At 72.3% G+C, this 54,422-nt stretch carries 57 protein-coding genes (1 of these 57 running past the window's edge); 27 read left to right on the top strand and 30 right to left on the bottom strand.

The genetic code is table 11. From position 1 onward, the window contains the following. Nucleotides 1-127, top strand: a 127-nt coding sequence (locus V3T34_RS19390; RefSeq protein WP_305077633.1) for a type II 3-dehydroquinate dehydratase, incomplete at its 5' end; no start/stop codon positions are given. Between the two features lie 134 nt (nucleotides 128-261). Then, a complete protein-coding gene (locus tag V3T34_RS19395) occupies nucleotides 262-543 on the top strand; it encodes a CsbD family protein (protein ID WP_091886721.1) in 282 nt (93 codons plus the stop codon). A gap of 73 nt (nucleotides 544-616) precedes the next feature. On the opposite strand, the gene V3T34_RS19400 is transcribed toward V3T34_RS19395, so the two are convergent. The 3 genes from V3T34_RS19400 to V3T34_RS19410 all read right to left on the bottom strand — a co-directional run bounded on the left by V3T34_RS19400 (nucleotide 617) and on the right by V3T34_RS19410 (nucleotide 1,940). Beyond that, nucleotides 617-1,396 (bottom strand): outer membrane protein, encoded by a 780-nt coding sequence (locus tag V3T34_RS19400; protein ID WP_305077628.1) that lies wholly within the window; start codon nucleotides 1,394-1,396, stop codon nucleotides 617-619. A 102-nt stretch (nucleotides 1,397-1,498) separates the two neighbouring features. Next, nucleotides 1,499-1,714, bottom strand: coding sequence for an immunoglobulin domain-containing family protein (locus V3T34_RS19405; RefSeq protein ID WP_060846417.1), 216 nt, complete (start codon nucleotides 1,712-1,714; stop codon nucleotides 1,499-1,501). A gap of 16 nt (nucleotides 1,715-1,730) precedes the next feature. Continuing rightward, nucleotides 1,731-1,940, bottom strand: coding sequence for a hypothetical protein (locus V3T34_RS19410; protein ID WP_305077627.1), 210 nt, complete (start codon nucleotides 1,938-1,940; stop codon nucleotides 1,731-1,733). Between the two features lie 158 nt (nucleotides 1,941-2,098). Between V3T34_RS19410 and V3T34_RS19415 the strand changes: the two genes are divergently transcribed. From V3T34_RS19415 to V3T34_RS19425, 3 genes are all read left to right on the top strand, one after another. Beyond that, nucleotides 2,099-2,950 (top strand): DUF6502 family protein, encoded by an 852-nt coding sequence (locus V3T34_RS19415; RefSeq protein WP_060846415.1) that lies wholly within the window; start codon nucleotides 2,099-2,101, stop codon nucleotides 2,948-2,950. An 11-nt stretch (nucleotides 2,951-2,961) separates the two neighbouring features. Further along, nucleotides 2,962-4,311, top strand: coding sequence for a DUF5666 domain-containing protein (locus V3T34_RS19420; protein WP_305077626.1), 1,350 nt, complete (start codon nucleotides 2,962-2,964; stop codon nucleotides 4,309-4,311). A gap of 235 nt (nucleotides 4,312-4,546) precedes the next feature. After that, complete coding sequence (locus tag V3T34_RS19425; protein ID WP_305077625.1) at nucleotides 4,547-5,611, top strand: lytic transglycosylase domain-containing protein; 1,065 nt, start codon at nucleotides 4,547-4,549, stop codon at nucleotides 5,609-5,611. Between the two features lie 21 nt (nucleotides 5,612-5,632). On the opposite strand, the gene V3T34_RS19430 is transcribed toward V3T34_RS19425, so the two are convergent. Beyond that, entirely contained in the window at nucleotides 5,633-6,466 is an 834-nt protein-coding gene (locus V3T34_RS19430) for a beta-keto acid cleavage family enzyme (RefSeq protein ID WP_091886705.1), read from the bottom strand. 123 nt (nucleotides 6,467-6,589) lie between these two features. Continuing rightward, the gene (locus V3T34_RS19435; RefSeq protein ID WP_305077624.1) at nucleotides 6,590-7,408 is read right to left on the bottom strand and encodes a thioredoxin domain-containing protein; all 819 of its coding nucleotides are present in this window, start codon (nucleotides 7,406-7,408) and stop codon (nucleotides 6,590-6,592) included. Between the two features lie 183 nt (nucleotides 7,409-7,591). On the opposite strand from V3T34_RS19435, the gene V3T34_RS19440 reads away from it, so the two are divergent. The 5 genes from V3T34_RS19440 to V3T34_RS19460 all read left to right on the top strand — a co-directional run bounded on the left by V3T34_RS19440 (nucleotide 7,592) and on the right by V3T34_RS19460 (nucleotide 14,673). Then, complete coding sequence (locus V3T34_RS19440; RefSeq protein ID WP_305077623.1) at nucleotides 7,592-8,221, top strand: pyridoxamine 5'-phosphate oxidase family protein; 630 nt, start codon at nucleotides 7,592-7,594, stop codon at nucleotides 8,219-8,221. 224 nt (nucleotides 8,222-8,445) lie between these two features. Beyond that, the gene (locus V3T34_RS19445; protein ID WP_060846410.1) at nucleotides 8,446-9,186 is read left to right on the top strand and encodes a YoaK family protein; all 741 of its coding nucleotides are present in this window, start codon (nucleotides 8,446-8,448) and stop codon (nucleotides 9,184-9,186) included. 410 nt (nucleotides 9,187-9,596) lie between these two features. Further along, on the top strand, nucleotides 9,597-10,286 hold the full coding sequence (locus V3T34_RS19450) for a response regulator transcription factor (RefSeq protein ID WP_060849267.1): 690 nt from the start codon (nucleotides 9,597-9,599) through the stop codon (nucleotides 10,284-10,286). A 56-nt stretch (nucleotides 10,287-10,342) separates the two neighbouring features. Then, on the top strand, nucleotides 10,343-11,773 hold the full coding sequence (locus V3T34_RS19455; RefSeq protein ID WP_305077632.1) for a HAMP domain-containing sensor histidine kinase: 1,431 nt from the start codon (nucleotides 10,343-10,345) through the stop codon (nucleotides 11,771-11,773). Continuing rightward, nucleotides 11,770-14,673, top strand: coding sequence for a bifunctional [glutamine synthetase] adenylyltransferase/[glutamine synthetase]-adenylyl-L-tyrosine phosphorylase (locus tag V3T34_RS19460; protein ID WP_305077622.1), 2,904 nt, complete (start codon nucleotides 11,770-11,772; stop codon nucleotides 14,671-14,673). Before V3T34_RS19455 ends, V3T34_RS19460 begins: the two co-directional genes overlap by 4 nt. A 31-nt stretch (nucleotides 14,674-14,704) precedes the next feature. On the opposite strand, the gene obgE is transcribed toward V3T34_RS19460, so the two are convergent. From obgE to rplU, 4 genes are all read right to left on the bottom strand, one after another. Then, nucleotides 14,705-15,733 carry a GTPase ObgE gene (gene obgE / locus V3T34_RS19465; protein ID WP_091886693.1) on the bottom strand — a complete coding sequence of 343 codons (1,029 nt, stop codon included), beginning with the start codon at nucleotides 15,731-15,733 and terminating at the stop codon, nucleotides 14,705-14,707. Nucleotides 15,734-15,801: 68 nt separating this feature from the next. Continuing rightward, nucleotides 15,802-16,437, bottom strand: coding sequence for a GNAT family N-acetyltransferase (locus V3T34_RS19470; RefSeq protein WP_091750843.1), 636 nt, complete (start codon nucleotides 16,435-16,437; stop codon nucleotides 15,802-15,804). 193 nt (nucleotides 16,438-16,630) lie between these two features. Next, nucleotides 16,631-16,912: a 50S ribosomal protein L27 gene (gene rpmA / locus V3T34_RS19475; RefSeq protein ID WP_060846406.1), complete on the bottom strand. Its 282-nt coding sequence runs from the start codon at nucleotides 16,910-16,912 to the stop codon at nucleotides 16,631-16,633. 43 nt (nucleotides 16,913-16,955) lie between these two features. Next, entirely contained in the window at nucleotides 16,956-17,273 is a 318-nt protein-coding gene (gene rplU / locus V3T34_RS19480) for a 50S ribosomal protein L21 (RefSeq protein ID WP_305077621.1), read from the bottom strand. A 289-nt stretch (nucleotides 17,274-17,562) separates the two neighbouring features. Between rplU and V3T34_RS19485 the strand changes: the two genes are divergently transcribed. Both V3T34_RS19485 and olsB read left to right on the top strand, forming a co-directional pair. Then, nucleotides 17,563-17,949 carry a DUF2267 domain-containing protein gene (locus V3T34_RS19485; protein WP_048428415.1) on the top strand — a complete coding sequence of 129 codons (387 nt, stop codon included), beginning with the start codon at nucleotides 17,563-17,565 and terminating at the stop codon, nucleotides 17,947-17,949. Between the two features lie 168 nt (nucleotides 17,950-18,117). Then, nucleotides 18,118-19,119, top strand: coding sequence for a l-ornithine N(alpha)-acyltransferase (olsB, locus tag V3T34_RS19490; RefSeq protein WP_305077620.1), 1,002 nt, complete (start codon nucleotides 18,118-18,120; stop codon nucleotides 19,117-19,119). Nucleotides 19,120-19,183: 64 nt separating this feature from the next. Here olsB and V3T34_RS19495 read toward each other — a convergent pair whose 3' ends face one another. The 4 genes from V3T34_RS19495 to V3T34_RS19510 form a co-directional block, all read right to left on the bottom strand. Beyond that, on the bottom strand, nucleotides 19,184-19,831 hold the full coding sequence (locus V3T34_RS19495) for a NeuD/PglB/VioB family sugar acetyltransferase (RefSeq protein ID WP_305077619.1): 648 nt from the start codon (nucleotides 19,829-19,831) through the stop codon (nucleotides 19,184-19,186). 9 nt (nucleotides 19,832-19,840) lie between these two features. Then, a complete protein-coding gene (locus tag V3T34_RS19500) occupies nucleotides 19,841-20,677 on the bottom strand; it encodes an SDR family oxidoreductase (protein WP_305077618.1) in 837 nt (278 codons plus the stop codon). 36 nt (nucleotides 20,678-20,713) lie between these two features. Beyond that, nucleotides 20,714-21,802, bottom strand: coding sequence for a tRNA epoxyqueuosine(34) reductase QueG (gene queG, locus V3T34_RS19505; protein WP_407942734.1), 1,089 nt, complete (start codon nucleotides 21,800-21,802; stop codon nucleotides 20,714-20,716). A 77-nt stretch (nucleotides 21,803-21,879) separates the two neighbouring features. Next, a complete protein-coding gene (locus V3T34_RS19510) occupies nucleotides 21,880-22,572 on the bottom strand; it encodes a glutathione S-transferase family protein (RefSeq protein ID WP_060846402.1) in 693 nt (230 codons plus the stop codon). A gap of 518 nt (nucleotides 22,573-23,090) precedes the next feature. Between V3T34_RS19510 and V3T34_RS19515 the strand changes: the two genes are divergently transcribed. The 7 genes from V3T34_RS19515 (at nucleotide 23,091) to V3T34_RS19545 (ending at nucleotide 30,414) form a co-directional block, all read left to right on the top strand. Next, nucleotides 23,091-23,894, top strand: coding sequence for an undecaprenyl-diphosphate phosphatase (locus tag V3T34_RS19515; RefSeq protein ID WP_060846401.1), 804 nt, complete (start codon nucleotides 23,091-23,093; stop codon nucleotides 23,892-23,894). 163 nt (nucleotides 23,895-24,057) lie between these two features. Then, nucleotides 24,058-25,869, top strand: coding sequence for a methylmalonyl-CoA mutase family protein (locus tag V3T34_RS19520; protein WP_305077617.1), 1,812 nt, complete (start codon nucleotides 24,058-24,060; stop codon nucleotides 25,867-25,869). Nucleotides 25,870-25,922: 53 nt separating this feature from the next. After that, entirely contained in the window at nucleotides 25,923-26,375 is a 453-nt protein-coding gene (locus V3T34_RS19525) for a DNA polymerase III subunit chi (RefSeq protein WP_060849264.1), read from the top strand. 58 nt (nucleotides 26,376-26,433) lie between these two features. After that, nucleotides 26,434-27,984: a S10 family peptidase gene (locus tag V3T34_RS19530; RefSeq protein WP_305077616.1), complete on the top strand. Its 1,551-nt coding sequence runs from the start codon at nucleotides 26,434-26,436 to the stop codon at nucleotides 27,982-27,984. Beyond that, complete coding sequence (locus tag V3T34_RS19535; RefSeq protein WP_060846398.1) at nucleotides 27,981-28,367, top strand: hypothetical protein; 387 nt, start codon at nucleotides 27,981-27,983, stop codon at nucleotides 28,365-28,367. The genes V3T34_RS19530 and V3T34_RS19535 overlap by 4 nt, the downstream gene beginning before the upstream one ends. Nucleotides 28,368-28,456: 89 nt before the next feature. After that, nucleotides 28,457-29,554, top strand: a complete 1,098-nt coding sequence (locus V3T34_RS19540; RefSeq protein ID WP_305077615.1) for an OpgC family protein — start codon at nucleotides 28,457-28,459, stop codon at nucleotides 29,552-29,554. Then, nucleotides 29,515-30,414 (top strand): SGNH/GDSL hydrolase family protein, encoded by a 900-nt coding sequence (locus tag V3T34_RS19545; RefSeq protein WP_060846396.1) that lies wholly within the window; start codon nucleotides 29,515-29,517, stop codon nucleotides 30,412-30,414. Before V3T34_RS19540 ends, V3T34_RS19545 begins: the two co-directional genes overlap by 40 nt. A gap of 24 nt (nucleotides 30,415-30,438) precedes the next feature. On the opposite strand, the gene V3T34_RS19550 is transcribed toward V3T34_RS19545, so the two are convergent. The 16 genes from V3T34_RS19550 to V3T34_RS19625 all read right to left on the bottom strand — a co-directional run bounded on the left by V3T34_RS19550 (nucleotide 30,439) and on the right by V3T34_RS19625 (nucleotide 45,959). Then, nucleotides 30,439-30,693 (bottom strand): hypothetical protein, encoded by a 255-nt coding sequence (locus tag V3T34_RS19550; protein ID WP_091886668.1) that lies wholly within the window; start codon nucleotides 30,691-30,693, stop codon nucleotides 30,439-30,441. A gap of 213 nt (nucleotides 30,694-30,906) precedes the next feature. Beyond that, complete coding sequence (locus V3T34_RS19555; RefSeq protein WP_048428427.1) at nucleotides 30,907-31,314, bottom strand: DUF1236 domain-containing protein; 408 nt, start codon at nucleotides 31,312-31,314, stop codon at nucleotides 30,907-30,909. 172 nt (nucleotides 31,315-31,486) lie between these two features. Beyond that, on the bottom strand, nucleotides 31,487-32,224 hold the full coding sequence (locus tag V3T34_RS19560) for a sigma-70 family RNA polymerase sigma factor (protein ID WP_060846394.1): 738 nt from the start codon (nucleotides 32,222-32,224) through the stop codon (nucleotides 31,487-31,489). A gap of 111 nt (nucleotides 32,225-32,335) precedes the next feature. Beyond that, on the bottom strand, nucleotides 32,336-33,127 hold the full coding sequence (locus tag V3T34_RS19565; protein ID WP_060846393.1) for a class II glutamine amidotransferase: 792 nt from the start codon (nucleotides 33,125-33,127) through the stop codon (nucleotides 32,336-32,338). 44 nt (nucleotides 33,128-33,171) lie between these two features. Next, nucleotides 33,172-33,471, bottom strand: coding sequence for an oxidase (locus V3T34_RS19570; RefSeq protein WP_244537578.1), 300 nt, complete (start codon nucleotides 33,469-33,471; stop codon nucleotides 33,172-33,174). Nucleotides 33,472-33,481: 10 nt separating this feature from the next. Beyond that, complete coding sequence (locus tag V3T34_RS19575) at nucleotides 33,482-34,144, bottom strand: cytochrome c oxidase subunit 3 (RefSeq protein ID WP_091886665.1); 663 nt, start codon at nucleotides 34,142-34,144, stop codon at nucleotides 33,482-33,484. After that, nucleotides 34,141-35,817 (bottom strand): cytochrome c oxidase subunit I, encoded by a 1,677-nt coding sequence (locus V3T34_RS19580; protein WP_305077614.1) that lies wholly within the window; start codon nucleotides 35,815-35,817, stop codon nucleotides 34,141-34,143. Before V3T34_RS19580 ends, V3T34_RS19575 begins: the two co-directional genes overlap by 4 nt. Next, entirely contained in the window at nucleotides 35,814-36,782 is a 969-nt protein-coding gene (gene coxB, locus V3T34_RS19585; RefSeq protein ID WP_060846390.1) for a cytochrome c oxidase subunit II, read from the bottom strand. The genes V3T34_RS19580 and coxB overlap by 4 nt, the downstream gene beginning before the upstream one ends. Continuing rightward, nucleotides 36,779-37,306 (bottom strand): hypothetical protein, encoded by a 528-nt coding sequence (locus V3T34_RS19590; protein ID WP_175539961.1) that lies wholly within the window; start codon nucleotides 37,304-37,306, stop codon nucleotides 36,779-36,781. The genes coxB and V3T34_RS19590 overlap by 4 nt, the downstream gene beginning before the upstream one ends. Beyond that, entirely contained in the window at nucleotides 37,303-38,361 is a 1,059-nt protein-coding gene (locus V3T34_RS19595) for a hypothetical protein (protein ID WP_288585466.1), read from the bottom strand. The genes V3T34_RS19590 and V3T34_RS19595 overlap by 4 nt, the downstream gene beginning before the upstream one ends. Then, nucleotides 38,358-38,921 (bottom strand): c-type cytochrome, encoded by a 564-nt coding sequence (locus V3T34_RS19600; protein ID WP_407942736.1) that lies wholly within the window; start codon nucleotides 38,919-38,921, stop codon nucleotides 38,358-38,360. The genes V3T34_RS19595 and V3T34_RS19600 overlap by 4 nt, the downstream gene beginning before the upstream one ends. Before the next feature lie 35 nt (nucleotides 38,922-38,956). After that, on the bottom strand, nucleotides 38,957-40,951 hold the full coding sequence (locus V3T34_RS19605) for a quinol:electron acceptor oxidoreductase subunit ActD (RefSeq protein WP_305077613.1): 1,995 nt from the start codon (nucleotides 40,949-40,951) through the stop codon (nucleotides 38,957-38,959). Next, nucleotides 40,948-43,938: a TAT-variant-translocated molybdopterin oxidoreductase gene (locus tag V3T34_RS19610; protein WP_305077612.1), complete on the bottom strand. Its 2,991-nt coding sequence runs from the start codon at nucleotides 43,936-43,938 to the stop codon at nucleotides 40,948-40,950. Before V3T34_RS19610 ends, V3T34_RS19605 begins: the two co-directional genes overlap by 4 nt. Continuing rightward, nucleotides 43,935-44,594 carry a cytochrome c3 family protein gene (locus V3T34_RS19615; RefSeq protein WP_200601509.1) on the bottom strand — a complete coding sequence of 220 codons (660 nt, stop codon included), beginning with the start codon at nucleotides 44,592-44,594 and terminating at the stop codon, nucleotides 43,935-43,937. Before V3T34_RS19615 ends, V3T34_RS19610 begins: the two co-directional genes overlap by 4 nt. A 244-nt stretch (nucleotides 44,595-44,838) precedes the next feature. Beyond that, nucleotides 44,839-45,339 carry a GNAT family N-acetyltransferase gene (locus V3T34_RS19620; RefSeq protein ID WP_305077611.1) on the bottom strand — a complete coding sequence of 167 codons (501 nt, stop codon included), beginning with the start codon at nucleotides 45,337-45,339 and terminating at the stop codon, nucleotides 44,839-44,841. Next, entirely contained in the window at nucleotides 45,336-45,959 is a 624-nt protein-coding gene (locus V3T34_RS19625; RefSeq protein WP_305077610.1) for a PRC-barrel domain-containing protein, read from the bottom strand. The genes V3T34_RS19620 and V3T34_RS19625 overlap by 4 nt, the downstream gene beginning before the upstream one ends. 376 nt (nucleotides 45,960-46,335) lie before the next feature. Between V3T34_RS19625 and V3T34_RS19630 the strand changes: the two genes are divergently transcribed. Next, on the top strand, nucleotides 46,336-46,485 hold the full coding sequence (locus V3T34_RS19630; protein WP_167543903.1) for a hypothetical protein: 150 nt from the start codon (nucleotides 46,336-46,338) through the stop codon (nucleotides 46,483-46,485). A gap of 19 nt (nucleotides 46,486-46,504) precedes the next feature. Here the strand turns inward: V3T34_RS19630 and V3T34_RS19635 are convergent, their stop codons facing one another. Continuing rightward, nucleotides 46,505-47,323: a PIG-L deacetylase family protein gene (locus V3T34_RS19635; protein WP_305077609.1), complete on the bottom strand. Its 819-nt coding sequence runs from the start codon at nucleotides 47,321-47,323 to the stop codon at nucleotides 46,505-46,507. Between the two features lie 542 nt (nucleotides 47,324-47,865). Here V3T34_RS19635 and V3T34_RS19640 point away from each other — a divergent pair. From V3T34_RS19640 to V3T34_RS19670, 7 genes are all read left to right on the top strand, one after another. Then, complete coding sequence (locus V3T34_RS19640; protein WP_060846381.1) at nucleotides 47,866-48,639, top strand: ferredoxin--NADP reductase; 774 nt, start codon at nucleotides 47,866-47,868, stop codon at nucleotides 48,637-48,639. A gap of 36 nt (nucleotides 48,640-48,675) precedes the next feature. Then, nucleotides 48,676-49,398 carry an aspartate/glutamate racemase family protein gene (locus tag V3T34_RS19645; protein WP_305077608.1) on the top strand — a complete coding sequence of 241 codons (723 nt, stop codon included), beginning with the start codon at nucleotides 48,676-48,678 and terminating at the stop codon, nucleotides 49,396-49,398. A 244-nt stretch (nucleotides 49,399-49,642) separates the two neighbouring features. Then, the gene (locus V3T34_RS19650) at nucleotides 49,643-50,059 is read left to right on the top strand and encodes an ester cyclase (RefSeq protein WP_305077607.1); all 417 of its coding nucleotides are present in this window, start codon (nucleotides 49,643-49,645) and stop codon (nucleotides 50,057-50,059) included. A 32-nt stretch (nucleotides 50,060-50,091) separates the two neighbouring features. Then, complete coding sequence (locus V3T34_RS19655) at nucleotides 50,092-51,024, top strand: glutathione S-transferase family protein (RefSeq protein ID WP_305077606.1); 933 nt, start codon at nucleotides 50,092-50,094, stop codon at nucleotides 51,022-51,024. 124 nt (nucleotides 51,025-51,148) lie between these two features. Then, nucleotides 51,149-51,601 (top strand): hypothetical protein, encoded by a 453-nt coding sequence (locus tag V3T34_RS19660; RefSeq protein WP_060846377.1) that lies wholly within the window; start codon nucleotides 51,149-51,151, stop codon nucleotides 51,599-51,601. Between the two features lie 245 nt (nucleotides 51,602-51,846). Further along, nucleotides 51,847-52,314 (top strand): 4-aminobutyrate aminotransferase, encoded by a 468-nt coding sequence (locus V3T34_RS19665; RefSeq protein WP_175539959.1) that lies wholly within the window; start codon nucleotides 51,847-51,849, stop codon nucleotides 52,312-52,314. A 346-nt stretch (nucleotides 52,315-52,660) separates the two neighbouring features. Continuing rightward, nucleotides 52,661-54,422: the 5' portion of a PrkA family serine protein kinase gene (locus V3T34_RS19670; protein WP_091886628.1), read on the top strand. It continues 191 nt past the right edge of the window; the window shows 1,762 of its 1,953 coding nt (coding positions 1-1,762); the start codon lies at nucleotides 52,661-52,663; its stop codon lies beyond the right edge, outside the window.

Genomic DNA, 54,422 nt, shown 5'->3' on the forward strand with positions numbered 1-54,422 from the left:
GCGCGAGGCCTTCCGCCACCACTCCTACGTCTCGCTGCGCGCCGACGGGGTGATCGCGGGCCTGGGCACGCAGGGCTACGGGCTGGCCCTGCGCCGCATCGCCCAGCTCATCGACGCGAAGGCCTGAACGATGGGCCGGGCCGCGGCGGGACACCGGCTCGATACCGGTATCCGGCGGCGCGATCTGGTATGGGCGGACCATTGCCCGGACGGGATCGTCCGGTATGACCGCGCTCCCCTGAAACCGTCGGGTATCCCCGCATGAGCAGCATCCGCATCCCGGCGCTCCGTTGCGCCCTCCTGGGTCTCGTTCTCGTGACCGCCGGCCCGGCGCTCGCCGACGACACGCCGACGACGGCGGGCGCGGTCGACCGTCTGAAGGGGCTGGCCAACGAGGCGGTCGGCAGCGCCAAGCGCGGCGTCGGCAACCTGACCGAGGACGAGGCGCTGAAGGCCGAGGGACGCGAGCAGAAGCTTCGCGGCCAGGCGCTGCAGGAGCGCGGCAAGGCCAAGGACACGATCGAGAACGCCCTCGACAAGTAGGCGCGCGCCGAAAGGCACCGGGGGCGATGCGTGCGCATCGTCCCCGGCACTCCTCGACCGGCGCCTGCTGGGGTCAGTCGGTCGAGAACCGGTAGTTCAAGCCGGCGCGCACCACGCCGAACTCGGTCTTGGGCCGGCCGAGCCCGTAATAGGCGGTGGTGGCGGCATCGTAGACGAGGCCGCCGCTGCCGCCGTTGCGGTCGAGGCTGACGTACAGCGCCTCGATTCGGGCGCTCAGCCGCTCGCTGATCGCGTATTCGACACCGCCGCCGGCGGTCCAGCCGGTGCGAAAGGTGTTCGGCAGCGTACCGGTATAATACGAGGCGGTCGACGGCGTACTGCCCCCACCATAGGCGAAGCCGCCGGTCCCGTAGACGAGGAAGCGGTCGAAGGCGTAGCCGATCCGGCCCCGCACCGTGCCGAACCAGTCGAGGCTCGGGCCGATATCGGTGAAGGTCGTGGTGCCGACGAGCCCGCTGCGGGGCCGCCCGAAGGTGGTGCCTTGGATGTCGGCCTCGGCGCCGATCACGAAGCCCGAGCCCGGCGTGAGCTGGTAATCGTAGCCGATCTGCCCGCCGCCGACGAAGGCGGCGTCGCGGCTGCCGGGCGTCACCGTGCCGTAGGTGGCGTCCGTGAAGGTGCCGCCCCCGCCGCCGAACCCGGCACCGGCATTCACGCCGGCATGGAACCCGGTCCAGGTGAAGACCGGGACGGCGGTGAAGGCCGGCGGCGGGGCCGCCCGGCGCGGCAGGTCCGCCGCGAGGGCCGGGGTGGCGACGGCCAGAGGGGCCGTGAGGGAAGCCGTGAGGGCGAGCGCGCCGGCGAGGCCGAGCGCTTCGGTCGTTCTGATCATCGTGGAAGCCGTGCGTGTGTCTTCGGCGAGATGCCGGGGCGAGATGCCGGGGAAGTCGAGCCGGGGCAGCGGGCCGTCCGGGCTCTCGATCGTCGGGCCGGCTCAGAGGTTCTGGACGATGCAGACCGCCTGGAGGGCGACCAGCAGGATCGCGCCGCCGATGACGAGGCAGAGGGCGGCGAGGATCACGGCATCGCCGCCGTCGGTCGGCGTGCGGCGGGAGCGGGCGGCGGGGTAGCCGCTCTCGATCTCCGGCGCCGGGAAAGCGCGGCCGAGGGGGGCGGTGCGGCTCCGGTCGCCGCGCAAGGCTTCGAGCATGGGAGGCGGTCCTTCGTCAGCGCGGCCGCGAAAGCGCGAGCGCCGGATGGGCGAGGTCGGCGAGGGTGGCTGCCGCGACCGGCAGGCCGAGGCCGGCGAGCAGCACGAGGCTGCGCACCAGCATCGCGGCCGGCAGGCGCGGCGCGGGCCGGCGATGCCGGGCGGCGTCGAGCCGGATCGGTGCGGGGCCTTCACTGCGGCACGGGAGGAGGCGGGGAGGGGCCATGCAAGCGTCCTGCGGCTGAACCGGTGGCCGCTCCCGACGTGGGAAATCTGACCACGCCGACCTTTTATGTGGGTAAAATTCCCACGTCAATCGAAAATCGGTCGACGGCACGATGTCGTGGGATTGTGTCCCACGTCCGCTTCGCTACAACGGCGAGGATGTCAGAGCCGTCCCACAGAGTGCCGCCGGACGCCGCCGCGCTACAGGCCCCGCTCGCCCGCCTGCTGCGCCCGCTGGTGCGGCTGTTCGTGCGCTGCGGGATCACGTTCCCGGCGCTGACGGACCTCCTGCGCGAGCTCTACGTGAACGTCGCCGAGTACGATTTCGCGCTGCCCGGCAAGGACCAGACCGACAGCCGGGTCAGCCTGCTCACCGGCATCCACCGCAAGGAGGTGCGCCGCCTGCGCGGGGCCGGGGCCCCGGTGAGCGCGGTACCGGCGGCGGTCTCGCGCACCAGCCGCATCATCGCCCGCTGGGTGGCCGCCCCCGAATTCACCGAAACCGACGGCCGACCGCGCCCGCTGCCGCGCGCGGCGGAGAGCGGGCCGTCCTTCGAGAGCCTCGTCGCCTCGGTGACCCGGGACCTGCGCCCCCGCGCGGTGCTGGACGAGTGGCTCGACCGCGGCCTCGTCACCTTGGACGCCGACGAGCGCATCGTGCTCGCCGAAGCCGCCTTCGTGCCGAGCGGCGGCGGCAGCCAGCAGCTCTACTATTTCGGCCGCAACCTGCACGACCACATCGCCGCGTCGGTCGCCAACATCCTGGAGGAGAAGCCGCGCTTCCTCGAGCGCGCCGTGCATTACGACGGGCTCTCGCCGGCCCTGGCACGGCGGCTCGAGGCGCGGGCGCGGGAGATCGCCATGGAGGCGCTGCAGCAGGCCAACCGCGAGGCGCACGCGGCCTGCGAAACCGATCCCGGCGGCGAGGCGCGCTGGAACTTCGGCATCTACATCTACACCGAGGACGCCCCGCGGCCGGTCCCGCCGGCGCCGGAGAGCGGTGCGCCGTGAGGACCCGGCCCTTGCGACACCCGCCCCGTTCCGCGTCCCTGTCCCGGCGCGGCCTGCTGCGCCTCGTCTCCGGCGTCGCCTGGCTGGCGGCGGCCGGGCCGGCGGGGGCGGCCGGCGACAAGATCCTCGACCAGGGCATCGGCGGCACCGGCATCCGCCCGGGGCCCGACGAGGAGGGCGACCGCGGCATCGGGGGCACCGGCGTCGTGGGCACCATCCGGGGCTTCGGCAGCATCATCGTCAACGACCTGCGCATCGCTTACCCGCCCGAGGTGCCGGTGACGATCGACGGGCGCCCGGCCGGGGTCGCGGATCTGCGGGTCGGCCAGGTCGTGCGGACGCTGGCGGTCGGGGGAGAATCGGGGCTCTCCACCGCGGGCATCGCGGTAATCCACGAGGTGGTCGGCCCGGTCCAGCGCGCCGCGTCCGATCGGCTGACGGTGCTCGGCCAGACGGTCGTGACCGCCGGCCTGCCGCCCGAGATGCCGCGGCCGCGGGTCGGCGAGCGGATCGCGGTCAGCGGATTGCGACGGCCGGACGGCAGCATCGCGGCGAGCCGGATCGACCCCGCGGGCGGCGCCCCCGATCTCGTCGCCGGCCCGGTGCGGCGCGGGCCCGCCGGGGCCCTGCGCATCGGCAACCTGCCGCTTGCAGGGATGGATGCGGCGCTCGCCGGCGGCCGGGCGGTGGCGGAGGGAAGCCTGTCGGGCGGCCGGCTGGCGGTGACCCGGGCGGTCCCGGCGAGCGAACCGTTCGGACCGGAAGCCGGGCGCCTCTCGATCGAAGCCTACGTCGCGCGCGAGGGCGGGAGCTTCCGCACCGGGGCCGGCTACGCGGTAGCGGGCCGCGGCGGCCTCGTCCCGGCCGGCGGCGGGCTCGCGATCCTCGACGGACGCGCCAGCCGCGGCGGCCGGATCGACCTCGACGCCGTGCGCCTGCGGCCCGACCCGGCCGGGCGGGAACGGGGGCAGGGCGAAGGTGCCGGACAGACTGGTCCCGGGCAGGGACGGGCTGGACGAGGGGAGCCCGGCCGGGGTGGGCCGGGTCGCGGCGGCCCGGAGGGATCGCCCGGTCGGCCGGGCGGCGGGCAAGGGAGCCCGAACGGGCGTCCCGGCGGCGAGCGCCCTTTCGGCGGACGCGAGGGCGGGCAACCGGGCCGCGGCGAGATCGACACGCGGATTCCGGGCGCCGAAGGGCCGGGCCGGTTCGGCGGTCCGGGCGGCTTCGGGGGACCGGGGGGGCTCGGCGGGCAAGGCGGCGGCGGCCCCGGCGGGTTCGGCCGTCCCGGCGGCGAGGGGCCCGGCGGCGGGTTCGGGGGCGCGGGACCCGGCGGCGGCTTCGGCGGTGGCGGACGGCGCTAGGGGCGAATCACTCGTCCCGCCAGCGCCGGGCCGGCGCCTGGGGAAACCGAAGAAGACGCCGTTCCTGTGCCCGCAGGGCCACACCGCAGCGCGAAACCTGGCTGTTTTCCGGTGGAGTTAACGGCCAAGTTCGGTCGCGGAACGGCCAAGTCTCTTTCCCGCCGCATTTGAAACGGAGCAGGATGAGCCTTCCCGTCGGTGCGGCAGCGCACCGGCTCCCTCCAGCAGGTCCTGCATGCGCAAGCGCCTCCTCATTGCCGTCGCCGTCGCGGCGCCGCTCCCGGCCACGGCCCAGGTGAGCCCGGTTCGCGACAACATCGACGCGCTGATCGAGGCGCACGCCAAGGCCAACGGCGTCCCGGCGAGCTTCATCCACCGGGTGGTGAAGCGGGAGAGCGGCTACAATCCCCGCGCGGTCGGCCGCGGCGGCGCGATGGGCCTGATGCAGATCAAGCACGGTACCGCCCGGGCCCTCGGCTACAGCGGCCCGGCCTCCGGCCTGCTCGACGCCAAGATCAACCTGACCTACGGCGTCGCCTACCTGGCCGGCGCCTACAAGACCGCCCACGGCAACGAGAGCCAGGCCTACAGCTACTACGCCCGCGGCTACTACTACGCCGCCAAGCGCGCTGGAATCCGCACCGACGTGGCCGAGCTCGAGGCGCCGCCGGTCCGCGACGTCGGCGCTCCCGCCAACCCCCTCGGCAAGTTCCTTTCCAACGTCTTCGGCGCCCGGCCGGCGGCCACGACCGCGACGGCCTCCGCCGACCCGTCGGTCGCCGCGCTCTCCACCGCGCTCGCCCCGACCGGCTCGACGACGCAGTACGTCCTGCCGCCGCCCACCACCGCCCCGCAGCAGGTCGCCTCCGCGGCCTTCCAGCCGACGACCGCCCAGGCGCAGGCGCCCTCGCAGTACCAGCTGCCCGACCTCCCCGAGCCGGTCGTCAAGGTGCCGCTGCCGCCGGTGCGCCCCGCCTCCCTGGCGTTCCACGCCGCCCCGGAGCCGGTCGCGGGCGCCGCCCTCGCCTATGCCGGCCCCGCCGCCGCCTCGCCCTTCCCGACCTCCGGCCAGACGATCAGCCTCGCGGCCACCCCGGCTCCCGCCGCCCCCGCCGCGACCACGACCGTTGCCGCCCTCGATCCGGCCGCCCCCCCGGCGGAGGAGGCGAAGCCCGCGATGCCGATGCCGCCGCGCCGCCCGGTGGAGTTCCGCCACTTCGTCGTGCGCAAGCCGGCGCCCCCGGTGCCGCAGACCGCCGCCGCGACCCCCGAGCCGGCCGCGGCCGCCGTCAGCCAGTAGCCGGCCCCGGGGCCGGCCCCGTCACGCCTCCCCGGTGAACAGCGCCCGCGCCTGCGCCCCGGTCGCGACCGCGATTCCGAGCGCTCGCGCCAGACCGGCGAGGTCCGCGACCTGCGCGGCATTGCTCGCGGCCGGACGGCCGTCGGGGCGCCAGAGGTTGTTCTCGAACCCCACCCGCGCATGACCGCCGAGCGTCGCCGCCGCGACGAGGCAGGCCGCCTCCCGGGGACCGAAGGCGCACAACGCCCAGGGCAGGTCGAGGCGGTGCTCCGACGTCCAGGCGGCGAGGAAGGGCAAGAGGTCGGCGGGGTCCGAGCGCTGGCCCACCGCGTAGCGGCCGAGCACGAACAGCGCGCTCGCCCGCTCGAGCGGGATCAGCCCCCGGGCGGCGAGGCCCTGGAAGCGGGTGACGTCGCCGGCATCGTACAGGATGTGCTGGACCAGCACGCCGGCCCGGGCCTGCTCGGCCAGGAACGCGGCGGCCGCCGCCTCGTCCTCCGGCTCGGCGAAGAGCTCGCGCAGGGCGACCGAGAACGCCTCGGGCTTGAGCGCCCGCATCGCCGCCATCTGCTCGGCCGGGCTGTAGAGGCCGACCGCCTCGGTGGTGACCTGGCAGATCATCTCCGGGCCCGCCTCGCGGCGCACCGCCGCCAGGGCCGCCCGGTAGCGGTCGAGGTCGAGGGTGTGGCGGTTCTCGGCGTCGCGGACGTGCAGGTGGATCATCGCCGCGCCGGCCTCGCGGCAGCGTGCCGCCTCGAGGCCGATCTCCCGCGGGTCGATCGGCAGGGCGGGGTGGTCGGCCTTGGTGCGGCGGGCGCCGTTGGGCGCCACCGTGATCACGAGGGGGGCTGTCATCCTGTCGCTCGGTTCCCTTCGCTCGCGGCCCCGCGGCCCGCGTCCTCCGCCGGGCGATTCGGGGCCCGGCGCCGCACTCTGCACCGTCGGCGGTCCGCCGCCCAGCGGGACCGTTCGTTCCCGTCACGCCGAACGGGCCGGGCCCGACCGCCGCTGCAGCCACCAGACCAGCCCGGCGATCGCCAGCACGGTCGCGAGGCCGAACATCGTCAGGACGCGGCGGATCAGCGGGGTGTAGACGCCCGTCTGCGGATCGTAGCCGTAGCAGAGCAGCACCAGCCTGTCGGCGAGCCCGCCGACCCGGCCCTCGCCGGCCTCGACCAGGGCGAGCCGCAGGTCGCGGGCGGTCATCGCCAGGGGCGAGAGCGCCCGGGCGACCCGCCCGTCGCCCGAGAGCACCAGGGCGCCGGCCGGGTGGGCGTAGGATTCGGTGTCCCGGTCGTACGCGTAGGCGTAGCCCACCGCCCGCGTCACCGCGGCGACCGGGGCGGGGGAGCCCAGCAGCACCACGGCCTGGTCCAGGACGGGGCCGGTCCCGAGTTGCTCGGCCACCATCGCGCGGGCCTGGCCCGCATCGGCCCGCGGATTGAAGCCGAGGGTCACCAGGCGGTAGTCGATGCCGGGTTGCAGGTCGGTGGCGGCGAGCGCCGCGCCGGCGACCGCCAGCATCGGGTCGCAGACATTGCGGCAGGCATAGTCGAGCGGCATCAGCAGGGTGGGGCGGCCGCCCATCGCCTCGCCGAGGCTCGTGCCGCGCCCGTCCACGGCCCGGGTGAAGGCGGCATCGAGGGGCGCGCGGGCATCCGGCGACGGCGCCAGGGCGACGCCGGCGAGATCCTTCGGCGTCAGGCCCGCCGCGGCCGGATGGGCGAGGGCGGTCAGAAGAGCCGCGGCGGCGAGGCGGCGCGCGCCTCGGAACGGCCGGCGGCCGGGACGTCTCATCGCTTGTCCCATCCTCCTCGTGGACCTGCCTCGTCGCGAACCTTGCCTCCTCGCGGACCTTGCCTGGCCCGCCCGCAGGCAGCACCCTGATCGAGATAGGGCATGGCGGGCCGGGGCGGGTGCACCGGACAACGGGCCGCAGGCGTGACGGGGCGCACGCCCGGACATGAGCGGGAGAGCCGGATGGACGAGACGCGCACCGAGGCGGAGATCCGCACCGAGGAGGAACTGCGCGGCCATATGGGCCCGGTCAGCCGCCTCGCCGAGGGCAAGGTGCTGCCCCGGCTCGATCCGCATGCCCGCGCCTTCATCGCGCTCTCGCCGTTCCTGGTGGTCGCCACCGCCGACGCCGAGGGTCGAGCCGATGCGAGCCCCCGGGGCGACGCGCCGGGCTTCGTCCAGGTCGTCGACGACGCCACCCTGCTGATCCCGGACCGGCGCGGCAACAACCGCGCCGACAGCTTCGGCAACCTGCTGGCGGCGCCGGGAATCGGCCTGATCTTCCTGGTGCCGGGCATCACCGAGACCCTGCGGGTGAACGGCACAGCCCGCCTCACCACCGACGCCGCGCTGCTGGCGCCGCTCGCCGCGCAAGGAAAGGTGCCGACGACCGGCCTCGTCGTCACGGTACGCGAGGCGTTCTTCCATTGCGGCAAGGCGGTGATGCGTGCCCGGCTGTGGGATCCGGCGGCCCAGGTGCCCCGCGACCGGGTCCCGAGCCTTGGCCGCATCCTGTCCGACCAGACCGGCGCGATCGGCGTCGCCGAGGCCGAGCGGCTGATGGAGGAATCCTACCGTACCCGGCTCTACTGAGCCGGCACCGCGCGCCATCCCGTGCCCCGGGCACGTCCGGCGAGGGACGGATCGTCCACCTCCGGCGGCGGGGAGGCGGACGACCCCGACACCCGATGTGAGAAACCGCACACCCCAACCGTCTCGCACCGCGTTCGATGCCGCGCAACGGAACCGTTCCGCTCCGGCTCGGTTCCGCATGGGCAATCAATCTGCCCCGAGGGCAGTACGAGGAGAAGGGGTGAATGGCAGAGAAGGAAACCAAGGCCTTTCCGGCCGCCGCGAGCACGCGGGTACCGTTCGCGCTGGCCCTGTCGGCGCTGGCCGGCTGCGCGGACGCGATCGGGTTCCTCGAATTCTCGCAGCTGTTCATGTCCTTCATGAGCGGCAACACCACCCGCTTCGGCGTCGCGGTCAGCCTGGGCGACTGGGGCAACGTCACCCGGGTCGGCAGCACCATCGCGCTGTTCTGCTTCGGGGCGTTCATCGGCACCCTGCTGGCCGCGGCGGTGGGCTACTGGCGGCTCGCCGTGCTCCTTACCCTGCAGGCGCTGCTTCTCGCCGTCGGCCTCCTGATGCCGCGCGGGCCCTTCGAGTTCCCGCTCCACGCCTACCCGATCGTGCTGGCGCTCGGGATGCAGAACGCCGTGCTGCAGGACGAGGAGGGCCGCAGCCTGGCGCTCACCTACGTCACCGGTGCGGTGGTGCGCTTCGGCACCGGGCTCGCCAACCTGCTCCTCGGCCATCCCTCGCCGTCGTTCTGGATCCAGGCGCCGCTCTGGGCCGCGCTGACCTTCGGGGCGATCTCGGGCGGCCTCCTGCACGCCGCTTTCGGCGAGAGCGCCTTCCTGGTTCCCGCCGTGGTGGCGGCTCTGCTCGCGGTCGTGGCGCTCGTGATGACGCTGATCCACGGCGACGGGCCGCTGGTCTCGGGCACGAAGTCCCCGGCGCCCGACGCCGCCGCGACGGCGCCGCCGGTGGTGTGACGCATCCTCCCGCGGGCGGACCTCCGCCCGCGGGAGGATGTCGCCCGCAGCCAAGATTACGCAGAGTTCATGGTGCGGAGACACGGGCGTAAGCCCGGGGAGCCTAGAACGGCAGGGTCGCCGGATGCGGCGGCGCCTCCCACCCCCGGGGCGCCGGCGCGTCCTAGGCCCCGAGGGCCGGGGCGCCGGGTCACCATCATCGCCCCCCAGACGACCCGGCGTTCCGCGCCACGGCAGGCCGAGTCCCCCGGCTCGGCCTGCCGACCTCTCGGCGACGCCCGACGCACCGTGCCGGTTCTCCTCCCCCGGCACGATGCGCCGGGTCCGGGGACCGCCCCGGGTCCAGGGCGCCAGGATCCCGGCGCGGGACGCTCTCCCGCGCGCCCGGGAACTGCCCTAGAATGTCCGACATGCGCCTCCTGATCATCGAGGACGACCGAGAGGCGTCCAGCTACCTGTCCAAGGCCTTCCGCGAGGCCGGCCACGTCGCCGACACCGCCGATGACGGCCTCGACGGCTACGCCCTCGCCCGCGAGGGCGCCTACGACGTGCTGGTGGTCGACCGGATGCTGCCGAAGCTCGACGGGCTGTCGCTGATCCGCTCCCTGCGCGAGCAGGGCGTCGAGACCCCGGTGCTGATCCTCTCGGCGCTCGGCCAGGTCGACGACCGGGTGAAGGGCCTCAAGGCCGGCGGCGACGACTACCTGCCGAAACCCTACGCCTTCTCCGAGCTGATGGCGCGGATCGAGGTCCTGGCCCGCCGCCGCGGCGGCGGAGCGGCCACGGAGGCGACGAGCTACCGCGTCGGCGACCTCGAGCTCGACCGGCTGTCGCACCGGGTGACCCGGGCCGGGCAGGAGATCCCGCTCCAGCCGCGGGAATTCCGCCTGCTCGAGTACCTGATGCGCCACGCCGGCCAGGTCGTCACCCGCACGATGCTGCTCGAGCACGTCTGGGACTACCATTTCGACCCGCAGACCAACGTCATCGACGTCCATGTGTCGCGCCTGCGCGCCAAGGTCGACAAGGGCTTCGAGCGGCCGATGATCCACACCGTGCGGGGGGCGGGCTACATGGTCCGCGCCGGCGGCGAGGCGTGAGCGCCCGGACCGCGACCCCGCCGGCTCCGGCGGGCCAGGCCGCAGGGCCCGACGGCGTGCTCGTGCGCCTCGGCACGCTGTTTCGCACCACAGCCTTCAAGCTGTCGCTCGCCTACCTCCTGGTCTTCGCCGCCTTCGCGTTCTTCGCGCTCGGCTACGTCGCCTGGAACGCCCGGCGCGTCCTCGACGACCAGATCGTCTCGACCATCGAGGCCGAGATAAACGGCCTGTCCGACCAGTACGCCGCGGGCGGCATCCGCCGCCTCGTCAGCGTGGTCGAGCGCCGCTCGCGCGAGCCGGGCGCCTCGCTCTACCTCGTCACCACGCCGGCGGGCGAGCACGTCGTCGGCAACGTCGAGACCCTGCCGCCCGGGGTGCTGAACGAGCCCGGCCAGACCGAGACGACCTACGGCCGCAGCACCGACGGCGACCGCGTCGAGCACCGGGCGATCGTGCGCATCTTCACCCTGCCGGGGGGCTTCCGCCTCCTCGTCGGCCGCGACGTCGAGGAGCGCGACCGGCTGCGGGCGGTGATCGGGCGCGCCTTCGCCTGGTCGCTGATGCTGGTGGTGGGCCTCGGCTTCCTCGGCAGCTGGTTCATCGCGCAACGCGTCCTCAAGCGCGTCGACCACATGACCGAGATCACCCGGAGCATCATGGCGGGCGACCTCGACGGGCGGCTGACGCTGGCCGGCACCGGCGACGAGCTCGACCGGCTGGCAAGCAACCTCAACGCCATGCTCGACCGCATCGGCGAGCTGATGCGCGGCATGCGCGAGGTCTCGGACAACATCGCCCACGACCTCAAGACCCCGCTCACCCGCCTGCGCAACAAGGCCGACGCGGCCTTGCGCGAGGGCGACGACCCGGAATCCCTGCGCGCGGCGCTGGAAGCCAACATCGAGGAGAGCGACAACCTGATCCGGGTGTTCAACGCGCTCCTGATGATCGCTCGCCTCGAGGCCGGCAACGCCCGCGAGGGGCTGGCGGATTTCGACGCAGGCGCGGTCGCTCTCGAGGTCGGCGAGTTGTACGAAGCGGTGGCGGAGGAACGCGGCGTCGGGTTGCGGACGGAGATCGAGGACGGTCTCCTGCTGCACGGCAGCCGCGAGCTGATCGGACAGGCGATGGCGAACCTGATCGACAATGCCCTGAAGTACGGGCAGAGGCCGGCCGATCCGACGGTCCCGCCGGTGGTCTGCGTCACCGCCCGGCGCGAGGACGGGGCCGTGCTGCTCGCGGTCGCCGACCAGGGCGAGGGGATCCCCGAAGCCGATCGCGGCCGGGTGCTGGAGCGCTTCGTGCGGCTCGAGACCGCCCGTACCCGTCCGGGCTTCGGTCTAGGCCTCAGCCTCGTCAACGCGGTGGCGCGGCTGCACCAGGGCACCTTCGCGCTGGAGGACAACGCGCCGGGCCTGCGCGCCGTGCTGCGCCTGCCGGCGCCGGCCGCACGGGAGGTTCAAGCCCCGCGGGAGACGACGGCGTGACCGGGTCCCTTTCCGCGCGTCTCGCCCGGGCGCCCCGCCTCGCCGACCCGGAGCGTGCCCATTCGCGCGTCGCCGACCTGCTTGCAGAGGCGCCCGGCCTCGCGCCGCTGATCGGCGAGGGCGGCCCGGCCCGCGGCCTGCTCCTCGGGCTCGCCGACCATTCGCCGTTCCTGTGGGGGCTCGCCGCCCGCGATCCGACCCGCCTCGCCGGGCTCCTGGAACGCGCGCCGGAGGATTCCAACGCGGCGATCCTGGCCGACCAGCGGGCGGCCGGACTTGCCGGCGGCGACGTCGCCGCCGGGCTTCGGCGCAACCGCGCCGCCCACGCGCTCCTGGTGGCGCTCGCCGATATCGGCGGGGTGTGGTCGCTGGAAGAGGTGACCGCGGCGCTCTCGGACTTCGCCGACGCCTCGGTCGGCGCCGCGGTCGACGCGGCGCTGGCCCAGGCCGCCGGCACCGGCCGGTTCCTGCCGCCCGATCCGTCGAAGCCCCAGGAGGGGTCGGGGCTGATCGTGCTCGGCATGGGCAAGCTCGGATCCGGCGAGCTGAACTATTCGAGCGACGTCGACCTGATCGTGCTGTTCGATCCCGACACGGCGCCGTTGCGCGCCGGCGTCGAGGCGACGCCGTTCTTCAGCCGGATCGCGCAAGCGGTCGCCAAGCTCCTGCAGGAGCGCACCGCCGACGGCTACGTCCACCGGGTCGATTACCGCCTGCGGCCCGATCCCGGCTCGACCCCGACCGCCCTGTCGCTGCCCTCCGCCTACACCTACTACGAGACGGTGGGGCAGAACTGGGAGCGCGCCGCCTTCATCAAGGCGCGCCCGGTCGCCGGCGACCAGACTTTGGCGGAGACATTCCTCGCCGAGCTGCGGCCGTTCATCTGGCGCAAGTACTTCGACTTCGCCTCGATCGCCGACGTCCACGCGATGAAGCGGCAGATCCACGCCGTGCGGGGCCACGGCGCCATCGCGGTGGCGGGCCACGACATCAAGCTCGGGCGCGGCGGCATCCGCGAGGTCGAGTTCTTCGTCCAGACCCAGCAGCTCGTCTTCGGCGGGAGGCGCCCCTCGCTGCGCGGCCGTCGTACGCTCGAGATGCTGCGCGCGCTGCACGACGAGGGCTGGATCACCCCGGAGGCCCGCGACGAATTGGGGGAGGCCTACCGCTTCCTGCGCACCGTCGAGCACCGGCTGCAGATGGTGGCCGACGAGCAGACCCAGCGCCTGCCCGAGGATCCGGGCAAGCTCGCGAGATTCGCCCGCTTCCTCGGCTACGCCGACGAGACCGCATTCGGCGACGCGCTGACCGCCGAGGCGCGCCGGGTGCAGGGCCATTACGCCCTGTTGTTCGAGGCCGAGCCCGACCTCGCCGCGGAGGTCGGCGACCTCGTCTTCACCGGGGTCGAGGACGATCCCGGCACGCTGGCCACCCTGCGCAGCCTCGGCTTCCGGGCGCCGGAGCGGGCGACTGAGACGGTGCGCGGCTGGCATTTCGGCCGCCGCCCGGCGGTGACGAGCCCCCGCGCCCGCGAGGTGCTGACCGACCTGGTCCCACCCCTGATCCAGGCGCTGTCCGGCACCGCCGACCCGGATGGGGCGCTCGCCGCCCTCGACCGCGCCTTCGGTCGGATGCCGGCGGCGGTCGAGCTTCTTACCATCCTGCGCTCGCACGAGCGGCTGCGGCTGCTCTTCGCCGATCTCCTCGGCACCGTGCCGCGGCTCGCCGATACCGTGGCGTTCAGCCCGCACGTCCTCGACGCGGTGATCGACCCGGCCTTCGTCGCCCCGGTGACCGAGGCCGGGGCGCTGGCCGAGCAGCTCCGTACCGGCCTCGGCCAGCCCCGCGACTACGAGGACTTCCTCGACCGCAGCCGCGACGCCGCCCGCCAGTTGCGCTTCGTCACCGGCGCGCGCCTCCTCTCCGGCATCCTGCCGCCCGCGGGCGCCGGCCGGGCCTATGCGGGCATCGCCGAGGCGGTGGTGGCCTCGGCGCTCCGGGCGGTCGAATCGGTCTTCGCCGCCGATCACGGGCGGGTGCCGGGCGGGCGCTTCGCGGTGCTCGGCCTCGGTCGCCTCGGCTCGCGCCAGCTCACCGCCGATTCCGACCTAGACCTCGTGGTCCTGTACGATTTCGATCCCGACGCCCGCGAGAGCGACGGCAAGCGCCCGCTCGATGCCGCGGTCTACTACAACCGCCTGACCCAGCGCCTCGTCGCCGCGCTCACCGTGCCGACCCGGCGCGGGCGGCTCTACGAGGTCGACCTGCGCCTGCGCCCAAGCGGCGGCCAGGGCCCGATCGCCAACCAGTGGCAGCGCTTCGCCGCCTATTGGCGCGAGGAGGCGGAGCCGTGGGAGCACATGGCCCTGACCCGGGCCCGGGCCATCGCGGGCGATCCCGGCCTGATGGCGGAGGCCGACGCCACCGCCGCCGCGATCCTGTGCCAGTCCCGCGACCCCGAGACGGTCGCCCGCGAGGTGCGGACGATGCGGGCCCTCGTGGCGAAGGAGAAGGGCGACCACGGCCCCCTCGACCTCAAGCTCGCCCCGGGCGGGCTCCTCGACCTCGACTTCCTGGCGCAGGCCCTGATCCTATCGCACGCCGCGGCCCATCCCGATCTCGTCGGCCTCGACGCGCCGGGGGTCCTGGAGAGCGCCGGCGACCGCGGGCTGATCGAGCCCGGCCTCGCCGGCCGCCTCGTCACCGCCTACCGGCTCCTCGACGACGTGCACCACTGGCAGCGCCTGATGGTCGAGGGCGAGTTCGGCCGTACCGCCCCGGCGGCGGCCCGTGCCCGCCTCGCCGCGGCCTCGGGCCAGCCCGACGAGGCGGCCCTCGTCGCGCAGCTCGCCGAGACGCGGGCCGGGGTGCGCGCGGCGTTCGAGGAGATCCTGAAATAGCCGGGGCGCCTGCGGGCGCCCCCGGGCGACGTTACGGCTGCCAGGCCGGCCGTTCCACCGGCGTTTCGGCGGCGGCCGCATCCATGCGGGCCATGAGCGTCCGCAGGGCCTCGGTCACCCCTTGGCGGGTCGCCGAGGACAGGATCAGCGGCTTCCGGCCGGTCTCCTCCTCGATCCGGGCGACCTGGAGCTCCAGGGTCTCGGGATCGAGGGTGTCGGCCTTCGACAGCGCGACCACCTCGGGCTTGTCCTCGAGCCCGTGGCCGTAGGCTTCGAGCTCGGTGCGCACCAGCCGGTAGGCGGCGCCGGCATCCTCGCTCGTGCCCTCGACGAGGTGGAGCAGCACCCGGCAGCGCTCGACATGGGCCAGGAACTTGTCGCCGAGGCCCACGCCCTCGTGCGCGCCCTCGATCAGGCCCGGGATGTCGGCGAGCACGAATTCGCGGGTGTCGACCCGTACGACGCCCAGCCCCGGATGCAGGGTGGTGAAGGGATAGTCGGCGATCTTGGGCTTGGCCGCCGTCACGGTGGCCAGGAAGGTCGACTTGCCGGCGTTGGGAAGCCCGACGAGGCCGGCATCGGCGATCAGCTTCAGCCGCAGCCAGAGCCAGTGCTCCTGGCCTTCGAGGCCCGGATTGGCATGTTTCGGGGCGCGGTTGGTCGAGGTGGTGAAGTAGGCGTTGCCGAAGCCGCCGTTGCCGCCTTTGGCGAGGCGGAAGCGCTGGCCGACCGTGGTCATATCGGCGATCAGGGTCTCCCGGTCCTCCGACAGAATCTCGGTGCCGGCCGGCACCTTGAGGATCACGTCCTCGCCCTTGCCACCGGCGCGGTTGCGGCCCGAACCGTGCTCGCCCTTGCGGGCCTTGAAATGCTGCTGGTAGCGGTAGTCGATCAGGGTGTTGAGCCCCTCGACGCACTCGATCCAGACGTCGCCGCCGCGGCCGCCGTCGCCGCCGTCCGGCCCGCCGAACTCGATGAACTTTTCGCGTCGGAACGAGACGCAGCCGGCGCCGCCGTCTCCCGAGCGGACGTAGACCTTGGCCTCGTCGAGGAACTTCACGGGACGAACTCCTGAATGGGGAATGGCGGCCGGGGAGGAGACCCCGGCCGCCGGATCTTATCGGACAATCAGGCGCCGACGCGGCATTCCGCCCCGTCGTGGCGCGCGAAGACGAGACCGGCGGCGTGCCAGGTCTTCAGGCTGTCCCAGGCGCGCCGGTCGAGCCGGAACCGGTCGACCGGGAAGACGCCGCCCCGGGCCGGGAAGGCCTGGAGGCCCGAGCCGACCGAGGCGAAGCCGCACTTCTCCAGGACCCGCCGCGAGGCCGGGTTGACCACCCGGGCCGAGGAGGACAGCTCCTCGCCCTCGGTATAGGCGAAGAACGCGTCGATCATCGCCCGCGCGGCTTCCGTCGCGAGGCCCTGGCCCCAGTGCGGCGTGCCGAGCCAGTAGCCGAGATGCGGCGCGTGGCCGTCCGGGTCGGGCTCGATGCTGACGATGCCGATCGCCTGGGTCGGGTGCCGCCGCGGCGTGATCGCCATGACCAGCGCGCGGCCCTCCGCGTTGGCCCGCCGCGACTCCAGGATGAAATTGTCCACGGAGGGCGGATCGAGCGGATGCGGAATTCGGGCGGTCATCCCGGCTACGGCTTTCTCACCGGCGAATCGGACGAGGGCTTGCGCATCGGCCTGACGGGCCCAGCGCAGCCACAGCCTCCGGGTCTCGAGCCGGAAGACATCGTCGCGGGTGAGGTCGGGAAACATCGCCTGACTCCGATCCGAACCCAGAGCCTCCCGCTCGGGCACGGTTACGAGAACGACGAAAGGGAAGGTGGTTCCCCACCTTCCCCTCGTGATCTCGCTCGGAGCTTGGCCGTTTCGGGGCCTAAGGTGAGCAGGAGTCGCCGGGTCGGTGTGGGGACACCGGCGGAGCTCCCTCGTCACTGGCTCCGTCGGGTTATTCTGCGGCCTCCAGGGCCGGGCCGGCGTCGTTGGCGACGACGGTTACGAACGCGCGACCGCGTTTCGTAATGAATTGCACCTTGCCGGCGGTGAGGGCGAACAGGGTGTGGTCGGTGCCCATGCCGACGTTGACGCCGGGATGCCACTTGGTGCCGCGCTGACGCACGATGATGTTGCCGGCGATCACGGCCTCGCTGCCGAACTTCTTCACGCCGAGACGACGACCAGCCGAATCGCGACCGTTGCGGGACGAACCGCCTGCCTTCTTGTGAGCCATGGGGCTAACTCCTGAATTCTGAGAAAAGGGCTCGCGGCCAGCTTTAAGCGGCGCTGATGCCCGTGACGCGGACCACGGTGAGGTCCTGGCGGTGACCGCGCTTGCGGCGCGAGTTCTGGCGGCGGCGCTTCTTGAAGGCGATGACCTTCGGGCCGCGGGCCTGCTTGACGATCTCGCCGGCGACGCTGACGCCGGAGACCAGCGGGGCGCCGACCTGGGTCGCGCCGGCGCCGTCGGCGAACAGCAGCACCTCGCCGAAGGTGACAGCGGTGCCGGCCTCGCCCTCGAGCTTCTCGATCGTGATGACGTCGTTGGCGGCGACGCGGTACTGCTTGCCGCCGGTCTTGATCACTGCGAACATCGTTCTCGTCCGTGTTCCATCCGATCTCCGGCGGTTCGCCGGGATCGTCTTTTTGGCAATTGACGCTCGGGCGCCCGAAGGGCGGTCCGCGAACGCGACGGCGCGCGGTCCCTCACGGTCCGCGCGCCAGATGTCTCCGTTACGGGTCCGCATCCCGTCTGTCAACGCCGCGGCCGCCGGGATTCGGCCCCCCGCCTTGATTTCGCGGCGGCCTTCGCCGAAGACCGCCCGGTCGCAGGCCGCATGTCACCCCTCCGACATGGGCGGTGCCGACGCGCGGGAGACCACGATGGAAGAGCTTGTTGCCCGGGTGACGCAGGCCACGGGACTGGACGCGACCACGGCCCAGACGGCGATCGGCCACATCCTGGCCTTCCTGCAGAAGGAGGGCCCGGCGACGGAGGTCAACCAGCTCATCGCCGCCATGCCGGGCTCCGAGGCGGCGATCGCCCAGGCCGGCGCCGGCGAGGGCGGCGGCGGCCTGATGGGCATGCTCGGCGGCATGATGGGCGGCGGCGTGATGGCGCTCGGCCAGAAGCTGATGTCGGCCGGCGTGCCGATGAACCAGATGCAGCCGCTCGGCCGCGAGCTGTTCGCCTATGGTCGCGAGAAGGCCGGCGAGGACGTGATGGGGCCGATCGTCGGCTCGATCCCGGGCCTGAGCCAGTTCGTCTGAACGGAGCGCGGGCGGGGCAGGGCTGCCCCGCCAACCCTCTGATCGATCTAAAAAACCTTTGTCATATTCCCGTGCCGGCTTCGTGGTGTTGTGTCGGCACGCGGGGACGGTCGCGGCGACCGCCTCACGGGCGCCGGATCGGTCGGCGCCGCACGGGATGCCTCGACCATGGTTCCGTTCCTCACCCGCGGCCCCTCCGGCGACGGCCGCGACGCCCCGCCCGGCATCCCCCTCGCGCGCCTCCTCGGCCGCGCCGCCGAGGGCGGCATCCACCTCAAGGACATCGGCCAGAAGGGGTTCGGCCAGACCTCGCGGCTCTTCCCGCGCCTGAGGCATTTCGAGACCCCCGGTCTCGACCCGGTGCTCGGCCGCATCGGCTCGCTGGAGGTGCGCCTCGCGACGACGCCGAAGGAGATCAAGCGGGCCCAGCGTCTGCGCTACCGTGTCTTCTACGAGGAGATGGCGGCGATCCCGACCGGCATGGCCCTGCTCAAGCGCCGCGACGCCGACGAGTACGACGCGGTCTGCGACCACCTCCTGGTGATCGACCACGACGCAAAGGAGCAGACGCCGTTCCGCAAGCCCAAGCCCCGGGTGGTCGGCACCTACCGGCTGCTGCGCCAGGAGCAGGCCGACCGGCATTTCGGCTTCTACACCGCCGGCGAGTACGATCTCGGCCCGGTGCTGGAGGCCAATGCGGGCAAGCGGCTGCTGGAGCTCGGCCGCTCCTGCGTGCTCAAGCCCTACCGCACCAAGCGCACCGTCGAGCTCCTGTGGCACGGCATCTGGACCTACGTCCTGCACCACCGCATCGACGCGATGCTCGGCTGCGCCAGCCTCGAGGGCACCGACCCCGACCGCCTGGCGCTGCCCCTGAGCTTCCTGCACCACTTCGCCCGCGCCCCCGAGGGCTGGCGTGCCCGCGCGCTGCCCGGCCGCCACGTCGCCATGGACCGCCTCAGCCGCGAGGCGATCGACCCGAAGGCCGCCGTCCATGCCCTGCCGCCCTTGATCAAGGGGTATCTGCGGGTCGGCGCCACCTTCGGCGACGGGGCGGTGATCGATTACCAGTTCGGCACGACCGACGTGTTCGTGGTGCTGCCCGTCGAGGCGATCGCCAAGCGGTATATCGGGCATTTCGGGGCGGAGGCGGGGCGGCACGCGGCGTGAGGCGGTCAGGTCTCGTGGCAGGTCCCCTCGGATAGAACCGCTTTCGGCGAAGTCTGCCGAAGGCTCAGCGGGACACAGGCCGAGCGGGGCAACCCACGACGGTCGCCCCGGCAGCCACGTCCCGCGTGACGACGGCGCCGGCCCCGACGACCGCCCCTCGGCCGATCCGCAGGCCTTGCAGGACGCAGGCATTGAGCCCGACGAAGACGTCGGCCTCGCACAGGACGGCGCCGGCGAGGCGCGCTCCCGGGCCGAGGATTACCCCGGCATCGAGCCGGCAATCGTGGTCGAGGCTCGCGCCCGTGTTGACGAGGCAGGCTTCCGCCAGGACCGCACCGACGCCGACGATCGCGCCGGCCGCGACGAAGGCCCCCGCGCCGATCACGGCACTCGGCGAGACGATGCCGGCGGGGTGCACGATCGTGCCGAGTCGCCCGCCGTTGGCCTCGACCGCTTCCGCCATCGACCGCCGCACCGCTCGGTCGCCGGTGCCGAGGTGAAGGCGGCAACCCTGCAGGAAGCTCCGGTCGTGGAGGCGGTCGAGCCCGCCGAGCACGCGATGCGATCCGAAGAACGGTGCGCCTGCCGGCATCGCATCCGACAGAACGCCGAGGACCGCCAGCCCGGCGAGATCGGCGGCCTCCAGAACGACGCGGGCGTGCCGGCCCGAAGCGCCGACCGCGACGACCAGGGGAGCCGGCGGGACGGACACGACGTCCCCCTACACCAACCCCCGCAGCCCCTCCCGATACGTTGGATAGGCCAGCGCCACCCCCAGCTCCTCCCGGATCAAGCGGTTCCTTACCCGCTTGTTCTCGCCGTAGAAGCTGCGCGCCATCGGGCTCAGGGACGCGGTGTCGAAATCGACCGCCGGCGGCAGCGGCAGTCCGGCGAGGTCGGCGGCAAAGGCTGTCACGTCCTGCGGCGGGGCCGGCTCGTCGTCGGTGACGTTGTAGACCGCGCCCGGGCGCGGCCGGTCGAGGGAGGCGGCGAGCGTGGTGGCGATGTCGTCGACATGGATGCGGTTGAACACCTGGCCCGGCTTGACGATGCGCTGCGCCTTGCCCTGGCGCAGCTTCTCGAAGGCATTGCGGCCCGGCCCGTAGATGCCCGACAGCCGGAAGACCTGCACCGCCTTGCCGGTCCGCGCGCCGAGTGCCAGCCAGGCCTCTTCCGCCGCCACCCGGTCGCGGGTGCGCTGGTGGGTGGGGGCGGGCGGCGTCGCCTCGTCGATCCAGGCCCCACCCTGGTCGCCGTAGACCCCGATCGTCGAAAGGTAGCCGATCCAGCGCGCCGGCCCGGCCGCGATGGCGTCCGCGAAGGCGTGGAGCGCCGGGTCATGGCCGGAATCCGGCGGGATCGACACCAGGATCGCGTCGGCCTGCGCGAGGTCGTCGGCGATCCGCGGATCCGCCTCCCCGGGCGAGAGGACCCGCAGCGACACCCCGTCGACCGCGGCGGGCGCCTGGCGGGTCGCGGTGACGGAGGCGAAGCGGGCGCGCTCGCGCGCCACGAAACGGCCGGCGGTGTAGCCGAGCCCGAAGACGAACAGGTTCATTGGGGCCCAAAGCCTCGTCCGAGGGAACGTGCCGTCTTATGCAGGGCGCTGCTCGGCTCCCGCCAGAGGGCTCACCCTCGGGACACCTCGGTTTTTTGCCGCCGCCCACTCGGCGAGCACGTCGGGATCGTGCTCGTCCGGCGCGGGGCCGGGGGGCAGGCGCCCAAGGCGGGCGAGCGCCCACACCGCCATGCCGCGCACCAGCGGCGAGGCGTCGTCGAGAAGCCGCAGCGCTTCTCCGGCGAGGTCCGGGTCGCCTGAATTGCCCACCGCGATCAGCACGTTGCGCAGGAAGCGGTCGCGCCCCGTCCGCTTGATCGGCGTGCCGGCGAAACGCTGGCGGAAGCTCGCCTCGTCGAGCCGGGCCAGCTCGGCGAGGGGAGGGGCGGCGAGGTCCGCACGGGCCGCGAGCCGCGCCTCTCGGGCCGCGGCCGCGAACTTGTTCCACGGGCAGGCCGCCAGGCAATCGTCGCAGCCGAAGACCCGGTTGCCCATCGGCTCCCGGAACTCCGCCGGGATCGGCCCCTCGTGCTCGATCGTCAGGTAGGCGAGGCAGCGCCGGGCATCGAGCCGGTAGGGAGCCGGAAAGGCGTTCGTCGGGCAGGCATCGAGGCAGCGCCGGCAGCTCCCGCATCGGTCGGGCTCGGATGCGTCCACCGCCAGGTCGGCCGTGGTGTAGATCGCCCCGAGCAAGAGCCAGTTGCCGAACTTGCGCGACACCAGCACGCTGTGCTTGCCCTGCCAGCCGAGGCCGGCGGCTTCCGCGAGCGGCTTCTCCATCACCGGCGCGGTGTCGACGAAGACCTTGACCTTGGCCCCCGCCTTGGCGGCGAAGGCACCACCCAGCTCCTTGAGCTTGCCCTTGATCACGTCGTGGTAGTCGCGCCGGCGCGCGTAGACGGCGACCGAACCGCGCGTCGGATCGGCGAGGGACGCCAGCGGATCGCCCTCCGGCCCGGCATTCATCCCCAGCATCACGATGCTGCGGATCGCCGGCCACAGCCGCGCCGGCTCGGCGCGCTCCGCCGTGCGCTCCTCCATCCAGGCCATCTCGCCGTGGTGGCCGGCGGCGAGCCAGGCGGAGAGACGCTCCGGCAGGGCCGGCACCGCGTCGGGCCGGGTCACCGCGAGTGCGTCGAAGCCGAGGATGCGCGCGCGGGTCTCGAGGAAACGCCGCAGCTTGTCCGGGGTCTGGGTCGCCGTCAGAAGTCGAGATCCGCGTAATGGTCGGCCGGCGCCATCCCGGCCACCCGGTCGGCGAGCAGGCCGCGGAAGGACGGGCGCGACTTCACCCGGGCGTACCAGTGCCGCGCCATCTCGTCCTCGTCCCACGGCACGTCGCCGAGATAGTCGACGCAGGACAGGTGCGCGGCGGCCGCCAGATCGGCATAGGTCAGGTGGCTGCCCGCCAGCCAGTTCCGCCGCGAGATCAGGTACCCGATGTATTTCAGGTGGTAGCGCACGTTGCTGCGCGCCGCCCGGATCGCGTTCATGTCGGGCGGACCGCCGCCGTGCTGCGAGGTCATGAAGCGCTTGTGGATCTTCTCGGTGACGAGATAGCCGGTCACCTCCTGGTCGAACTTCTGCAGGAACCAGTCGAGCAGGCGCCGCACCTCGACCCGGGCGGCCGGCGCCTCCGGCAGGAGCCGGATGCCGCTGAGCCCGAGGCCGCGCGTCTCGTCGAGGTACTCGGCGATGACGCCGCCGCCCGGCACGGCGAGGCCGCCTTCCTCCACCAGCACCGGCGTGGTGCCGGCGGGGTTGAGCATCAGGAAGTCGTCCCGGCGCTCCCAGGGGCGCTCTTCGACGAGTTGGGGCTCCATGCCCATCTCGGCCATCACCAGGCGCACGAAGCGGGAATGCGGGCAGAACGAGGAGTGATGGAGCGTCGCCATGCGGGGCCGTTTCGCGCTTCGTCTGTTGGCTGGCCTTGAAGGTCGGCTCGCGGTGGGTCGTGCGGGGGTCGCGTCTGTATCAGGCTTGGCCCGCGCGTGATTAACGCCCGGTCACCACCAGAGGTATGTCTTTCGGCATCCTTAACACGGCGATGCGGGGCTGGTAACCGAGCCTCAACCGTACCGGTGCGAGACTCCGCCCTGTAGCCGGAGCCCGCGATCGGAGCCATGCGGCGGGAGCGGTCCGGTCCTCCGTCACGGTCGGCCCTGACCACCACAGACTTGCCACACAAGACTTGCCACAGGGTCTCGCGACGACGGCCGATCCACCCCGGCGGGCGGGGTACGGCACCGGCCGGGCCCGAGACGGTCCCGGTTCCTTCCCCCCATCCCCGCCGGGCGCGGTCGCGACCGCCCGCGGCGCGAGCACGAGAGCAGGCGACGATGACGACGGTGACGAGTAGGGCAGGGGCGGGCGGGCCCGCGCGCGGCACCACCGCGGGCCGGGGAGCGCGGTGATGGACGTCGCCAGCATCGGCAAGGCCGTGGTGCTCGCCCTCGTCGAGGGCGCCACCGAGTTCATCCCGGTCTCCTCGACCGGGCACCAGCTCCTCGTCGGCCACTTCATCGGCTTCGAATCGCCCAACAACACCTTCGAGGTGCTGATCCAGCTCGGCGCCATCCTGGCCATCGTCGGGGTCTATTTCCGCCAGCTCCTCGACCTGCTGCGGCGCGCGCCCCGCGACCCGAGCGCCCGCCGGTTCATCCTGGCGATCCTGATCGCGTTCCTGCCCGCCGCGATCATCGGCGGCCTGTTCTCGAAGTACATCAAGTTCTACCTGTTCAACCCCTGGATCATCTGCTCGACGCTCGTCGCCGGCGGCCTCGTGCTCCTCGTCATCGACGAGACCGAGATCGAGCAGAAATACGACGACGTGCACCAGTACTCGCTGCCGATGGCGCTCAAGATCGGCTTCTTCCAGTGCCTGGCGATGATCCCCGGCGTGTCGCGCTCCGGCGCCACCATCGTGGGGGCGATGCTGATGGGCTCGGGCAAGCGCGCCGCCACCGAGTTCTCGTTCTACCTCGCGATGCCCACCATGGCGGGCGCCTTCGCCAAGGACCTGCTCGACAACTACAAGAACCTGTCGAAGGACGATGTCGGGCTGATCGCCATCGGTTTCGTGGTGGCGTTCCTGTCGGCCCTGTTCGTGGTCCGCAAGCTCCTCGACTACGTCTCGCGGCACGGCTTCGCGCTGTTCGCCTGGTGGCGCATCCTGGTCGGTGCCGCGGGCTTCGCCGGGCTGATCATCTTCGGGTGACGCTTCGGCGGAGCCGCCCCGCGCCTCCGCCCCCCGCGAGGGACCTCGACCCACGCCCCGCGAGGGACCTCGACCCACGCCCCGCGAGGGACCTCGACCAATGGCGTGTGGCGCGGCTATGTGCTGGCGTTAGGGAGAGATCCGCGCCACGAGGACCCGCGACATGGACGATACGACGCTCGCCGCCGCCTTTCCGGCCGCCACCGAGGCGCAGTGGCGTGCCCTGGTCGACGGGGTGCTGAAAGGCGCCGATTTCGAGAAGCGGCTGGTGCGCCGCACCCCGGACGGCATCAAGGTCGCCCCGCTCTATCCGCCGGCCGAGGCCGCTCCCCAGCCGGGCCGCGCCGAGCCCGGCCGCTGGCGCGTCAGCCAACGGGTCGACCATCCCGATCCGGCCGAGGCCAACGCCCTGGCGCTCACCGACCTCGACGGCGGCGCCGACGCCCTGACCCTGGTGATGGCGGGAAGCCCGGCCGCCCGCGGCTTCGGCCTTCCCGGCCCGCAGGCCCTGGACGCCGCGCTCTCCGGCGTGATGCTGCCGCTGATCGGCCTGCGGCTCGATGCCGGCGCCGTGGGCCCGGACGCCGCCAGGGCTCTCCTCGCCCTCGCCACAAGCCGGGGCGACGACCTCGCCGCCCTCGACATCGACCTCGGCCTCGATCCCGTGGCGATCGAGGCCGCGACCGGCGCCGCGCCGTCCTGGCCGGCCCTGCCCGAGATCCTGCGCGACCTCGACGCCGCGGGATTCGCCGGCCGCGCCTTCCTGGCCGATGCCCGCCCGTTCCACGAGGCCGGGGCCGGCGAGGCGCTGGAGCTCGCCGCGCTCCTTTCCGGCGCGCTCGCGACCCTGCGGGCGCTGGAGGCCGGTGGTTACACGCTGGAGCGTGCCCGCGACGCCCTGGCCTTCCTGCTCGTCGCCGATTCCGACGAGTTCCTGACGGTCGCCAAGACCCGGGCCCTGCGCCGGCTCTGGGCCCGGGTGGAGGAGGCCTGCGGGCTCGCGCCCGCGCCGATCCGGCTCCACGCCGAGACCGCCTGGCGCAGCACCACCCGGCGCGACCCGTGGGTCAACCTGCTGCGGGCGACCACCGCCGCCTTCTCGGCCGGCCTCGGCGGGGCCGACGCGATCACGGTCCTGCCCTTCACGGCGGCGCTCGGCCTGCCCGACGCCTTCGCCCGCCGCTGCGCCCGCAACACCCAGCACGTCCTCCTCGACGAGGCCAACCTCTGGCGCGTCGCGGATCCGGCCGCCGGCGCCGGCGGCTTCGAGACCTTGACGGAGGCTCTCTGCACCGAGGCCTGGGCGCAGTTCCAGGCGATCGAGCGGGACGGCGGGATCGTCGCGAACCTGCGCTCCGGCGCCCTGGCGACCCGCCTCGCGGGCCTTCGCAAGACCCGCGACGCCGACCTCGCCACCCGCCGCCAGCCGATCACCGGAACGAGCGAGTTCCCGGATCTGCACGAGGCGCCGGTGGCGGTGCTGGCCCCGGCCCCGGCGGCCGGCCCCGTGCCGGAAGGGGCGCTGCCCTCGCGGCGCCTCGCCGAGCCCTACGAGGCCCTGCGCGACGCCTCCGACGCGGCGCTCGCCCGGACCGGGCGGCGCCCGCGGGTCTTCCTCGCCAATCTAGGGGCGTTGAGCGCCTTCAACACCCGCGCCACCTTCGCCCGCAACGCCTTCGAGGCCGGCGGCATCGAGGCGGTGACGAACGAGGGTTTTGCGGATCACGCCGCCATGGCGGAGGCCTTCCGGCAATCCGGCACGCGCGTCGCCTGCCTGTGCTCGTCGGATGCGATCTATGCCGAGCAGGCGGTCGCCGCCGCCGAGGCGCTGCGGGCGGCGGGCGCCGCCACGCTCTACCTCGCCGGCAAGCCGGGCGAGCTGGAGGCGGCCTTGCGGGCCGCGGGCGTCGCCCACGACCTCTATGCCGGCTGCGATCTGGTGAAGCTCCTCGCCCAGGCGCAGGAAGCGGCCTGAGCATCGTGCCCCGGGCCGGTGCCGCCAGCCCCGGGGTGCCCTATCTCATGAGCGTGACCGAGATCCTGTTCTACCACATGCAGCGCCAGCCCCTGGAGGCGGTGCTGCCGAGCCTCCTGGAGAAATCTCTGGAGCGGCAATGGCGCGTCGCCATCCAGGCGACGAGCGAGGAGCGGCTGCAGGCCCTCGACGACCACCTCTGGATTTTCTCGGAGGAGAGCTTCCTGCCCCACGGCACCGACCGCGACCCCGACTGCGCGACGCAGCCGGTGGTGCTGACCCTGCGCGACGCCAACCCCAACGCCGCCTCGATCCGCTTCCTGGTCGAGGGTGCGCCCCTGCCCGACGACGCGGCCGAGTACCAGCGCATCTGCATCCTGTTCGACGGCACCGACCAGGACGCCCTGCTGCGCGCCCGCGAGCAGTGGCGCACCGCCAAGGAGGCCGGCCACGCCGTCGCCTACTGGCAGCAGGACGAGGGCGGCCGCTGGCAGAAGAAGGCCTGAAGGGGCCCGCCCGACACAGAAGCGCCGGCCGTCCGGCCCCGCCTCCCGAGGAGACGTCATGACCCGCATCACGACCCGGATCCTCGCGCTGGCGGCGGCCCTGTGCCTCGGGCCCGCCCCGGCCGTCCTCGCGCAGCAGGCACGGCAGGAGACTCGGCAGGAGGCGCGCCAGCCCGAGGGGCGGCGGCTGCCGCCGGATGCCACGACCCAGCACAGCCTCGCCCTGGCGGGCGGCCGAACCCTGAGCTTCACCGCATTCGCCGGCAGCCTGCCGCTGGTCGACGAAGCGGGCAAGCTCCAGGCCGAGATCGCCGTCACGGCCTTCACCCTGGCCGGCAAGGACGCGGCGACGCGGCCCGTGACCTTCGCGATCAATGGCGGGCCGGGGGCGTCCTCGGCCTATCTCAACCTCGCGGCGGTCGGGCCCTGGCGCCTGCCCCTCGACGGCACCAGCATCAGCCCGTCGATGGCGCCGGTGCCGGTCCCCAACGACGAGACCTGGCTCGACTTCACCGACCTCGTCTTCATCGATCCGGTCGGCACCGGCTACAGCCGGGCGACGGGCGACGACGCAAAGCGCTATTACGGGGTCGAGAGCGACGCCGCCGTCCTGTCGGCGGTGATCGCCCGCTGGCTGCGCACCAACGACAGGCTCGCCTCGCCGAAATTCTTCCTCGGCGAGAGCTACGGCGGCTTTCGCGGGCCCCTGATCGCCCGCAAGCTCCAGGACGATGTCGGGGTCGGGCTGTCGGGGCTGGTCCTGCTCTCGCCGGTCCTCGATTTCGGCTATCTCCAGCCGCCGCGGCACAACCCGCTCGGTGCCGTGACGCGGCTGCCCTCGCTGGCCGCCGCCGGGCTCGAGCGGCGCGGCGAGACGCCCGGTCCCGCCCGGATGCAGGAGATCGAGGCCTACGCCACCGGGCCCTACCTCGCCGACCTCCTGCGCGGGCCCGCCGATTCCGCCGCCCTCGACCGGCTGACCGAGCGCGTCGCGGGCCTGACCGGGCTCGACCCGGCGCTCGTGCGCCGCCAGGCCGGCCGCGTCTCGGGAACGAGCTACCAGCGCGAGGCCGATCGCGACGCGGGCCGGGTGGCGAGCGCCTACGATACCGGCGTGAGCGGGTGGGACCCGGACCCGAGCGCGGCCTTCGGCCGGTTCGAGGACCCGATCCTCACCGCCATGCAGGCGCCGCTCACCAGCGCGATGATCGACCTCACCGCCCGTACCCTGAACTGGCGGGTGCCGAACCTGCGCTACGAGCTCTTGAGCAATGCGGTCAACGGCGCCTGGAACTGGGGCGGCGGCCGCTCGGCCCCGGAGGTGGTGGGCGAGCTGCGCCAGGCGCTCGCCCTCGACGGCAACCTGTGGGTCCTCGTCGCCCACGGCTACACCGACCTCGTCACGCCGTACTTCGCCTCGAAGCTGATCCTCGACCAGATCCCCTCCTACGGGCCGACGCCGCGCCTCTCGCTGGCGGTCTATCCCGGCGGGCACATGTTCTATTTCCGCCAGGCGTCGCGGGCGGCCTTGCGCGGGGACGCCATCCGCCTCTACGAGACGGCCCTGGCCGCACGGGGAAGCGGCCCGAGGACGGACGAGGCGCGATGACCGGCCAGACGACGATGCGGCGCATGGTGGCGGTCCTGATGGGCGTCGGCACGCTGGCGCTCGCCGGCTGCGGCGGCAGCACCGACCGGGCCGCCCCACCGCCGGTGGTCGCCGCCCCCAAGCCCCCGCCGCCGGCCCCGTCCTGGGGCCCGGTCCTGGCGCAGGACGGCAGCTGCACCGGCTCGGTGCCCGCGACCGCCACCGAGATCGCTCCCGGCATCCCCGAATGCGAGCTGGTCCGGCTCAAGGGCCACCCGCCGACCGACGTCCTGGTCGGCGAGAGCGGGCGGGGCCAGCGCGAGGTGCAGGTGCTCTACACCGAGCCCGGCGCCAAGGAGCTGTACTTCTTCGTCAACAACCGGCTCGACCGGATCGTGAAGTAACGCCAAGGCACTCGACTTGCACCGCGCCGCCAGGGGCGGCGCCCCCCGAGATCGGCCGAGCGAGACCCGCGAGAGGGACCACGGGCATCATGCGTGAACCGAATGCGGTCGATTTCTGGCGCGGCATCGCGTTGATCACGATCTTCATCAACCACATCCCGGGCAACGTCTTCCAGAACTATACCTATTCCCAGTACGGGATCTCGGACGCGGCCGAGCTGTTCGTGTTCCTGGCCGGCTGGTCGATCGGCATCGCCACACGCGGGCGCGACGGCACGCCCGAGCCTGCGCTCCGCACGGTGCTGCGGCTCCTCTCGCGCATGGTCGAGGTCTACCGCGCCCAGCTCGTCATCACCGCACTGGCGCTGGCGATGCTGGCGGGCGCCGCCCTCTACCTCGACAACCCGCTGCTGGTCGAATGGCACAATGCCGGGCCGATCTTCAGCGATCCGATCCAGGCCACCGTCGGCTGGGTGACGCTGCTGCACCAGCTCGGCTTCTTCAACATCCTGCCGCTCTACGTCGTGCTGCTCGGCCTCGCCCCCGCCTTCGTGCTGCTGGCGCGGGTGCATCTCGGGCTGTCGGTCGGGATCTCGGTGCTGCTCTACGCGGTCAGCCTGGTGTTCGAGTTCAACATCCCGAGCTGGCCGATGGAGGGGCACTGGTTCTTCAACCCGTTCTGCTGGCAGCTGCTGCTGGTCCTGGGCTTTGCCGCCCACGAGTGGCGGCGCGGCTCGGGCCGGTTCCTGGCCTGGCGCCGTCGCCTGATGCCGCTCGGGATCGTCATCGTGATCGTCGGCGCGGTCCTGTCCTGGTTCAACCTGCGGCCCGATCCGCTGGCGGTGCCCGAGCCGCGCCTGCTCTTCATCTTCGACAAGTCCTACCTGTCGCCGGCCCGGCTGGTGCACTTCCTGGGCGTGCTGCTGGCCTTCCAGACGGTGTTCGGACTGGTCCAGCCCCGGGCGCGATGGCTCACCGATCAGCTTGCCGGCCTCGGGCGCAACTCGCTCGCAGTCTTCTCCGTCGGCTCGGTGGCGAGCCTCGGTGCACAACTGATTCGGTTCTGGACCGGAGGAGGTTTCGCGACCGACGTCTTTGTCGTAGGATGCGGGCTGGCTTCACTCTCCTTCACGGCATGGTTCGTCGAATGGCGCTCTCGCTCTCCCCGTCCCTCCTCGGCGGCGTGAGCGTCGCGTTGCTCGCGAGCCTCGGCTTCGCCGTGCAGGCGCAATCGACGACACCGCCGGCAGCACAGGTCCAGCCAGCGCCCTCACAACCCGCCCTGGCCGAGATTCCGGCGCTCCAGGCCACCGCGCCGAGCCTGGAGGCACCCGATCCGAGCCTGTCGCCCGAGTGCCGGGTGCCGGGCTCGAAGCTCTACACCCTGGCCAAGCTCAAGGCGGTCAAGAAGGCCCTGCGCGAGCACCGTGCCGTCCAGGTCCTGACGATCGGCTCCAGCTCCGGCGGCCTCGGCACCGCCGCGACCTACCCGGTGCGGCTCGAGGACGCCCTGACCCGCTCGCTCCCCGATATCGAGGTGACGGTCGAGAGCCGCGGCGTTTCCGGCGAGATCGCCTTCGGGGCGGCGGAGCGGCTGCGCAACCAGGTGGCGGAGATCGAGCCCGACCTCGTGGTCTGGCAGGTCGGCGGCAACGACGCGCTCGCCCGCGTCGACATCGAGGATTTCTCGCAATCGCTCGCCGAGACCGTGGCCTGGATCAAGTCGCATGGCATCGACGTGGTGCTGGTCGATCCGCAATACACCGCCAGCCTCGCCAAGGACGACTATTACCGCCAGTTCGTGCTGGCGATCCAGAAGGTCGCCGAGCGCGAGCAGGTACCCCTGGTGCAGCGCTACGAGGCGATGCGCTACCTCGCCACCCGGGCGATCAGCGCGCTGAAGGGCAATGCGTCCCAATCCGGCGCGGGCTTTCGCCTCGCCGATCTCGGCTATCGCTGCATGGCCGAGCACGTCACCCGGGCAATCACCGTGTCGCTGCTCCAGCCCGACATCGCCGGCCCGGCCCTGCCGCCGCCGGCGCACTGACGCATCGTCACTGCGACCCGGTCGTTACGGCTTGGGCGGCAGCTCGCGCAGGATGTTGTTGACCACGTCCTCGACCGCCTCGCGGCCGGTGTCGTGCGCCTTCAGGCGGCTCTCGAGCCGGCGCAGCTGCGGCGTGAATTCCGCCGGCAGGACCGGGTCCCCGAGGTAGTCGGGCTTGTCGGCCTCGGCGTTGTAGGCCGAGCGAAGCTCCTTCCCGAGGTGCTCGCGCACCGGCTCCGGCAGGGCGGCGTCGTGGTTCTCGTGCAGGTCGGAGGGCATGGGCGTCCGCGTCGGTCAAGGTTTCGAGGCAGCGGATGAAGTCGATCCGCGCCTTCCTTGTGAAGAACGACATTCGATGTGGTTTCGTTGCAGTCCTTACCGCAACATAGCGACGGAAATCATCCCGCCGAAATGCGAGAAGCCCCGGCCGAGAGACCGGGGCTTCCAGAAGGCCCGTACCGCGCCGCCGTCGGGCGGCGCGGTAGACCCTGATTAGTCGATGACCTGCACGATGCGGCGGGTGCCCGGATCGACCAGCACGACGCGATCGTTGACCACGGTGTAGCGGCGGCCGCGGATGCCGTACTCGGACGGGACCTCGTAGTAGCTCACGCCCGAGGAGGGCAGCACGCCGCCGACGGCCACGTCGCCGTCCCAGTCGTAGGAGCGATGCTGGCGCACGGCGTAGGAGCGGAAGCGGGGGCGCTCGTCGACGCCGAGCAGGCCGCCGACCGCACCGGTCGCGGCGCCGACGGCACCACCGACGATCGCGCCGACCGGACCGGCCGCAGCGGCACCGTCCTCCGCGCCGCGCTGGGCGCCGGGCAGTAGGCCCTGGGCCTGGGCGGCCATCGGCAGGGTGAGGGCGAGGGCGGCGGCAGCCAGAAGGGTCTTCTTCATCGGATCGGTCTCCGTTTCGTCCAGTCCACCCCGGTCGAGCGGGGCGGCTCTCGGGGGAGGTAACGTCGCTGTTGGCGAAACGGTTCAATCGATGCGGCGGGTTTTGTCGCACCGGGCCCGATGACAGACACCCGGACCCGGTGGGAGTACTCTACCCGGGAAGGGGTCCGGGTCAGGCGTCCTTCGGCATCGCCGACTGGATCAGGCGATCGGTGCCGAGATCTTCCTCGTCGTAGCCCAGGAGTTCCGCCAGGCGGCCGCGGGCGCGGCTGACGCGGCTCTTCACCGTGCCGACCTTGCACCCCATGATCGCCGCCGCCTCCTCGTAGGAGACGCCCTCGGCGCCGACGAGGACCAGGGCCTCGCGCTGGTCCGGCGGCAGCTTGGCGAGCGCGCTCTGCAGATCCTCGACGTCGAGCCGGTCGCCCTGGTGCGGCGCGGTGGCGAGCCGGGCGGCGTAGGAGCCGTCCTGGTCCTCGACCTCGCGCACGCGCTTGCGGTGGTCGGAGTAGAAGATGTTGCGCAGGATGGTGAACAGCCAGGCGTTCAGGTTGGTGCCGGGCTGGAACCGGGCCCGGTGCTGCCAGCCCTTCAGCAGCGTGTCCTGCACCAGGTCGTCGGCCCGGGCCGGGTTGCTGGTGAGCGACAGCGCGAAGGCGCGCAACGACGGCACGGCCTGCAGCAGCCCGTCGCGGAATTCCGGCAGGACGATCTCGCCCTGCGCCTTCAACACCGCCTCCAGGCGCGCGATCAGGTCGGCGAAGCGGTTGTCCGGGTCGGCGTCGCCCAGGGCCTCGTAGGTCGCCCGGAGCTGGCTGCCGAGATGCGACCGGATGGTGGCCGAGAGGCCGGGACGGTCCTCCCCCGAGGGGATCGGGGCCGACGGATTCGGGGCTATGTCTCGCGTCATGGCTCTCGCGTCTGCCTGCCTAGAGGAAGATGGGCCCGGGGGCCGCGACCGGAAAGGGGCAACCTTAGCGAGAAACGGGCCGAGACCGATAGACCGCCCGGCCGGGGCGGTTCAGCCGCCGATGCCGGCCCCCGCCTCGTCGCCGTCCGGCACGCCGAGGCGGAAGGCCAGGACCTCGCCGGGGGCGAGATCGGTCCAGCTTTCGTCCCGGGTCAGCGGTCGGGTCGCCACCACGGTCACGATGTCGTCGGGCGTGGTCTCCTGCGCGAAGTCCACCCGCCAATCCTCGTCGATCAGCGTCGCGGTGCCGAACGGCGCCCGGCGGGTCAGCGTGCACAGGCGCTTGCCGCAATGGGCGTAGAGGGTGCGGCTGTCGGAGAGCAGCATGTTGAACACGCCGAGCCCGTGCAGCTCCGCGCAGAGTTCCCGCACCGCCCCGTCGAGGCGGGTGGGTTTCGGCAGGCTGCCCCAGCGCTCCTCGAGCCTGCCCAGCATCCAGCAGAAGGCGTGCTCGCTGTCGGTGGTGCCGACGGGCTTGAATCGGCCGAGCGTCAGCCGCTTCACGCCCTTGAGCTGGCCGTTATGGGCGAAGGTGAAGGTGCGGCCCCACAATTCGCGGCTGAAGGGATGCGTGTTCTCCAGCGTCACCCGGCCGCGATTGGCCCGGCGCACGTGCGCGATCACGATCCGGCTCTTGATCGGGTATTGCCGCAACAGCCGGGCGATCTCCGAGCGCGCGCTCGGCTCCGGATCGTGGAAGCTGCGGCTGCCGCGGCCTTCGTAGAACGAGATGCCCCAACCGTCCTGATGCGGGCCCGTCTCGCCGCCGCGGCGCGCCAGGCCCGCGAAGCTGAAACGGATGTCGGTCGGGACGTTGGCGCTCATGCCGAGCAATTCGCACATGGGACCGATATAGCGCCGCGGTGGTGAGCGGGGAGTGAACGGGCTTATCCCCGCGACAGGTAATCCACCAGCGTCATTGCGAACAGGATCCCGACCCAGAAGAAGCCGATGCCAGCAAACAGCTTCACCAGCGGCGGCTCGTGGCGGACCTCCATGGAGACCAAGAGGATCGTCGCCACCATGGCGCCGGCGACCACAAGCTCGACGATCCAGACATGCGGGAAGGGAAGGGTGGCTCCGAGACCCACGTTGACCGCGAGCATGACCAGGAGCGCGCACGCCGTCAGGACCGGCTCGCGCATGTGCCGCCAGAGGATACGGCGCTCGTCGGGGGTGCCGAACACGGGACGTCTCCTACCGATTGAGCACGTAGAGGACCGGGAAGGCGAGAATCCAGATCAGGTCGATGAAGTGCCAGTAGAGCCCGAAGATCTCGATCCGATTCTGGTGCCGGCTCAGGAAGCCCGGCCGGCTCGCCTGCCAGGTCATCGCCAGCAGGATGCTGATGCCGGTGATCAGGTGGAGGCCGTGGAGGCCGGTGGCGACGTAGTAGAGGTTCACGAACAGCCGCGAGGGCGGGGAGTCCTTCAGCTCGTAGGGCCGGTCGGACAGGAACGGCATCATGTGCTCGTGGTAGTCGGCGTAGTACTCGTAGCCCTTGAGCACCAGGAACAGGCCGCCGAGCGCCGCGGTGGCGAGCATGAACCGCACCATGCCGCGCTGCCATCCGAGCCGCGAGAGCTGGATCGCCCCCGACATGGTCAGGCTGGAGCCGATCAGCACGACCGTATTGGTAGCGCCGATCCAGAACTTGAGGTGGCGTGCCGCCTCCTGCACAGCCTCCGGGTGCAGCAGGCGCAGGATCAACGCCGTGAGGAACAGGCCGGCGAAGAGCAGGAGTTCGGTCAGCAGCCAGGCCCACATCCCCAGTACGGCGGCGCGCTTCTGCTGCTCCACCGTGGCGAAGTGGGAGACGAGCTTGACGCCGACCGGCGTCTCGGCGGCACCCGCGCTCACGAGTGCTGCCTCCCGGTCTCGCGCGCCTGGATCGGGTAGTCGTAGGGCACCTTCGGCGCCACCGGCTCGGTGAGGAAGTTGTGGGCCGGCGGCGGCGAGGGCACCGTCCATTCGAGGCCTCTGGCGTCCCAGGGGTTGGCGTGGGCCCGCTTCCCGAACCAGATCGAGTAGACGAGATAGACCATCGGAAAGATGTAGCCGACCGCCAGGATGGTCGAGCCCGCCGAGGACAGGATGTTGAGGAACTGGAATTCCGGCGGATAGACGTGGTAGCGCCGCGGCATCCCGAGATAGCCGAGGATGAATTGCGGGAAGAAGGTGACGTTGAAGCCGATGAAGATCAGGAAGGCGGAGATCCGGCCCCAGGCCTCGATGTACATCCGCCCGGTGATCTTCGGCCACCAGAAATGCAGGCCGCCGAGGAAGGCCAGCACCGTGCCGCCGACCATGATGTAGTGGAAATGCGCCACGACGAAGTAGGTGGCGTGGACGTGCTGGTTGATGGCGAGCGTGGCGAGGTAGAGCCCGGTCAGGCCGCCGAGCACGAACAGGCCGATATAGCCCATGGCGTAGAGCATCGGCGTGTCGAGCTTGAGCGAGCCCTTGTGGATCGTCGCGGTCCAGTTGTAGACCTTGACGGCGGAGGGCACCGCCACCGCGAAGCTGAGCACCGAGAACGCCACGCTGGCAAAGTCGCTCTGCCCGTTGACGAACATGTGGTGGCCCCAGACGAAGAAGGTCACCGAGGCGAGCCCGATCGCCGCGTAGGCGACGAACTTGTAGCCGAAGAGCTTCTTCTGCGCGAAGGCCGGGACGATCTCCGAGATCACCCCCATGCCCGGCAGCACCATGATGTAGACGGCCGGGTGCGAGTAGAACCAGAACAGGTGCTGGAACAGCACCGGGTCGCCGCCATAGGCCGGATCGAACACCCCGATATGGAAGGCGCGCTCGGCGATGAGCAGGATCAGCGCCACGGTGATGACCGGGGTGGCGAGCAGGAAGATCAGGCTGGTGGCGTAGTGGGTCCAGACGAAGATCGGCATCCGGAACCAGGTCATGCCCGGCGCCCGCATGGTGTGGATCGTCACCACGAAGTTGAGGCCGGTCAGGATCGACGAGAAGCCGACGATGGTGACGCCGATCAGGGCCGGCACCACCCAGGTGTTCGAGAAGGCGGTGGAGAGCGGGGTGTAGAACGTCCAGCCGGTGTCGACGCCCCCCAGCACCACGCTGACCAGCGTGAAGAACGCCCCCGTCATGAACACGTACCAGGAGGCGAGGTTCAGCTTCGGGAAGGCGAGGTCCCGTGCCCCGATCATCAGCGGGATCAGGAAGTTGCCGAAGGTCGCGGGAATGCTCGGGATCAGGAAGAACCACACCATCACGACCCCGTGGATCGTGAAGAGCTTGTTGTAGGTGTCGTTGGTAAAGACCTGGCCGTTCGGCACCACCAAGGCCAGGCGCACGAGCCCTGCCGTCACCGCGCCGATGACGAAGAAGGCGGTGATGCTGGCGAGATACAGGAGCGCGATGCGCTTGTGATCGGTGGTGAAGAACCACGAGCGCAGGGTGTGCTCGGCGTGCAGGTAGTCGGCCCCGTGGCCGAGACGGGAATCCGGAGTGTGGGGCTCGCGCAGCGCCGCCCCGTCGGTGACCGTGCCGCTCGTCATGGGGAGGCTTCCTGCTGGGCCGTCGCGCGTCCGCTCTTCAGGTAGGAGATGAGACGGTCGAGGTCGTCATTCGGGATCACGTTGCGGAAGGCCGGCATCACCTGCTTGTAATCCGCCGCCAGCTTCTGCCGGTTCGGGTTCAGGATCTTGTCGCGCAGATACGTCTCGTCGGCCGTCACCGTGCGGCCGTCCGCGAGCTTGACCTCGCTGCCGTAGAGGCCGGCCAGCGAGGGCGCCCGCACCTTGGCGCCGGGGTCGTGGCAGGTGCCGCAGCCGTAGGATTCGTAGATCGCGCGGCCCGCCCCGGCCTGGCCGCCCTGCTGCGCCCCGGCATTCTGCAGCCAGGCGGCGTAGTCGGCCTGGGTCATCAGGGTCAGGTTGCCGTCCATCTTCGAATGGTCGGTGCCGCAATATTCCGAGCAGTAGAGCCGGTAGCTGCCGGTGCGGTCGGCCTTGAACCACATCTCGGTGTAGCGGTCGGGCAGGGTCGCCATTTGCATCCGCAGCGCCGGGAGGTAAAGGTTGTGGATCACGTCCTGGCTGATCATCCGGATCTTGATCGGCTGGCCGATCGGCAGGTGCAGGTCGTTGATCTCGGATTGCCCGGTCGGATGCTGGAACTTCCACATCCATTGCCGGCCGATCGCCTCGACCACCATGGCGTCCCCCGGCACCTGCTTCGAGATGAAGAACAGCCGGGCGCCCCAGACGAAGAAGATCAGGGTGAGCAGGAACGGGATCAGCATCCAGCTGATCTCGATCAGCACGCTGCGGGTGTTGCCGTGGCTGCGGTCGGCCTCCTCGCCCTGGCGGTAGCGGATCGCGAACCAGGTGATGGCGACGAAGACCGGCACGGTCAGGAGCAGCGTCAAGACCGTGAAGGCGAGGATCAGCCAGTCGGTCTCGACCGCCGTGGCGGAGGCCGCCGCCGGCCAGAGCTGGAGCGCGAGGTCGGTCGGGTTCATCGAGCGGGGGCTCCGCCGGCGGGCGGCAGGGGGGCGGGAACCGGCGCGCCCGCTCCGGCGGGATCGAGGGGCGTGCCGGCGATCAGCCTCATGGCGCGCTCGACCGGGATGCGGGCGCGCCCGTCGGGCAGGAGGGCGTAGGTGGTGAGCTGCGCGGCCTCCCGCGCCTCGTGGCGGGCGAGATCCTCGTAGGGCGCGCCCTGCAGGTTCGGCGGCGGCGGCTGCACCTTGGCGCTCTGCTGCGGCGTCAGCGGCAGGCGGTTGGCGACGTTCCAGGCGCCGAACAGGTGCATCATCAGCCCGACCGCGACGATCGCGGCGGCGACGGAGCCGGCGAGCCCCACGACCACGAAGGCGGTGCGGCGGACGTCGACGTCCTCCTCCTCGAATCCCTCCGGGTTGTGCGGTCCGGCATCGGGCTCGGGCCGGGGCGGAGCGGGCTTGAAGCCGGAGAGGCGCAGGAGCCCCGCCGCCGCGAGGGCGGGCAGGAGCGCGAACGGGCCGGGGCGGGTCTCGTCGCTCACGAGGCGCGCCCCCGCAGGCGGCGGTCCACCGGGCCGTAGAGGCCTCCGGCGACCCCCACCACCCCGACCAGCGCCAGCGCGTCGGCCCAGGTGAACCGGAAGGCGCCGCGGAAGCCCGGCGTGACGAGCCAGAAGATCTCGGCGCCGTGGAGCAGCAGGATCAGGAGGGCGATGCCGGCGAGCAGCGCCGGTCGGCCGGCATGGCGCTGCGGCACCAGCACCAGCGCGGCGAGCACCATCACGCCGACGCCGATCCAGATGCCGAGGCGGCCGAGCGCCCCGTCGCGGGCGAGGTACCAGCGCGCCTCCTCGGGAAGGTTGGCCGACCACACCGTGAGGTACTGCGTGGCGTGGACGAAGCCCCAGATCGCCAGCAGCACCAGGATCGGGTCGGCGAAGGCCGCGGCGGTGCGCTGGTCGCGGCCGGGCCGGCCCGAGGAATCCCGCGCGGCGATCAGCGCCGCCGCCGAGAGCGCCAGGCCGGTCTGGATCGTCATCATCAGGAGCCCGAAGGCCGTGGAGGCGAGGCCGGGATCGGCCGACTGCACCCAGTCCTCCGCCGCCAGCGTGCCGGTGACGGCATAGAGGCCGAGGCCCAGGACGGCGCGGGCGCGGCGCCTCGCCGCTCCCGGGCTGCCGGGCTCGGCGGCCGGGCGCCGGAAGGTGTCGGCGAGCCACAGCCAGACCGCCAGGTAGGCGAGGCTGCGCAGGATGAAGAAGACCGGGGTGAACCACAGGGCGGCCAGAGCCGTGCGCGGCGGGGCGCCCCGGTCCCACGGGTAGAGGCCACCCAGGCTCAGGAGCACCGGCAGCAGCAGCAGGCCGGCGATGGGCAGGAGCCCGAGGAGCCGGCGCAGGGACGCGGCCATCGGCCCGGCGGAGAAGCCCGCGAGCTCGAGGCCCATCAGGAGGGGCAGGGCGCCGGCGGGCAGCGCCACCAGCACCAGCCAGGCGGCGAGGTAGGAGGGCATCACCGGGCTGCCGGAGGCGCCGGCGAGCGCGCAGGCCGCGAGCGCCGCCGCGCCGAGGGCGAGGGAGATCGGGCGGCGGCTCATCGCTTGGTCCTCTGAGGGTCTGTCGATTCGCGGTCGGTCGCTGGCTTGGCTGTCGTCGGCTCGGCGGCCGCGACCTTCGCTCGGTCCTCCTCCGGCAGCGCCGCCAGGGTCGCGCCCTGGCTCAGCTGCAGCGCCCGGATGTAGGCGACGATGGCCCACCGGTCGGCGGGCGGCACCTGGGCGGCGTAGGGAAGCATGGTGCCCCGGCCGTGGGTGATGACGTCGTAGAAGTGCCGCGCGGGCGCCGCCCGCAGGCGGGCCTCGTCGAACGAGGGCGGCCGCGGATAGCCGCGCTCGACGATCATCCCGTCGCCGTGTCCGGCCCCGCCGTGGCAGGGGGTGCAGAAGACGTCGTAGCGCTCCTGGCCGCGGGCCAGCAGCTCCGGGGTCGCGGCGGCCGGCTGCGGCACCGGCCGGTCGGGCGCCGCGCGGGCGACGGTGCCGGGCGGGGGCAGACGCATGGTCTGGCCCTGCGGGAAAAACGGGTTGCGGTCCCAGGTCTTCGACTTGGGCTGGCTCACCATGTCGGCCTGATCGCAAGCGGCGAGCGCCAGGGGCATCAGGAGCGCGAGGCTGGGGAGGAGCGGGGAGCGCGTCACAGCGGCACCCTCCGGACCATCAGCGGCCGCCCCTGCGGCAGGCGCGCCAGCGCGCCCTCGATCCGGGCCGGATCGAAGCGGGGGCCGGCGGCTTCGAGGGCGAGGAAGAAGCGGTCCTCGCTCGCCCGGGCGAAGCCCGGGATCGCGAAGGCCGGATGGTTGAGGCGCGGCAGGCGGTTCTGGAACAGCAGCGCCAGCACGGTGGCGAGCCCGCCGCAGAGGGTGCCGAACGACACGCTCGGCACCATGAAGGACTGCCACGAGAAGCGCGGCCGGCCGCCGACGTCGAACACGTAGTCGATGCCGCTGGCGTAGAGGCACATCGCCATGAAGGCGAGGCCGCCCGCCAGCGCCGCCCCAAGGGCGAGGAGCGGCAGGATGCCGGCCGGGTGGCCCAACGCGCGCGCGACCCGCGCCATCGGCACGGGGCCGTAGGTCTCGATCCGCGCCCCGAGGTCGCGGTCCTTCAGGGCCTCGACGGCGGCGGCAAGGTCGCCGGCCTGCGCGAACTCGGCGCTGACGCCCCAGAGCGGCGCGTCGTCCGTCTCGGCCGCGGTCGGCGCCCGCTCGCCGCTGGCGCGCCCGCCGGCGTGGCTCTCGGCGAAGCGCCGCGTCTCGGTGATCGAGACCATCGGCAGCGTGCGCAAGCCGAGGAGCAGCAGCGCCAGGAACAGGCCGACGCTGCCGAGAAGCGTCGCGATGCCCCACACGCCCATCGAATAGGGATGGGCGGAGGACGGCAGGAAGTCGTGGCTGAGGGTGACGATCAGCAGCATGAAGTGGTCGCCGAAGCTGCCGATCGCCGCGGCGATGCCGACCAGCGCGACGACGAGGCCGGAGCGGCGCAGCGCGGCGCGCCAGAACAGCTGCACCGGCAGCAGGGCGAAGACGACGATGAGCCAGAACGCCCAGGCATGCGGGCCGGCGAGGCGGCGCACCAGCACCGAGCGGTCGAAGGCGTCGCCGTGCAGGAGGCTCGAGACGATCTCGGTGCCGTAGCAATAGGCCGAGACGAGGCCGAGCCCCAGCATCAGCCGCGCCATCAGGTCGAGGTGCCGTTCGGTGATCAGCGCCTCGAGATGGAGGGCGCGGCGCACCAGCACCGCGAGCGCCGCCGTGACGCCGACGCCGGAAAGCAGCGAGGCGGCCAGGAAGGTCACCGGCAGGAGGGTGTCGTGCCAGCCCGGCAGCACCGTGCCGGCGAGCATCACCGAGGCCCCGGTCTGGAGCGCCACCACGAGGACGACGGCGAGCGCCGACAGCGTGCGGGTGGCCAGCACCCAGCGCTCCCAATGGGTCGCCGCGCCGCGCCAGCCGAGCGCCAGGATGCCGTAGATCTGCGCCCGCAGCATCGTCCGGCGCCGGCGCCGGCCGCTGCCCTCGTCGGCGGCGCGCCCTTCCGCCCGGGCCGCCTCGAAGGCGCGGTCGCGCAGGACCGCGAAGTCGGGCAGGAGCCCGACATACCACAGGCCGAGGCAGACCCCGAGGAAGCTGACGATGTCGATGGCGTCCCAGACCAGCGGAGAGCGGAATTGCGGCCACAGCGCCAGGGTGTTCGGGTAGGGCAGGGTCCAGTAGAACACCCAGGGCCGCCCGAGATGGATGATCGGGTAGAGGGCGGCGGCCGCCGCGGCCAGCATCGCAGTCGTCTCGGCGATCCGGTCGATGCCGGAGCGCCAGGCCGCCCCGGCGAGCCGCAGGATGGCGGAGGTGAGGAGCGCCCCGCAGGCGATGCCGATCCACCAGTCGTAGGCGACGATGTCGAGCGCCCAGACGACCGGGTTGTTGTTGTGCCAGATCCCGACGCCGTTGAGGAGGAGCCAGGCGAGGGCGGCCGCGAACACGCCGAGGAGGCCGCACGCCCCCGCGAAGGCGATCCACCACGCCCGCGAGCGGGCGCGCGCCGGGGCGCACGCGACGGCGCGGCCGATCGAGGCGAAGTCCTCCTCGGCGCCGAGCAGGCCGGCCCGGGGGGAGAGGGTGCCGCTCACGGGGCGCCTCCGGGCTTTGCCGCGCCGGTCGCCGAGGCCGCCTCGACCAGCCGGGCGAGGTAGGTGGTGCGGGGTTTGGTGTTGAGCTCGGCGAGGAGGCCGTAATTGCGCGGGTCGGCCGCCGCCGCGGCGACGCGGCTGCCGGAATCGCGCAGGTCGCCGAAGGTGATCGCCCGGGTCGGGCAGGCGCCCTGGCAGGCGGTGACGACGGCGCCGTCGGGGATCGGCGCATGGTCGCCGCGCGTCGAATCGATGCGCGCGGCGGCGATGCGCTGCACGCAGTAGGTGCATTTCTCCATCACCCCGCGGGCCCGGACCGTGACCTCGGGGTTGCGCTGCTGCTGCTGCACCGGCGCGGTGTCGCCGGAATAGTCGAGGTAGTTGAAGCGCCGGACCTTGTAGGGGCAGTAGCTCGAGCAGGCCCGGGTGCCGACGCAGCGGTTGTAGACCATGAGGTTCAGCCCCTCGCGGTCATGGACGGTGGCCTCCACCGGGCAGCCGACCTCGCAGGGCGCCTGCTCGCAATGCATGCACGGCACCGGCATGAAGTGGGTCTTCGGATCCTCGAGCCCGCCCTCGTAGTAGCGGTCGATCCGCAGCCAGTGCAGCCAGCGCCCCAGCGCCACCTCCTCCTTGCCGACGACCGGGATATTGTTCTCGGACTGGCAGGCGGTGACGCAGGCGTTGCAGCCGATGCAGGCGTCGAGGTCGATCACCATGCCCCAGGCGCGCTCGCGGTCGTAGCGCCCGCCGGGCGAGGTCGGCGCCGGGGGGTAGAGCGAGGGCAGGGCCTCGCGGGAGGCGACCGGGGTCGCCGCGCCCACCGCCTGCACCCGCACGAGGTCGTGCCCCTCCATCGTGCCGTGGTTCTGGGTCGTCACCGGCGGCGCCTTGCGGCCGGTCTTCGCCAGCGTCGCCTCGGCGAGGCGCCAGGGGCTGGCGCTGCGGCGCAGGGGGTAGGCGTCGTAGCCGAGGCCGTCGGCAAGCTGCTCGGGAACCCGGCGGCCGTAGCCGAGGGAGACCGTGACGGCGTCCTCGGCCTGGCCGGGCTGGATCCAGACCGGCCCCTCGATCCGCCGGCCCTCGGCCTCGAGCGTCACCACGTCGCCCTGGCGCAGCTCCTCCCGCTCGGCGAGGCCCGGGCTCACCGCGATCACGTTGCCCCACACCACCTTGGTCAGGGGCTTGGGAAGCTCCTGCAGCCAGGCGAGGTTGGCGAGGCTGCCGTCCCAGACCGTCGCGTCGGGCCGGAACACGACCTCGACCCGGCGGGCGGGCCCGGCCGGCGAGGGCGCGGGCCGGGCGGACGCCGCGGCGGCGGCGGGCAGGGGAGCGCCGACCGTCTCGGGGGCGAGCGCGGTGTCGGCAAAGAAGCCGGCCTGGAGCACGGCCTCGCGGCGGGCCGTCCAGGCGGCGTCCGCCTCGCCCGGGGAACGCCAGTGGGCGTCGAACAGGGCGGCGCCGTCCTTGGCCTCCGCGTCGGTCAGGATCGACAGGATCTCCGGCACCGAGCGGCCGTCGTAGAGCGGACGGATCGTCGGCTGGATCGGCGTCACCGTCCCGTCGAGGGAGCGGGCGTCGCCCCAGGCCTCGAGCGGGTGGGCGAGCGGCAGGTTCCAGTCGCAGTGGAAGGCGGTCTCGTCCTGGTAGAGGCCGGCATGGACCTTGAGCGGCACCCGGGCGAGGGCCTCCAGGAAGCCGAGATCGCCCGGCGCCTCGTAGACCGGGTTGACGTCGAGCATCACCAGGAGCTGCACCTCGCCCCGGCGCATCGCCTCGGCGAGCGCGTCGAGGGGCTCGGCGTCGAGGACCGGCACCGGCGCGGTGTGGAACACGGTACGGCCGGTATTGCCGAGCGCCGCGTTGAGGCGGTGGACCTGGGCCAGCAGGTCCGGCCCGGCCTGGGCGCCGGCGAGGACGAGCCCGCTGCCCCGCGCCGCGTCCAGCGCCGCGAAGGCGCGCGCGCGCCAGGCCGCCGCGGGGCCGCCGCGATCCGCCGCCGTGCCGCCGCCGGCCTCCGCCAGGAGGTCGCGCACGAGGGCGGACAGGCCGTCCGAGCCGATCGCGAGCGGCGACTCGGCCTTGGCCGAGGTCAGGTTCGGGCTCGGCCCGGCATGGTGGAGGGCGAGCAGGCGCCCCTCGGCGGCGGCCTTGCGGCGGGCCTCGACCCAGTCCCGCGCCTGTCCGACCTGGCCGGGCCCGGGATCGAGCACGTCGCCGTCGAGGGACACGACGACCCGCGCGCGATCGAAGCGCCAGCGGGTCTCGAGCGGGCGGCCGAGGGCGCGGCGCGCGCCCTCGTAGAGCGCGTCGCGCCCGGTCGGGGCCGAGACGTGCCAGCGCATCGCCGGGAAGTCCCGGCGCATCGCGGCGATCTGCGCGGCGAGCGACGGGGAGGTGACCGGCCCGGTGACGAGGTGCAGGCCACGCCCTCCCGCGGTGGCCTTCAGCGCGGCGAAGCGCCCGGTCATCGCCGCGCGGAAGGCCGGCCAGGAGCTCGGCCGGCCGAGATGCTGCGGGGTCTGGAGCCGGAACGGATCGTAGAGCCCGAGCACCGATGCTTGCGCGAACACGTCGGTGCCGCCGCGGCTCCAGGGATGCTCGGCATTGCCCTCGATCTTGAGCGGCCGGCCGTTGCGGGTGGTGACCGTGATGCCGTTGGCGAATCCGTCGACGAGCGCCGCCGAGGCGTAGGCGAGGGGTGCCCCCGGGACGACCCGCTCGGGCTGGCGGACATAGGGGATCTCCTGGCTGCGCCCGTCCGGCTGGCCGCAGGCGGCAAGCCCGCTCATCGCGAAGGAGGCGGCCATCAGCTTCAGGAAGCCGCGCCGGTCGGGTGCGACGGCGAGCCGCGCGGCCGCCGGGTACTCGGTGTCGAGGAAGGTGCGGAACTCGGGCGAATCCGCCACCGCGTCAAGGCTGCGCCAGAAGGCCGGGCCGTCGCCGGCGGCGAGGCGGGCGCGCAGCGCGCCGATGTCGTGCGTCATCGGTGGCAGATCCCGCATTCGGTCAGGCGCTCGCCGCCCCGGATATGGTACTGGGCCACGAGTTCCGGCCCGAGCGTGGCCTGGTTGGCCGGCGGGCTCCAGGTCATGTTGAGGATCTGGTCCTTCGGCCGCACGTATTTCTCGGGATTGCGGTGGCAATCGAGGCAGAAGCTCATCTCGAACGCGTTGGCCCGGTAGGTGAGCTGCATGTCGGTGACGCTGCCGTGGCAGGTCGAGCAGCCGATGCCGTTGGTCACGTGGACCGAGTGGTTGTAGTAGACGTAGCCGGGCAGCTTGTTCAGGCGGTTCCAGACCAGGGGCTGGTCCTTGGCATAGCTCGCCCGGACCGGCTCCAGCATTTCCGAGCCCGACCAGATCTGGGAGTGGCAGGTCATGCAGGTCTCGGTCGGCGGGATCCCGGCGGTCGCCTGCGTCTCCACGGTGGTGTGGCAGTAGCGGCAATCGATCTTCAGCTCGCCCGAATGGTGCTTGTGGCTGAACGGCACCGGCTGGTCCGGCGCCACCCCGACGCCGGTGACGTAGGAGGAGCGCACCAGTCCCGCCCCGACCACCGGGATGCCGGCAAGGCAGGCGGCCGCGGTGAGGAGCGCGAGGCGCAGGAGGGCGTCGGCACCCGGGGCGAAGAGCTGGCGCATGGCGTCAGGACCTGCCCGCGCCGCGCACCGCCCGCAGCGGCGGACGGCTCTGCGGGATCGTTCGCTTCAAGGCGGGAATCACGCTCCGCACGCCGTCCTCGTCATACCCTGGCCGCCCTGTTCGGAACGATGCTAGGCTAGGTGGCGCGCGGTCGGGCAGCGGCCAGGGGCGCCCGGACGATCGACGCCGCGCTGCGACAGCATGGCGTCGGAAAACCGAAGGCCGTGTCGCCGGGGCCTCGCCTCACGGCGCCAGGGATCGCACCATCACGGTCGCGCCGGCGCCGTAGCCCGCCGGCGCCGCGATCGGGACCGGTCGGAAGCCGTGCCGTTGCCAGAAGCCGGCGGCATCGCCGACCGCGACCAGCACCGCTTCGGGCAGGCCGCGCCGCGCGGCCTCGCCGAGCATCAGTCCGACGACCTCCCCGGCCGCCCCGTGCCCGCGCGCCTCCGGCAGCAGCGCCACGTCGTGGATGCACCAGGCTCCCGCGGCCACCGGCAGGGCGCCGAGCAGCGTGTCGAGGTCGGGCACCGAGCCCGACCGCCAGGGATGCCCGACGGCGTAGCCGACCGGGAGGTCGCCCGGCCCGGCGAGGGCGAGGCAGCCCTCCGGGCACAGGCGCAGGCGCTCGGCCATCACCGCATCGTCCTCCGGGTAGCCCGGATGGACGCGGGCCGCGACCGCCGAGGCCGCCGGAAGGTCCGAGACCCGCATCGCACGCCAGCGCGGCGCCTGTACACTCAACGGGCGGCCTCGTACCGGAATTCCGGCGCGGCCTGGAGCTGGGCCTTGGTCAGCCGGATCTCGGCTTCCGCCACCGTGGCGTCGGGCCCGGTCGCCAGCACGGTCGCGCGGCCGCGGGGTTCGGGCGCCGCGACGGTGCCGGTGGCGTCGTCGACCGTGCCGCTGCGCTTGGCCGGGACGGCGGCCAGCGCCTGGTCGGTCACCTTGGCGCCCGGCATGGTTTGCGGTCCGGCGCTCCGCGCGACGGCCTCCCCCGGCGTCCGGTCCGGCGTGGTGTGGGACGGCGCCGCCTCCGCCGCGGCGCGGCCGGTGTTCCAGGCCAGCACGTCGAACGGCACGGCGACGGATTTCTGACCGATGCCGAGGAAGCCGCCGACGCCGATCACCACCGCGCGCACCCGCCCGTCCTGGGACAGCAGCACGTCCTCGATCTCGCCGACCCGGACGTGGTCCTGGCCGATCACCTTGACGCCGACGAGCTTCGAGGCCCGTACGCTGCCGGGCTCGGGCCGGGTCAGGAAGCCGGCCGCCTCGGGCGCCGGCTGCTGGGCGAGGACCGGGAGGGCCAGCACCGCGACGAACGGAAGGGCGATCAGGGGCGCGAGGCGGCGGACGGGCATGGATAAGGTCTCCGGGAGGTCGCGGCGCGAAAAGAAGTCTGGGCTCGCAGGCTCAACGGGGCGGGAGCGTGACGGTTCACCGTGGAGTGCCGCCCCCTCGCGCAGTCCCGCCACCCAACGGACCGGGCGGGAAGCCAGCGTTCCCGGGACCTTTGTGCGCTGGCGCACACCGCCTGCCGGCGGTCGGGCGATGGCGAGTGACGATTATTGACATTCATCACTCGTCCGGTAGGTTGATGGACATGCGGCCGGGCCGGTCGCGATCTTCGGTTGAGCTCCGCCCCCTCGCTCCGCCGCATACCGTCGACCGGCCCGGCCGTACCCGTTTCCGGCTCGCCCGCTTTACGCGGGCCGGCGTTTCTGGCACCGGCCCGTCATGTCGCTGCGCGCCTGCCTCGTCCTCGCCCTGCTCGCCGGCCTCGCCGGACTGTCCCTGCGCGTCGCAGTACCGGTCACGCCGGTCGACCAGGATTACCGCGACGTGGTCGCCTTCTACCGTGCCATGCCGGCGGGCGCCGGGCACTGACGCCTCGCCCGATTTCCCATCACCCGATGTCTCTGGCGGCCGCCGTCGCCAGTTCCCGGAACCGCGCCCCGTCCAGCCCCTCCGCTCCGTAGAGCAGGCGCCCGCCGTTCGGCAGGATGTCGAAGGCGTGGTCGGGCGCCTCGCGGAAGCGTTCGAGGGCGATGGGATAGCGGTTCAGGGCCTCGGCCTGACTCGCATGGGCCGCGAACAAGGCGGCCTTGAAGGCGCAATCCTCCGGATCGAGGTGGAGCGCGATCGAGCGCCGCGGCGGCTCCGTCGGCAGGAAGCCGCCGGGCTCGGGCCCGTCGAGGCCGGCATGGCGAAACGTCATCTCGATCACCGAGAGGCGCTCGGGCCCGAGGATCCGGCGGGCACCCGCCACCGCCAGCGCCACCGCGTCATGGTCCGGGTGGCCGCCCTCGTAGGCGTGGGTCAGCGCCAGCGTGATGCCGCGTGCCGTGAACAGCGCGGCCAGGCGGCGGGCGAGCGCCGCGATCGCCCCGGCGACCTCGCCGTCGGGATAACCGAGGGCGACGCGCCGCTCCGGCGCGATGCCGGCGAGCGTCAGCGCCGCGTCGAGTTCCCGCGCCCGGGCGGCCGCGTAGGCGGCGGCGTCGGGGAAACCGGGCCGGACGCGGCCCCGGGGCGCGCCGTCGGTGACGTGGACCACGGTGAGCCCGGTCAGGCGCGGCAGCTGCGCGCCGCAGCCGATGCTCTCGTCGTCCGGGTGCGCGACTACCAGGGCGGCGGCCTCGGCCGGAACGGGCCCGCAGGCCGGGTGCGCCAGGGCGGCTAGGACGTGCTCGGCGGCCGGCGAGGTCGGGGCGATGGCCGTCATCGGATCAGATCGCCGGTCGCGGCCCGCGGGCCGGACCGCGCCGGACCATCCCGGCATCGCGCCGCACCATGGCGGAGACCGTCTCCGCCCGCGGCGGCCGGGCGGGGCGGGGGGCGAGGCCCCGGTACCGAGGGTTGGAGCAGAAGGTCACGGTCATGTCGAACTCCGCCAGGGGCTCCGTCGTCCGGTCGAGGCCGCCACCGGCATCGGACCGGGGAGACGTCGCCCCCGGGCCGCCGGATCCAGGCCGCCGCCTCGCCGGGGCGCGCGATCCTGATTAAGCCAAGCACGGGCGCAGGCCCAGGGCCCGGCGCAGCCCCGACCGTTCACCGCGACGCCTGACGCACCGGAGGCGGGGTCGCGCCGCAAAGCATTCCGAAGAACAGCCGGTTATCCCTGCGGCGTGACGGTCACGCAGACCCCGCTTGTGCGGCGACGCCTTGACGGCACTGCCGCACCTGCGAGATGACCCATCCCAAACCGCGACGCGCGTCGACCGCGAGACGCGACACCGTCGGAAAGACCGCAGGATCCCTGGCACGATGAGCAACTTCAACGAGGAGCGCGTTCTGGCCGTCCATCACTGGACGGATTCGCTCTTCAGCTTCCGCACCACCCGCGACCCGTCGTTCCGCTTCCGCAACGGCGAGTTCACGATGATCGGCCTCAAGGGCGAGGGCAAGCCGCTCCTGCGCGCCTACAGCGTGGTGAGCGCCAACTACGAGGACGAGCTGGAGTTCTTCTCCATCAAGGTGCCGAACGGCCCGCTCACCTCGAAGCTGCAGCACCTCAAGGTCGGCGACCCGATCGTGGTCAGCCGCAAGGCCACCGGCACCCTGGTGCTCGACAACCTGATGCCCGGCCGCCACCTCTACCTGCTCGGCACCGGCACCGGCCTGGCGCCGTTCCTTGCGATCATCAAGGACCCGGAGACCTACGAGCGCTTCGAGAAGGTGATCCTGGTCCATGGCTGCCGCCAGGTCCAGGAGCTGGCCTACGGCGAGACGATCACCGAGACGCTGCCCCAGCACGAGCTGATCGGCGAGATGGTCCGCGACCAGCTGATCTACTACCCAACCGTCACGCGCGAGCCGTTCCGCAACCGCGGCCGCATCACCGACCTGATGACCTCGGGCAAGCTCTTCTCCGATATCGGCCTGCCGACGATGACGAAGGAGGCCGACCGCTTCATGCTCTGCGGCAGCCCCGACATGATCCGCGACACCCGCGACCTCCTGTCGGAGGCCGGCTACGTCGAGGGCAACCACGGCGAGGCCGGCCACTACGTCATCGAGAAGGCCTTCGTCGAGAAGTAGCGGCGTGCTACGCGGGATGCGCCGGGAGACCGACCGTTGCGCATCCTGCTGATCAACCCCAACACCACGCCGTCCGTGACCGAGCAGGCGGCGGCGCATGTCCGGCGCCTGGTCGCGGCCGAGATCGTGACGGCGACCGGGCGGTTCGGCGCCCGCTACATCGCGAGCCGCGCCGCCGCGGCCATTGCCGGGCATGCCGCCCTCGACGCGCTCGCCGCGAACGTCACAGGGTGCGACGCGGTCTACCTCGCCTGCTTCGGCGATCCGGGACTGCTCGCCCTCAAGGAAGTCTCGCCGGTGCCCGTCATCGGCATGGCGGAGGGGGCGCTCCACCTCGCCTGCACCCGGGAGCGGCGCATCGGCATCGTCACCGGCGGCGTCCTTTGGAAGCCGATGCTGACCGAGTTCGTCGCGATGCTCGGCCTCACCGAGCGCCTCGCCGGCATCCGCACCGTGGCGCCCACCGGCGGCGAGATCGCCCGGAACCCCGATGCCGCCCTCGACCGCCTGGCCGCCGCCTGCCGCGACTGCGCCGAGATCGACGGCGCCGACGTCGTGGTGCTCGGCGGCGCGGCGCTGGCCGGCCTCGCCGAGCGGGTGCAGCCCCGGGTCGCCGTCCCGGTGATCTGCTCGGTCGAGGCCGGGGCGCGGGCGGTGATCGCCGCCGCGGGCCTCGCCGGGGCGCGGCCGGTGCTGCCCGCGACCGAGAGCGTCGGGCTGTCGGACGAACTGGCGCGGATGCTGCGCGCCGAAGGCTGAGGGGTAGGGCGCGCTAGAGCATTTTCCGACGAAACGGAAACCGGTTCGTCGCAGAAAATGCGCCAAAACAAAGTCTTAGAGAGCTTCGCGATTGCAACGCGATCGTGAAGTGCTCCAGTGCGGAAAGACGGCGCGTCCGACGACCGGCAGCCCGTTGCCAAACGCCCTCCGACCTGACAGGTTGCGCACAAATAAATAGCGACGCAGTAGATCCGCGAAGCCTCGCACCTCCAGGGAGGACCCGATGTCGACCGATGCTAACAAGGATCTGGCGCGCTCCTATTTCGCCGCCTTCCTCGCCCGCGACGAGGCCTGGTGGCAGCGCCACATCGCCCCCGACTTCGTCCGCCACGATCCCGGCCTCGATTTCGCGGTGCGCGGCCCCGAGGGCGTGCGCCGGCTCGGCGAGGTGCTGCATGGCGGCGTCACCGGGATGGCCCTGCCGATCGACGAGGTGATCGCCGAGGGCGACAAGGTGCTGGTGCGGCTGCGCTTCCAGGGGCGCCATACCGGCGACCTGATGGGGCTGGCTCCCAGCGGCCACGCGATCGACATCGCCGTGATGGACCTGTTTCGCATCGTCGACGGGCGCCTGGTCGAGCATTGGGCGCTGCTCGACAATCTCGGGCTCATGAAGCAGGTCGGCGCCCTCCCGGCCTGATCCTCTCCACGCCGCCCGCCGGGAGATTCCGCATGTCCGCGCCGCAGATCGTCCTGCACCACTACGCCTTCTCGCCCTACGCGGAAAAAGTCCGCCTCGCCCTCGGCCTGAAGGGCCTCCACTGGGGCTCGGTCGACATCGCGATGATGCCGCCGCGCCCGCTGCTCGATCCGCTCACCGGCGGCTATCGGCGCGTGCCGGTGCTGCAGGTCGGGGCCGACATCTACTGCGACACCCACGCGATCCTGCCCGCCCTCGAGCGGCTGCACCCGGAGCCGAGCCTGTATCCGGGCCTCGCGCCGGCGCTCGCCGAGGGCCTGTCCTTCGGCCTGGAGCGCGATCTCTGGCTCGCGGCAATCGGCGTCACGGTGCATTTCGCCGGCGACCTGCCCGCACCCTTCCTGCGCGACCGCAAGGACGATTACCTCTACGTCGACATCGGCCACGCGGCGATGGAGCCGGATTTCCCCCGCAACGCCCAGCGGGTCGCGGCCTGGACCGGGTGGCTCGCCGAGGCCTTGTCGGACGGGCGCCGCTTCCTCGGCGGGGACCGGGCCGGCGCCGTGGACCTCGCGCATTACCACCTGCTCTGGCTGATGCGCGGCGGCGAGCGGGCCGGCGCGGTCGACGGGCTGCTCGGGTTGTCCCCGCTCCAAGGGTGGATCGAGCGGGTCGCGAGCTTCGGGCACGGCCGTCCGGTGCCAATGAGCGCCGAGGCGGCGCTCGACGCCGCGCGCGACGCCGAGCCCGCCCCGGTCGAGCCGGTGAACGCGGTGCCGGCGCTGATCGCGGCCGCCCCCGGCGACACCGTGACGGTGACGCCGGACGACTTCGCCCGCGTGCCGGTGGAGGGACGGCTCGTCGCGGTCGATGCGGGCCGCATCGTCATCCGCCGCGACGAGGCCCGGGTGGGGGCGCTGCACCTGCACTTCCCGCGGGCCGGGTTCACGATCGCGAAGGGCTGATCGGAACGGGCGGGGCGGAGCCGGCGGACATCCCGGAACCGACCCGCTTGCGTCCATGCGGGCGGCCCCCGGTCTTTTTCTCGTTCGTGACAGAACCGAACGGCCGGCGCCGCGTTACGCGGCCATGGCCGACCCTCGCCGCCAGGCTTCCCCGACCACCGAGCTGATCACCCGGCTGATGCGCGTCGTGCGTACCTGCCCGGAGGCGACGGCGGACATCCTCGAACTCGTCCTGCTGGTGAGCCAGATCGAGGCGATACCGGTGGTCGACCGCGACTACCGCGACGCCAAGCGGGTGATCGCGCGGCTGCGCAACCCGCTCTGGGACATGACGCCGGACCAGCGCCGGGTGTTGAAACAGGCCTCCGACACGATTCGCGACGCCTGCCGCCTGCGCGAGAGCGACATCCCGTCCGACCCGATCGGCGATGCGGGCGAACGCGCGAGGATCGAGCGCGGCCTCGCCTCGGCCCTTGCCGGAGAGTTCACCCCGGCGCAGATCGCCCGGGTGACCGGCGCGACCCTGGCGGTGCTCCAGGCCGCGACGGGCGACGGATCCGAGGAGGGGACGGGATGATCGGCGACTATCCGGTCGAGGGACGGGGCTACTGGATCTGGCTCGGCGGCGTGGCCCTGCTCGGGTTGTTCAACCTGTTCGTGATGCTGGTCCTGCACTGAGGCTCCGGCACTGGCGGCGCAGGTTTCGGGCGTGTTTCCGTCCGGAGGGCGGTTTCCTTCGCGGAACCCGCCCGGCGGGCCTCGACGGCGACCGGCCCGCTCCCCACATGCGGCCGGCACATCCCTCGGAGAGCTTGAGAGCCCATGACCAGCCCCTTCCGCCCGACCCTGGCGCTCGTCGTCCTGATGGCCGCAGGGCCCGTGCTGGCTGCCGGCCCCGCATTGGCGCAAGCCGCCAAGGTCCGCGAGCACTCCGTCGCCTCCGGCAAGCAGGTCCGCCTGGTGATGGTGCCCAACCTGAAGAAGGATTGCTCGCTCGGGCCCCAGCCCGAACTGAAGGTGACGAGCCCGCCGAAGAACGGCGCCCTGATCCAGCGCGCCGGCAAGGTGAAGACCCCCGCCACCTACCGCTGCCCGAACGCCGACGCCAACGTCCAGGCCCTGTTCTACGAGAGCAAGGCCGGCTTCACCGGCACCGACGAGGTCACGGTCGAGATCAAGGGCACCGACGGCAACGTCAGCACCCAGACGATCAAGCTGACGGTGGGCGGCAAGGATGCGCCGAAGGACGGGGCCAAGGACGGCGCCAAAAAGGACACCACCGACCTCTGACGACCGGCCCCGCGCCGAGGAGCCGAAACGAATCCGGAACGTCGCCCGCGCGGGCGGCGTTCCCCTCACGTCCCGCGGAGCGCCCGACGGCGCCTCGGGGGGTGTGGAAAAACTGGAACAGGCGTGTCCTTTACGGCACAGGCCCGGCCGATGCCCGGCTTTCGCATTGGCAGGCTTGCGACTTTCCCGTTCGTCAGGGCCGGCGCCTTGCCCGCAGCCGGCCTGCATACAGCGTTCCCGCCGCCTCCGCACCCCTCCCTGCGTCGCCGCGCTGCGACAAACATGGGGATATCGATTGCATCCGAGGCGGGACAGGATGATCCTGGCGATGTCGTGAGGGTCCGGAATGCCAATGCCGTCAGCGAGCGACCTCTTTCAAACTTTCGCACGCAGCTACGAGTCCCGCCGGGACTCCGAGATGACACTCTCCGAGTATCTCGAAGCCTGCCGTGACAACCCCTTGATGTACGCGAGTGCGCCCGAGCGTATCCTCGATGCGATCGGCAAACCCGAGTTCATCGACACAGCGCGCGACCAGCGCCTGGGCCGGATCTTCATGAACCGGACCATTCGCACCTATCCTGCCTTCTCCGAATTCTACGGCATGGAGGAGACGATCGAGCGCATCGTCTCGTTCTTCCGCCATGCCGCGCAGGGGTTGGAGGAGCGCAAGCAGATCCTCTACCTGCTCGGGCCGGTGGGTGGCGGCAAGTCGTCGCTGGCCGAGCGGCTCAAGGCCCTGATGGAGGTGCACCCGATCTACGTGCTCAAGGCCGGCAACGAGATGAGCCCGGTCTTCGAGAGCCCGCTGGTGCTGTTCGACCCCGAGACGATGGGGCCGATGCTGGAGGAGCGCTACGGCGTGCCCCGCCGGCGCCTGACCGGGTTGATGAGCCCGTGGTGCCTGAAGCGCCTCGACGAGTTCGGCGGCGACCTCTCGAAGTTCCGGGTCGTCAAGGTCAACCCGTCGCGCCTGCGCCAGATCGGCATCGCCAAGACCGAGCCGGGCGACGAGAACAACCAGGACATCTCGTCCCTCGTCGGCAAGGTCGACATCCGCAAGCTCGAGACCCTGAGCCAGGCCGATCCCGACGCCTATTCCTATTCGGGCGGCCTCAACCGGGCGAACCAGGGCATCCTCGAATTCGTCGAGATGTTCAAGGCGCCGATCAAGATGCTGCATCCCCTGCTCACCGCGACGCAGGAGGGCAACTACGTCGGCACCGAGAATATCGGCGCGATTCCGTTCACCGGCATCATCCTCGCCCACTCGAACGAGGCCGAGTGGCAGAGCTTCAAGACCAACAAGAACAACGAAGCCTTCATCGACCGCATCTACGTCATCAAGGTGCCGTACTGCCTGCGGGTGACCGAGGAGCAGCGGATCTACGAGAAGCTGGTCTCGGGCTCCGAACTCGCCTCCGCCCGCTGCGCGCCCGGCACCCTGGAGATGCTGGCCCGGTTCTCGGTGCTCTCGCGCCTGCGCGAGCACGCGAACTCGAACGTCTTCTCCAAGATGCGGGTCTATGACGGCGAGTCCCTGCGCGAGGTCGATCCCCGCGCCCGCTCGATGCAGGAATACAAGGACACCGCCGGCGTCGACGAGGGCATGGACGGGATCTCGACCCGCTTCGCCTTCAAGGTGATGGCCGCCACCTTCAACCACGACACCACCGAGGTCTCGGCCGACCCGGTCCACCTGATGTACGTCCTCGAGCAGTCGCTGCGCCGCGAGCAGCTGCCGCCCGAGACCGAGAAGCGCTACCTCGAATTCATCAAGGGCGAGCTGGCGCCGCGCTACGCCGAGTTCATTGGACACGAGATCCAGAAGGCCTACCTCGAATCGTACCACGATTACGGCCAGAACCTGTTCGACCGCTACATCGACTACGCCGACGCCTGGATCGAGGACCAGGACTTCAAGGACCCGGAGACCGGGCAGCTGCTCAACCGCGAGCTGCTGAACCAGGAGCTGACCAAGATCGAGAAGCCGGCGGGCATCGCCAACCCGAAGGACTTCCGCAACGAGGTGGTGAAGTTCGCCCTGCGCTCGCGGGCCCAGCACGGCGGGCGCAACCCGTCCTGGACCTCCTACGAGAAGATCCGCG

This window comes from Methylobacterium ajmalii (assembly GCF_036448855.1).
Taxonomy (GTDB): domain Bacteria; phylum Pseudomonadota; class Alphaproteobacteria; order Rhizobiales; family Beijerinckiaceae; genus Methylobacterium; species Methylobacterium ajmalii.

What these genes read in the sequence shown, in the direction of transcription:
- V3T34_RS19470 (WP_091750843.1), bottom strand. Translation starts at nt 16,437, where the DNA reads ATGTTTCCCGACCTCACCCGCGACGATGTCTTCCGGCTCGAGACCCGG.
- V3T34_RS19435 (WP_305077624.1), bottom strand. Translation starts at nt 7,408, where the DNA reads ATGAGACGTCCCGGCCGCCGGCCGTTCCGAGGCGCGCGCCGCCTCGCC.
- V3T34_RS19510 (WP_060846402.1), bottom strand. Translation starts at nt 22,572, where the DNA reads ATGGCGACGCTCCATCACTCCTCGTTCTGCCCGCATTCCCGCTTCGTG.
- V3T34_RS19520 (WP_305077617.1), top strand. Translation starts at nt 24,058, where the DNA reads ATGGACGATACGACGCTCGCCGCCGCCTTTCCGGCCGCCACCGAGGCG.
- rpmA (WP_060846406.1), bottom strand. Translation starts at nt 16,912, where the DNA reads ATGGCTCACAAGAAGGCAGGCGGTTCGTCCCGCAACGGTCGCGATTCG.
- V3T34_RS19555 (WP_048428427.1), bottom strand. Translation starts at nt 31,314, where the DNA reads ATGAAGAAGACCCTTCTGGCTGCCGCCGCCCTCGCCCTCACCCTGCCG.
- V3T34_RS19610 (WP_305077612.1), bottom strand. Translation starts at nt 43,938, where the DNA reads ATGACGCACGACATCGGCGCGCTGCGCGCCCGCCTCGCCGCCGGCGAC.
- coxB (WP_060846390.1), bottom strand. Translation starts at nt 36,782, where the DNA reads ATGAACCCGACCGACCTCGCGCTCCAGCTCTGGCCGGCGGCGGCCTCC.
- V3T34_RS19565 (WP_060846393.1), bottom strand. Translation starts at nt 33,127, where the DNA reads ATGTGCGAATTGCTCGGCATGAGCGCCAACGTCCCGACCGACATCCGT.
- V3T34_RS19550 (WP_091886668.1), bottom strand. Translation starts at nt 30,693, where the DNA reads ATGCCCTCCGACCTGCACGAGAACCACGACGCCGCCCTGCCGGAGCCG.
- V3T34_RS19665 (WP_175539959.1), top strand. Translation starts at nt 51,847, where the DNA reads ATGACCAGCCCCTTCCGCCCGACCCTGGCGCTCGTCGTCCTGATGGCC.
- V3T34_RS19560 (WP_060846394.1), bottom strand. Translation starts at nt 32,224, where the DNA reads ATGACGCGAGACATAGCCCCGAATCCGTCGGCCCCGATCCCCTCGGGG.
- V3T34_RS19655 (WP_305077606.1), top strand. Translation starts at nt 50,092, where the DNA reads ATGTCCGCGCCGCAGATCGTCCTGCACCACTACGCCTTCTCGCCCTAC.
- V3T34_RS19615 (WP_200601509.1), bottom strand. Translation starts at nt 44,594, where the DNA reads ATGCGCCAGCTCTTCGCCCCGGGTGCCGACGCCCTCCTGCGCCTCGCG.
- V3T34_RS19545 (WP_060846396.1), top strand. Translation starts at nt 29,515, where the DNA reads ATGGCGCTCTCGCTCTCCCCGTCCCTCCTCGGCGGCGTGAGCGTCGCG.
- V3T34_RS19415 (WP_060846415.1), top strand. Translation starts at nt 2,099, where the DNA reads ATGTCAGAGCCGTCCCACAGAGTGCCGCCGGACGCCGCCGCGCTACAG.
- V3T34_RS19500 (WP_305077618.1), bottom strand. Translation starts at nt 20,677, where the DNA reads ATGAACCTGTTCGTCTTCGGGCTCGGCTACACCGCCGGCCGTTTCGTG.
- V3T34_RS19430 (WP_091886705.1), bottom strand. Translation starts at nt 6,466, where the DNA reads ATGACAGCCCCCCTCGTGATCACGGTGGCGCCCAACGGCGCCCGCCGC.
- V3T34_RS19640 (WP_060846381.1), top strand. Translation starts at nt 47,866, where the DNA reads ATGAGCAACTTCAACGAGGAGCGCGTTCTGGCCGTCCATCACTGGACG.
- V3T34_RS19515 (WP_060846401.1), top strand. Translation starts at nt 23,091, where the DNA reads ATGGACGTCGCCAGCATCGGCAAGGCCGTGGTGCTCGCCCTCGTCGAG.
- V3T34_RS19660 (WP_060846377.1), top strand. Translation starts at nt 51,149, where the DNA reads ATGGCCGACCCTCGCCGCCAGGCTTCCCCGACCACCGAGCTGATCACC.
- V3T34_RS19425 (WP_305077625.1), top strand. Translation starts at nt 4,547, where the DNA reads ATGCGCAAGCGCCTCCTCATTGCCGTCGCCGTCGCGGCGCCGCTCCCG.
- V3T34_RS19535 (WP_060846398.1), top strand. Translation starts at nt 27,981, where the DNA reads ATGACCGGCCAGACGACGATGCGGCGCATGGTGGCGGTCCTGATGGGC.
- V3T34_RS19450 (WP_060849267.1), top strand. Translation starts at nt 9,597, where the DNA reads ATGCGCCTCCTGATCATCGAGGACGACCGAGAGGCGTCCAGCTACCTG.
- V3T34_RS19485 (WP_048428415.1), top strand. Translation starts at nt 17,563, where the DNA reads ATGGAAGAGCTTGTTGCCCGGGTGACGCAGGCCACGGGACTGGACGCG.
- olsB (WP_305077620.1), top strand. Translation starts at nt 18,118, where the DNA reads ATGGTTCCGTTCCTCACCCGCGGCCCCTCCGGCGACGGCCGCGACGCC.
- V3T34_RS19630 (WP_167543903.1), top strand. Translation starts at nt 46,336, where the DNA reads ATGTCGCTGCGCGCCTGCCTCGTCCTCGCCCTGCTCGCCGGCCTCGCC.
- V3T34_RS19595 (WP_288585466.1), bottom strand. Translation starts at nt 38,361, where the DNA reads ATGAGCCGCCGCCCGATCTCCCTCGCCCTCGGCGCGGCGGCGCTCGCG.
- V3T34_RS19400 (WP_305077628.1), bottom strand. Translation starts at nt 1,396, where the DNA reads ATGATCAGAACGACCGAAGCGCTCGGCCTCGCCGGCGCGCTCGCCCTC.
- V3T34_RS19395 (WP_091886721.1), top strand. Translation starts at nt 262, where the DNA reads ATGAGCAGCATCCGCATCCCGGCGCTCCGTTGCGCCCTCCTGGGTCTC.
- V3T34_RS19405 (WP_060846417.1), bottom strand. Translation starts at nt 1,714, where the DNA reads ATGCTCGAAGCCTTGCGCGGCGACCGGAGCCGCACCGCCCCCCTCGGC.
- V3T34_RS19600 (WP_407942736.1), bottom strand. Translation starts at nt 38,921, where the DNA reads ATGCCCCTGGCGCTCGCCGCTTGCGATCAGGCCGACATGGTGAGCCAG.
- V3T34_RS19530 (WP_305077616.1), top strand. Translation starts at nt 26,434, where the DNA reads ATGACCCGCATCACGACCCGGATCCTCGCGCTGGCGGCGGCCCTGTGC.
- V3T34_RS19440 (WP_305077623.1), top strand. Translation starts at nt 7,592, where the DNA reads ATGGACGAGACGCGCACCGAGGCGGAGATCCGCACCGAGGAGGAACTG.
- V3T34_RS19540 (WP_305077615.1), top strand. Translation starts at nt 28,457, where the DNA reads ATGCGTGAACCGAATGCGGTCGATTTCTGGCGCGGCATCGCGTTGATC.
- V3T34_RS19650 (WP_305077607.1), top strand. Translation starts at nt 49,643, where the DNA reads ATGTCGACCGATGCTAACAAGGATCTGGCGCGCTCCTATTTCGCCGCC.
- rplU (WP_305077621.1), bottom strand. Translation starts at nt 17,273, where the DNA reads ATGTTCGCAGTGATCAAGACCGGCGGCAAGCAGTACCGCGTCGCCGCC.
- V3T34_RS19635 (WP_305077609.1), bottom strand. Translation starts at nt 47,323, where the DNA reads ATGACGGCCATCGCCCCGACCTCGCCGGCCGCCGAGCACGTCCTAGCC.
- V3T34_RS19410 (WP_305077627.1), bottom strand. Translation starts at nt 1,940, where the DNA reads ATGGCCCCTCCCCGCCTCCTCCCGTGCCGCAGTGAAGGCCCCGCACCG.
- V3T34_RS19625 (WP_305077610.1), bottom strand. Translation starts at nt 45,959, where the DNA reads ATGCCCGTCCGCCGCCTCGCGCCCCTGATCGCCCTTCCGTTCGTCGCG.
- V3T34_RS19445 (WP_060846410.1), top strand. Translation starts at nt 8,446, where the DNA reads ATGGCAGAGAAGGAAACCAAGGCCTTTCCGGCCGCCGCGAGCACGCGG.
- V3T34_RS19580 (WP_305077614.1), bottom strand. Translation starts at nt 35,817, where the DNA reads ATGACGAGCGGCACGGTCACCGACGGGGCGGCGCTGCGCGAGCCCCAC.